This window comes from Enterobacter sp. LM3, from assembly GCF_046622475.1.
Classification (GTDB): Bacteria; Pseudomonadota; Gammaproteobacteria; order Enterobacterales; family Enterobacteriaceae; genus Enterobacter; species Enterobacter cloacae_P.
In genome coordinates this window covers 37764-81678 of record NZ_JBJURN010000006.1, presented here as the reverse complement: position 1 = coordinate 81678, position 43915 = coordinate 37764, and the positions used below count along the sequence as shown (strand labels likewise).

The 43915-nt window shown below is 53.1% G+C and carries 35 protein-coding genes and 1 other RNA gene; 7 read left to right on the top strand and 29 right to left on the bottom strand.

The genetic code is table 11. The annotated features are described in order from the left end of the window. Positions 1–35 precede the first annotated feature (35 nt). Positions 36–272: a murein lipoprotein Lpp gene (gene lpp, locus ACJ9N4_RS09260; RefSeq protein ID WP_001082307.1), complete on the top strand. Its 237-nt coding sequence runs from the start codon at positions 36–38 to the stop codon at positions 270–272. A 60-nt stretch (positions 273–332) separates the two neighbouring features. Here lpp and ACJ9N4_RS09255 read toward each other — a convergent pair whose 3' ends face one another. The 7 genes from ACJ9N4_RS09255 to sufA all read right to left on the bottom strand — a co-directional run bounded on the left by ACJ9N4_RS09255 (position 333) and on the right by sufA (position 6961). Beyond that, positions 333–1346: a L,D-transpeptidase family protein gene (locus ACJ9N4_RS09255; RefSeq protein ID WP_182271182.1), complete on the bottom strand. Its 1014-nt coding sequence runs from the start codon at positions 1344–1346 to the stop codon at positions 333–335. 97 nt (positions 1347–1443) lie between these two features. Continuing rightward, positions 1444–1860: a cysteine desulfuration protein SufE gene (gene sufE / locus ACJ9N4_RS09250; RefSeq protein WP_182271181.1), complete on the bottom strand. Its 417-nt coding sequence runs from the start codon at positions 1858–1860 to the stop codon at positions 1444–1446. A gap of 14 nt (positions 1861–1874) precedes the next feature. Further along, a complete protein-coding gene (sufS, locus tag ACJ9N4_RS09245; RefSeq protein WP_182271180.1) occupies positions 1875–3095 on the bottom strand; it encodes a cysteine desulfurase SufS in 1221 nt (406 codons plus the stop codon). Continuing rightward, complete coding sequence (gene sufD, locus ACJ9N4_RS09240; RefSeq protein WP_411500416.1) at positions 3092–4363, bottom strand: Fe-S cluster assembly protein SufD; 1272 nt, start codon at positions 4361–4363, stop codon at positions 3092–3094. The genes sufS and sufD overlap by 4 nt, the downstream gene beginning before the upstream one ends. Further along, positions 4338–5084 carry a Fe-S cluster assembly ATPase SufC gene (gene sufC, locus ACJ9N4_RS09235; protein ID WP_182271178.1) on the bottom strand — a complete coding sequence of 249 codons (747 nt, stop codon included), beginning with the start codon at positions 5082–5084 and terminating at the stop codon, positions 4338–4340. The genes sufD and sufC overlap by 26 nt, the downstream gene beginning before the upstream one ends. A gap of 9 nt (positions 5085–5093) precedes the next feature. Then, positions 5094–6584, bottom strand: coding sequence for a Fe-S cluster assembly protein SufB (gene sufB / locus ACJ9N4_RS09230; RefSeq protein WP_196391197.1), 1491 nt, complete (start codon positions 6582–6584; stop codon positions 5094–5096). An 8-nt stretch (positions 6585–6592) separates the two neighbouring features. After that, positions 6593–6961, bottom strand: coding sequence for a Fe-S cluster assembly scaffold SufA (gene sufA, locus ACJ9N4_RS09225; protein WP_182271176.1), 369 nt, complete (start codon positions 6959–6961; stop codon positions 6593–6595). A 447-nt stretch (positions 6962–7408) separates the two neighbouring features. Here sufA and fdhF point away from each other — a divergent pair, with 447 nt between their 5' ends. Then, positions 7409–9559, top strand: a complete 2151-nt coding sequence (gene fdhF, locus ACJ9N4_RS09220; RefSeq protein ID WP_182918558.1) for a formate dehydrogenase subunit alpha — start codon at positions 7409–7411, stop codon at positions 9557–9559. 44 nt (positions 9560–9603) lie between these two features. Here fdhF and fdnI read toward each other — a convergent pair whose 3' ends face one another. From fdnI to ACJ9N4_RS09190, 6 genes are all read right to left on the bottom strand, one after another. Then, positions 9604–10242: a formate dehydrogenase-N subunit gamma gene (gene fdnI, locus ACJ9N4_RS09215; protein WP_182271174.1), complete on the bottom strand. Its 639-nt coding sequence runs from the start codon at positions 10240–10242 to the stop codon at positions 9604–9606. After that, positions 10235–11122, bottom strand: a complete 888-nt coding sequence (fdxH, locus tag ACJ9N4_RS09210; RefSeq protein ID WP_411500415.1) for a formate dehydrogenase subunit beta — start codon at positions 11120–11122, stop codon at positions 10235–10237. The genes fdnI and fdxH overlap by 8 nt, the downstream gene beginning before the upstream one ends. A gap of 12 nt (positions 11123–11134) precedes the next feature. Then, the gene (gene fdnG / locus ACJ9N4_RS09205) at positions 11135–14185 is read right to left on the bottom strand and encodes a formate dehydrogenase-N subunit alpha (protein WP_411500414.1); all 3051 of its coding nucleotides are present in this window, start codon (positions 14183–14185) and stop codon (positions 11135–11137) included. A gap of 469 nt (positions 14186–14654) precedes the next feature. Continuing rightward, a complete protein-coding gene (locus tag ACJ9N4_RS09200; protein ID WP_131634415.1) occupies positions 14655–14849 on the bottom strand; it encodes a YdiH family protein in 195 nt (64 codons plus the stop codon). An 85-nt stretch (positions 14850–14934) separates the two neighbouring features. Then, entirely contained in the window at positions 14935–15345 is a 411-nt protein-coding gene (menI, locus tag ACJ9N4_RS09195) for a 1,4-dihydroxy-2-naphthoyl-CoA hydrolase (protein WP_182271171.1), read from the bottom strand. After that, positions 15342–18398, bottom strand: coding sequence for an FAD-binding and (Fe-S)-binding domain-containing protein (locus ACJ9N4_RS09190; protein WP_182918561.1), 3057 nt, complete (start codon positions 18396–18398; stop codon positions 15342–15344). The genes menI and ACJ9N4_RS09190 overlap by 4 nt, the downstream gene beginning before the upstream one ends. A gap of 322 nt (positions 18399–18720) precedes the next feature. On the opposite strand from ACJ9N4_RS09190, the gene ydiK reads away from it, so the two are divergent. After that, on the top strand, positions 18721–19836 hold the full coding sequence (gene ydiK / locus ACJ9N4_RS09185; RefSeq protein WP_411500413.1) for an AI-2E family transporter YdiK: 1116 nt from the start codon (positions 18721–18723) through the stop codon (positions 19834–19836). Positions 19837–20043: 207 nt separating this feature from the next. After that, an RNA gene (gene rprA / locus ACJ9N4_RS09180) (antisense sRNA RprA) lies at positions 20044–20151 on the top strand. A gap of 609 nt (positions 20152–20760) precedes the next feature. Here the strand turns inward: rprA and ppsA are convergent. Then, positions 20761–23139 carry a phosphoenolpyruvate synthase gene (gene ppsA, locus ACJ9N4_RS09175; protein ID WP_182271168.1) on the bottom strand — a complete coding sequence of 793 codons (2379 nt, stop codon included), beginning with the start codon at positions 23137–23139 and terminating at the stop codon, positions 20761–20763. 335 nt (positions 23140–23474) lie between these two features. Here ppsA and ppsR point away from each other — a divergent pair, with 335 nt between their 5' ends. Further along, entirely contained in the window at positions 23475–24308 is an 834-nt protein-coding gene (gene ppsR, locus ACJ9N4_RS09170) for a posphoenolpyruvate synthetase regulatory kinase/phosphorylase PpsR (RefSeq protein WP_182271167.1), read from the top strand. Positions 24309–24460: 152 nt separating this feature from the next. Next, positions 24461–25507, top strand: coding sequence for a 3-deoxy-7-phosphoheptulonate synthase AroH (aroH, locus tag ACJ9N4_RS09165; RefSeq protein ID WP_411500412.1), 1047 nt, complete (start codon positions 24461–24463; stop codon positions 25505–25507). An 87-nt stretch (positions 25508–25594) separates the two neighbouring features. On the opposite strand, the gene pta is transcribed toward aroH, so the two are convergent. The 7 genes from pta to ACJ9N4_RS09130 form a co-directional block, all read right to left on the bottom strand. After that, complete coding sequence (gene pta, locus ACJ9N4_RS09160) at positions 25595–27733, bottom strand: phosphate acetyltransferase (RefSeq protein WP_411500411.1); 2139 nt, start codon at positions 27731–27733, stop codon at positions 25595–25597. Positions 27734–27791: 58 nt separating this feature from the next. Beyond that, a complete protein-coding gene (gene fabV / locus ACJ9N4_RS09155; protein ID WP_182918565.1) occupies positions 27792–28991 on the bottom strand; it encodes an enoyl-ACP reductase FabV in 1200 nt (399 codons plus the stop codon). A gap of 10 nt (positions 28992–29001) precedes the next feature. After that, complete coding sequence (locus ACJ9N4_RS09150; protein WP_182918566.1) at positions 29002–29424, bottom strand: MaoC family dehydratase; 423 nt, start codon at positions 29422–29424, stop codon at positions 29002–29004. A gap of 61 nt (positions 29425–29485) precedes the next feature. Continuing rightward, the gene (locus ACJ9N4_RS09145) at positions 29486–31042 is read right to left on the bottom strand and encodes an acyl CoA:acetate/3-ketoacid CoA transferase (protein ID WP_182918567.1); all 1557 of its coding nucleotides are present in this window, start codon (positions 31040–31042) and stop codon (positions 29486–29488) included. A 13-nt stretch (positions 31043–31055) separates the two neighbouring features. Continuing rightward, a complete protein-coding gene (locus tag ACJ9N4_RS09140; protein WP_182918568.1) occupies positions 31056–32390 on the bottom strand; it encodes a GntP family permease in 1335 nt (444 codons plus the stop codon). 61 nt (positions 32391–32451) lie between these two features. Beyond that, positions 32452–33660, bottom strand: coding sequence for an acetyl-CoA C-acetyltransferase (locus ACJ9N4_RS09135; RefSeq protein ID WP_182920042.1), 1209 nt, complete (start codon positions 33658–33660; stop codon positions 32452–32454). Positions 33661–33670: 10 nt separating this feature from the next. Then, a complete protein-coding gene (locus tag ACJ9N4_RS09130; RefSeq protein WP_182918569.1) occupies positions 33671–34390 on the bottom strand; it encodes an SDR family oxidoreductase in 720 nt (239 codons plus the stop codon). Positions 34391–34871: 481 nt separating this feature from the next. Here ACJ9N4_RS09130 and ACJ9N4_RS09125 point away from each other — a divergent pair, with 481 nt between their 5' ends. Next, on the top strand, positions 34872–35789 hold the full coding sequence (locus tag ACJ9N4_RS09125) for a LysR family transcriptional regulator (RefSeq protein ID WP_182918570.1): 918 nt from the start codon (positions 34872–34874) through the stop codon (positions 35787–35789). Between the two features lie 55 nt (positions 35790–35844). Here the strand turns inward: ACJ9N4_RS09125 and selO are convergent, their stop codons facing one another. From selO to pheT, 8 genes are all read right to left on the bottom strand, one after another. Continuing rightward, complete coding sequence (selO, locus tag ACJ9N4_RS09120; protein ID WP_411500410.1) at positions 35845–37287, bottom strand: protein adenylyltransferase SelO; 1443 nt, start codon at positions 37285–37287, stop codon at positions 35845–35847. A gap of 61 nt (positions 37288–37348) precedes the next feature. Further along, entirely contained in the window at positions 37349–38062 is a 714-nt protein-coding gene (locus tag ACJ9N4_RS09115; RefSeq protein WP_182918572.1) for an EAL domain-containing protein, read from the bottom strand. Positions 38063–38355: 293 nt separating this feature from the next. Then, a complete protein-coding gene (locus tag ACJ9N4_RS09110) occupies positions 38356–38820 on the bottom strand; it encodes an NlpC/P60 family protein (RefSeq protein WP_182271164.1) in 465 nt (154 codons plus the stop codon). A gap of 74 nt (positions 38821–38894) precedes the next feature. Further along, complete coding sequence (gene btuD, locus ACJ9N4_RS09105) at positions 38895–39650, bottom strand: vitamin B12 ABC transporter ATP-binding protein BtuD (RefSeq protein WP_182918573.1); 756 nt, start codon at positions 39648–39650, stop codon at positions 38895–38897. Further along, a complete protein-coding gene (locus tag ACJ9N4_RS09100; protein WP_182918574.1) occupies positions 39650–40201 on the bottom strand; it encodes a glutathione peroxidase in 552 nt (183 codons plus the stop codon). The genes btuD and ACJ9N4_RS09100 overlap by 1 nt, the downstream gene beginning before the upstream one ends. 33 nt (positions 40202–40234) lie before the next feature. Beyond that, positions 40235–41215 (bottom strand): vitamin B12 ABC transporter permease BtuC, encoded by a 981-nt coding sequence (gene btuC, locus ACJ9N4_RS09095; RefSeq protein ID WP_182918575.1) that lies wholly within the window; start codon positions 41213–41215, stop codon positions 40235–40237. A gap of 103 nt (positions 41216–41318) precedes the next feature. Further along, complete coding sequence (ihfA, locus tag ACJ9N4_RS09090) at positions 41319–41618, bottom strand: integration host factor subunit alpha (protein ID WP_003857805.1); 300 nt, start codon at positions 41616–41618, stop codon at positions 41319–41321. Positions 41619–41622: 4 nt separating this feature from the next. Continuing rightward, the coding region (pheT, locus tag ACJ9N4_RS09085; protein ID WP_411500409.1) for a phenylalanine--tRNA ligase subunit beta at positions 41623–43915 on the bottom strand (2293 nt) is incomplete at its 5' end.

The following is a 43915-nucleotide window of genomic DNA, read 5'->3' as shown; positions in this document are numbered from 1 at the left end:
ACATGGAGATTAACTCAATCTAGAGGGTATTAATAATGAATCGTACTAAACTGGTACTGGGCGCGGTAATCCTGGGTTCTACTCTGCTGGCAGGTTGCTCCAGCAACGCTAAAATCGATCAGCTGTCTTCTGACGTTCAGACTCTGAACGCTAAAGTTGACCAGCTGAGCAACGACGTGAACGCAATGCGTTCCGACGTTCAGGCTGCTAAAGACGACGCAGCTCGCGCTAACCAGCGTCTGGACAACCAGGCTACTAAATACCGTAAGTAATAGTACCTGTTAATAAAATGGCGCACATTGTGCGCCATTTTTTTTGTCTGCGTCAAACCGCTACTGCGTGACCTTCTCTCCCCCGCCTTCGGCAACCGCAGCGGACACCCGGCTGTTCTGTACCGACAACACATTATTGCTGGCCGATGTGTCAGTCCCTGCCGACACGGCGACCGGGATCCCCGCCCGACGTGACAAGGCTTTATCAATAAGCGCTTTATCACTACCCGACTGAGAAACAAACGACGCGAAATCGGCGGAATGGGTGATTGGTGTGATCTGTGGGTTTTCCCCCTCAATCTGCGCCAGCGGACGGTGAACTTCAATATAGCGCTTACCATCCGGCTCGACGGAGAACTTCACCGGCTCATTGATAATCTGTACCCGGGTGCCGACGCGCGCCTGCCCGAACAATGCTTTGATATCCGGTGCGTTCATGCGCATGCAACCCGAACTGACCCGTAAACCCACGCTGTCCGGCGCACTGGTACCGTGGATAAGATATTCACCATGCCCCACACCTAAACGCAGCGCAAAACGTCCTAGCGGGTTATTTGGCCCTGCCGGTACAACTGGCGGCAATTTAATTCCCTGCTCCAGAGAGCGCGCTCTGATGCCTGGTGTTGGTGTCCAGGTTGGATTCGGGATTTTCTGGCTTACGTGGGTGATCGTCACCGGGGTTTCCAGCCCCTGCTTCCCTATACCGAGCGGAAAGACCTGAACAATCTTTTCCCCCGGTGGGAAGTAATAGAGCCGGAGCTCAGCCAGGTTCACGACAATACCCTCACGCGGCGTGTCCGGCAGCAGCATCTGGGATGGAATGATGATAGTGGTGCCCGGGGCAGGATCCACCGGCGCAATGGTATTATTTGTTTCCAGGATAAGTTGTGCTGCAGTATTAAACCGACGGGCAATAGTCTGCAGTTTATTGTCTCCTTCCTGAATCGTGTAGGTTTGGTTTTGCCCAATCAGGCGGCTGCCCGCTGGCGGCAATGGATAGTCCACCGCCCAGGCTGAATTAAGAGCACCGAGAGAACTGAGGAGTAATAGAGTTATTAGAGACGCGCGCTTCATGCTGAGATTCCTTATTCACTGGCAGAATGCCAGAAAGCTGAAAAACCAGCGAGGCGGGAGCCACCTCGCGAAACAGAATGAATGCTGTCCTGTAAGTCTAGCTAATGATTGCAGCTTTGGAGCGAATTGCGCGAATCATCGCTTCCAGCCCCTGGGAACGGGATGGGGTAAGGTGTTGCGTCAGCGCCATTTTTTCAAACCAGGGGCGGACATCAAACGCGACAATGTCCTGCGCCGACATCTGGTGATACAGAATGAACACGATGGCGATAAGCCCTTTCACAATCGCCGCGTCGCTGTCGCCCTGTAGCTCAATGACGCCATCGTTATTCGTCTGCATTATGATCCACACCTGGCTCTGGCAGCCCTGGATCATATTCTCCGGGTTATGTGCCTCTTCGCTGAGCGTCGGCAAACGCTGCCCCAGCTCAATAATATAGAGATACTTTTCTTCCCAGTTTGCGCAACGACTGAAGTTACGCAGCAATTTATCTTTATCCGGCAACGCTGCCATCTTGTGCCTCTCCGTTAGCCCAGCAACTGGTGAATGCGTTTTAGCCCCGCCACCAGCCTGTCGACCTCTTCCATTGTGTTATACATCACCAACGATGCACGGCACATCGCCGGAACCTGGTAAAACGCCATCAGCGGCATGGCGCAGTGATGTCCGGTACGTACCGCAACGCCGTAGTTATCGAGGAAGCTGCCCACATCAAAGGCATGGTGTTTCCCGAGATTAAACGCGATTACGCCCTGTCGGGTGGCCGGGCCATACAGGGTCAAATCTGGCACGCTGGCAAGCTCCTGCAGCGCGTAGTGCATCAGCAGCTGTTCATACTCCTGAATGGCGTCAAGGCCAACAGACGAGATATAAGCAATGGCCGCCCCCAGCCCGATAATACCGCCCGTGTTCGGCGTACCCGCCTCAAAACGCCACGGCGCACGTGCGTAAGTCGTCCCCTCCGACAGGCTGACGGTGGCAATCATTGAACCGCCTCCTTCCCACGGCGGCATAGCCTGCAGGATAGCGTCCTTAACATACAGCACGCCGATCCCCGTCGGCCCATAAAGCTTATGGCCGGAGAAGACGTAGAAATCGCAATCCAGCGCTTGCACGTCCACCGCGTGGTGCATCACCGCCTGTGCGCCATCAATCAGCACTTTCGCACCGGCCTGGTGGGCTTTTTCGATAATCTCTGCCACCGGGTTTTCAGTCCCCAGCACGTTTGAAACCTGGGTAACGGCCACCAGCCGGGTACGCACGTCGAGCAACACATCCAGCTGTTCCAGCTTTAACGTTCCGTCTTCGTTCAGTGGGATCACCCGCAGCTGTGCGCCAACACGCTCACACAGCATCTGCCAGGGAACGATATTGGCATGGTGCTCCATCTGGGTGATGATGATGTTATCGCCCGCGTGAACCTGTGCGTTGCCCCAGCTGTTGGCGACCAGGTTGATCCCTTCGGTTGTACCCCGCACAAACACCAGCTCTTCCGGCGAGCGGGCGTTGAGGAAGGCGGCAATTTGGGTACGCACGTTCTCCATACGCTGGGTCGCCTCTGCGCTCAGCGTATGAATACCGCGATGCACGGCGGCGTAGCCGTGGCGGTAGAACTCGGCCTCCGCATCCACCACCTGATTCGGTTTCTGCGCGCTGGCCGCACTGTCGAGATAGGCCAGCGGCAAACCGTTCACTTCACGGGTCAGCACCGGAAAATCTGCCCGTACTTTCTCTACGGGGAAACTCATACTTCGCCTCCAGGCAGACGCTGGCCAATACGCGTCAGCACCTGCTGTTTAAGTGCGCCATCGGAGAGCGCTTCCGTCAGTTCTGCGGCAAACGCATAGATGATCATCTTCTGCGCCGCCTGCTTGTCGATACCCCGGGAACGTAGATAGAACATCTGTTCGTCGTCAATCCGCCCAACCGTTGCGCCGTGGCTACACTTCACGTCGTCGGCATAGATCTCCAGCTGCGGTTTGGTATCCACTTCTGCCAGACGCCCCAACAGAAGATTGTTGTTGGTCATCTGCCCGTCAGTTTTGATGGCGTGCTGCGCCACGTTAATCAGGCCATTAAACACCGCGCGCCCTTTATCGCTGACGATGGTTTTATGCAGCTGACGGCTGTTGCAGTAGCCTTTGTTGTGCTCAAGCCAGGTACGCGTGTCACACACTTCCGATTTGACCGGCATTGCCAGGCTGTTGATACGCAGCGTCGTATTTTCACCGTTGAGCTGCGTGCTGGTGTTGTGGCGCAGCACGCCCCCTCCCAGCAGGAAACTGTGGCTGTATGCGGTGGCATCTGGCCCCAGCAACAGATCGTTATGGGCAAAGTGATGGCTTGCCGGGTTTTCAAACGCCAGCTTGATGTGGTGAAGATGCGCACTGGCGGCCACGTCCATCGTCAGCCTTGTACCGGTAAAATGACGAATAGCATTGAGGCTGGCGTAATGCTCAATCACCGTCGCCTCGGCTCCCTCCGCCAGCTCAAGATGGTGGCGATAGTGCGCGATGTTGATCTCCTCGCCGTCCAGCCCCTGAGTGATATGCATCAGCAACAGCGGTTTTTCCGGGCGCTGGTTACGCCTCACGCGGATATGCGTCACAGACTGCGCCAGGCTTTCGGTAAGGTGCAGGAAGACCTCCGGCTGCACCGGTGCAGACAGGTGCTGGCGTTCGTCATTCACGACGACGTCAAAACCGCTGTGTTGTGTCTCGTCGCTCAGTTCCGGGCGGAACACACCGTCGACAAAGACCAGACGTACCGCATCCACGCTCAGCGCCAGCGCATCACGCACGGAGGCACTGACATCCGCCAGACGCGTCACAAACTGAGCGTTCAGCAGGCCTTCAAGCGGCGTGTATTTCCAGTCTTCATGCTTACGCGTGGGCAGGCCCAGACGCAGCATCTGCTGCAGATGCTGTTGCGCCTGTTCGGATCGCGTTTCACCCTGCGCTTCAAACAAGCGGTGCCATTGCTGGAGTGCATTACTGCTGTTCGGTAAGCCAGCCATAGCCCTGCTCCTCCAGTTGTTTAACCAGCGTGAAATCGCCGGATTTCACAATACGCCCCTGGTAAAGCACATGAACGTAGTCTGGTTTGATGTAGTCAAGAATACGCTGGTAGTGGGTGACGATAATGAACGACCGTTTGCCGTCGCGCAGGGAGTTAACACCATCCGCAACTATTTTCAGGGCGTCGATATCCAGACCAGAGTCAGTCTCATCAAGAATGCACAGTTCCGGCTCCAGCACCGCCATTTGCAGAATATCGTTGCGCTTTTTCTCACCGCCGGAGAAACCGACGTTGACCGAGCGGGTCAGCAGATCTTCCGGCATTTTCAGCAGCTTGATCTTCTCTTCCATCAGATCCTGGAAGTCAAAGCGATCCAGCGCTTCCAGACCGCGATATTTGCGCACCGCATTCAGCGCCGTTTGCAGGAAGAACTGGTTACTGACGCCTGGAATTTCTACCGGATACTGGAAGGCCATAAAAATGCCCTCTCCCGCCCGGTCTTCCGGAGACATCTCCAGCAGATCTTTACCGTTAAACTCGACTGACCCGTTTGTCACTTCGTAATCTTCACGTCCTGCCAGCGTCGCCGAAAGCGTACTTTTCCCGGACCCATTTGGCCCCATAATGGCGTGAACTTCACCCGGCTTGACGTCAAAATTGAGGCCACGCAGGATCTCTTTATCTTCCACACTGACCTGTAACTCTTTAATACTTAACATGTGCTTTCCTTAACCGACGCTGTGTTCAAGACTAATGGCGAGGAGTTTCTGAGCTTCAACGGCAAATTCCAGCGGCAGTTCAGAGAACACATCCTTACAGAAGCCGTTCACAATCATAGAGATGGCATCTTCTTCGCTGATCCCGCGCTGCAGGCAGTAGAAGAGCTGGTCTTCTCCAATACGCGACGTCGTCGCTTCGTGTTCAAGCTGGGCACTGTTGTTACGGCACTCCACATACGGGAAGGTATGTGCGCCGCAGTCTGCGCCAATCAGCATGGAGTCACACTGGGTAAAGTTACGGGCATTGGTCGCCGTCGGCATGATTTTGACCAGCCCACGATAGCTGTTCTGGCTATGTCCGGCGGAAATGCCTTTTGAGATGATGGTCGACCGGGTGTTTTTACCGATGTGGATCATCTTGGTGCCGGTATCCGCCTGTTGATAGCCGCTGGTCAGCGCCACCGAGTAAAATTCACCGATGGAGTTATCCCCGCGCAGAATGCAGCTCGGGTATTTCCAGGTGATGGCAGAGCCGGTTTCCGACTGGGTCCAGGACATTTTGCTGTTTTCACCTTCACACAACGCTCGCTTGGTGACGAAGTTCAAAATGCCGCCCGTGTTGCCATCACCAGGGAACCAGTTTTGCACCGTGGAATATTTCACCTCGGCATCTTTATGAATGATGACTTCGACCACCGCCGCGTGAAGCTGGTAGCTGTCACGAACCGGGGCAGAACACCCTTCGATGTAGCTGACGTAGCTGCCTTCGTCCGCCACCAGGATGGTGCGTTCGAACTGACCGGTTTTTTCAGCATTAATGCGGAAATAGGTCGACAGCTCCATCGGGCAGCGCACGCCTTTTGGCACATAGATGAAGGTGCCATCAGAGGCCACCGCCGCGTTGAGTGCGGCAAAGAAATTATCGTTACCCGGCACGACGGTCCCGAGGTACTTTTTCACCAGATCAGGGTGATCGTGGATAGCTTCACCGAAGGAACAGAAAATGATGCCCTGTTCTGCCAGCTTCTCGCGATACGTGGTCGCCACCGACACGGAGTCAAAAATGGCATCCACCGCCACCTCTTTACCTTCACGAACCGGTACGCCGAGCTGATTAAACGCCTCTTCCACCTCTTTGCTCAGGAAGCTGTTTTCCGCCCCGGTTTGCTGTACCGCACCGGGCTGTGAGGCGCAGGTATCATCACAACTGCCGCAGGATGGCGCGGAGTAGTAGCTATAGTCCTGGTAATTCAGCTTGTCATAGTGCGCTTTCAGCCAGTGCGGCTCTTCCATCTCCAGCCAGGCACGGAAGGCATTCAGGCGGAATTCAAGCATCCACTCCGGCTCGTGGCGCTTGGCGGAAATCGCCCGCACGACATCTTCGTTAATGCCTTTCGCCAGTTCATCGGTCTGCAGCTGCGTGAAGAACCCCTCTTTGTAGTTAAGGTGTCCGCCGCTCCAGGTGTTCACATCATCAGTTGCTTCAGTATTACGAGACATAGCACCGCCTATACCCCAAAGCTTTCGCCGCAGCCGCATTCATTCTGGGCTTTCGGGTTATGAAATTTGAATAACTGGTTTAAGCCTTCGCGTACGTAATCCACTTCGGTGCCATCAATAAATGGCATCGCCTGGAGTGCGACGTACAATCTGGCTCCTTCGGTTTCAAAGACCAGATCGTCTTTCTCCGCCTGAGTGACGGTATCCAGCACATACCCAAAGCCCGCGCAGCCGGTTTGCTTAACACCTAAACGCAATCCCAGAATGTCTGGATTTTTCGCCACCAGCTCGTGGATATGCGCCGCAGCCGCTGGCGTTAGCGTTAAGCCGCGCCAGGCAAAGTCGGCAGGATTGAAGGTTTCTGAATGCAGTTCCATAGTTCCACCTCATCTGTTGAGCCACCAGGGCATAACATCATGTTAGTGATAACGATTATCACTTCAACCCCTTGCGAGCAGGGGCTTTCGGCTAAATCGCCCTTTCTGGCTGCTTTTATTAAGCATAGACCTTGTCAGGCGAAGCTGACGGGATGGATTTAATTGTTCAATGCATTGATAAATAATGCATTTATCAACAGAGATCGCCGAGGTCAGATGCAAATTAAAATATGCATCGGAAATGCCTATTTTTAAGATAGATTTTGAGACACCTGCGAACGTGTCATCGTCAATTCTGACGAGCAGTCTGACGACGACACCCTCCCGCCACAGATAACCCCTTATAAAACAAGAAAAGAAAATTTGGCACGTATCCTGCTTACTTGCGTTTACGGGACTGGGTTACCCAGTTAACTATCGCTTCATTTCTTAACAGGTCTGTTATTGATGAAAAAAATCGCAAGCGTCTGCCCCTATTGTGGTGCGGGCTGCAAATTAAATCTTGTCGTTGAAAATAACCGTATTCTCCGTGCCGAAGCAGCAGAGGGCGTGACAAACCAGGGAACCCTGTGTCTGAAAGGCTTTTACGGCTGGGATTTTCTCAACGATACCCGCCTGCTCACCCCCCGCCTGACGCAACCGATGATCCGCTACCACAAAGGCGAAGCATTCACACCCGTCACCTGGGAAGAGGCTATCCGCTATACCGCCCACAGGCTCAACGCCATCAAAACAGAGTTTGGCCCACGCTCAATTATGACCACCGGCTCCTCCAGAGGGACAGGTAATGAAACAAACTATGTGATGCAAAAATTTGCCCGCGCGGTGCTTAACACCAATAACGTGGATTGCTGCGCCCGCGTCTGCCACGGCCCTTCCGTTGCGGGTCTGCAGGAAACACTTGGTAATGGCGCGATGAGTAATTCAATAAACGATATTGAAAACTCAAAATGCCTGCTGGTATTTGGCTACAACTGCGCAGATTCTCACCCCATCGTCGCCCGGCGCGTGCTGAAAGCCCGTGAGAATGGCGCAAAAATCATTGTTTGCGATCCGCGACGTATTGAAACCGCCCGCATTGCCGATCAGCATCTGCAGCTGAAAAACGGCAGCAATATGGCGCTGGTCAATGCCTTTGGCTACGTGCTGCTGGAAGAAGAGTTGTACGACAAAAACTACGTCGCACGTTTCACTGAGGGGCTTGAGGCCTACCGGCAGACAATTAAAGATTATGCTCCCGAGAACGTCGAACACCTGACCGGTATTCCGGCCCGCGACATTCGCCAGGCGATGCGTACGTTCGCGGCGGCACCTTCCGCCACCGTTATGTGGGGCATGGGCGTTACGCAGTTTGGCCAGGCCGTGGATGTGGTAAAAGGCCTCTCCAGCCTGGCGCTGCTGACCGGTAACCTGGGACGTCCAGCGGTAGGCGTCGGGCCTGTGCGCGGGCAGAATAATGTACAGGGAGCGTGTGACATGGGCGTTTTGCCCAACATGTTCCCCGGCTATCAGGACGTGACCGACCCGGCGGTCAGGCAGAAATTTGCCGATGCCTGGGGAATAGACGTGAACAAGATGGACGATCGCGTCGGAACACGCATCACCGAAGTCCCGCACCTTGCGCTGGAAGGTAAGGTCAAAGCCTATTACATCATGGGGGAAGATCCGCTTCAGACCGAAGCCGATCTGGGCCTGGTACGCAGCGGTTTCGGGGCGCTCGATTTTGTGGTCGTACAGGACATCTTCATGACCAAGACCGCTGAAGTGGCGGACGTACTGCTTCCGGCGACCTCCTGGGGCGAACATGGCGGTGTCTTTACCTGTGCCGATCGCGGCTTCCAGCGTTTCGGGAAAGCGATTGAGGCCAGCGGTAACGTGAAGCGCGACTGGGAAATCATCAGCCTGCTGGCAACGGAGATGGGCTACCCGATGCATTACGAATCTAACCAGCAGATCTGGGATGAAATGCGCGAGCTGTGCCCGCTGTTCTACGGCGTGACGTATGAAAAAATGGGTGAGATGGGCCATGTTCAGTGGCCGTGTCCAACGCTCGACCATCCAGGTACCCCGTATTTATACAAAGACAATCAGTTCGACACGCCTTCCGGCAAAGGCCAGCTCTTTGCCGCCGCCTGGCGCGCTCCGGCTGAGACGCCGGATGAAGACTATCCGCTGGTGCTCTGCACGGTGCGCGAAGTTGGACACTACTCCTGCCGGTCAATGACCGGAAACTGTGCCGCGCTACAAAGCCTGGCCGACGAACCGGGCCGGGTACAGATGAACCCAGCCGATGCGAACAAACTGGGCATTGCTGACGGTCAGCTGGTGTGGGTGCGCTCACGTCGTGGCAAAGTCATCACGCGCGCCAGCATCAGTGAACGCATCAACGTCGGTGCGGTCTATATGACTTATCAATGGTGGATTGGTGCCTGTAACGAACTGACACAGGATAATCTCGACCCAATCTCCAAAACGCCGGAAACAAAATACTGTGCGGTTCAACTGGAGGCGATCGAAGACCAGCGCTGGGCGGAGGACTTTGCGGCCTCAGCGTATCAAACCATGAAGACGCGGTTGATCAGTGCGGTGAATATCTGATGGCACTGCCGGGTAAGGTATAACGCTTACCCGGCAACACTGCTCTACTCCAGCCCCTTCTCTTTTGCTTCCACCTCGCGATACCAGCGCGGATGGTGTTTCTTCGCCCAGCGACGGCTGACCTTACCTTCAATCATTCCCTTGATCGATCCTTTTACCCAAAACGCCATATACACATGAATAAGGATGGCGTGGATCAGAATGATGGCGGCGGTTGCGTGGATCAGTAAGCTCCAGCGCACCACCTTCACTGGGAAATGGTGGGCAAAATAAGGCCGCCAGATAATCACCCCGGTCGCCAGCAACACGAAGATCATACTCATGATGCTCCAGAACATCATTTTCTGCCCGGCATTGTACTTACCAACATCCGCCACCTTATGCTCATTGCCTTTCAGCACCTCAACAATCCCCTTCACCCAGGGAATATCCTGTTTATCCGGGATGTTGTGATGTACGAAACGCACAAACATAAACATCAGCGCAAAGAAGATCAGCACGCCAAAAAAAGGATGCAGAATACGCCCCATCTGCGGCGTGCCGAAGGTTTCGGTTAGCCATTGCAGCGTCGGGAAAAAGAGCGCAATACCGGAGAGGGCAACCAGAAAGAAGCAGATCACCACCGTCCAGTGGCAGGCACGGTCGATAAACGTCGTGCGCTGGATCATGATACGTTTACTCATGGTCGTTCTCCTCTTCGTCGTCATCCGTCTCCTTGTTTGGCCCCACACCGATGTAGTGATAAACCAGCCCGGCAAAAGTAGCGATAAAACCAGCGGCAGAAAGCGGTTTGAGTACTCCTTTCCACAGATTAACCGGCACATCAATTTTCGGTTCAACTGGCAGGTTGTGATACAGCTCAGGCTGGTCGGCGTGGTGCAGCACATACATCACGTGAGTCCCGCCCACACCCTGCGGGTTATAGACCCCCGCCTGACCATAACCGCGTTTTTTCAACTGCACCACGCGGGATTCGCCCAGCTCCAGCATCTCTTTTTTGGTACCGAAATGAATAGCCCCCGTCGGACAAGTTTTAACGCAGGCAGGCTCCTGCCCGACGCTGACCCGGTCGACACAAAGGGTGCATTTGTAGACGCGATTATCATCCGGATTAAGACGCGGAATATTGAATGGACAGCCCGCGATGCAGTAGCCGCAGCCAATACAGTGTTCCGACTGGAAATCGACAATCCCGTTGGCATACTGAATAATTGCCCCCGCAGACGGACAGGCTTTCAGACAACCCGGTTCGGCACAGTGCATACAGCCGTCCTTGCGGATCAACCACTCCAGTTTGTCGTTTTGCGTGGTTTCGCTAAAGCGCATTACCGTCCAGGATTTGGCGCTCAAATCCATCGGGTTATCATAGACCCCCTCGCAGTAACCCACCTCATCGCGGATATCGTTCCATTCCGAACAGGCCACCTGACACCCCTTACAACCAATGCAGATGGACACATCGATGAGCTTTGCCACTTCCGCTTTGAAATCGCGAACCCGCGGCGGAGGCGTCAGACCGCTGGTTGCCGAGCGTTTGATAATATCTTGTGATTGCATGGACATACGCAGGTTCCCTTACGCCTTCTCAATGTTGACTAAGAACGCCTTGTACTCTGGCGTTTGTGAGTTAGCGTCACCCACCGATGGCGTCAGCGTATTGGCAAGGAAGCCTTTGCGGGTTGCACCTTCAAAGCCCCAGTGACACGGAATACCAATGGTGTTGACCTTGCGGCCATCAATGGTCAAGGTCTGCAGGCGTTTGGTCACCACCGCTTTGGCTTTGATAAAACCACGTTTCGAGGTCACCTTCACCATATCTCCTGCCGTAATGCCTTTCTCATGTGCCAGACTCTCCCCGATCTCGATAAACTGATCCGGCTGGGCGATGGCGTTAAGTCGTGCATGCTTGGTCCAGTGGCGAAACAGCTCGGTAATCGAGTAGGTTGTCGCAACATAGGGAAACGCATCTGCTTTGCCCATATTGGCAATATCGTCTTTAAACACGCGGGCTACCGGGCTGGAGATAACATCCGGGTGCAACGGGTTTGTTCCAATCGGTGATTCAATCGGTTCGTAGTGTTCCGGGAACGGTCCATCGTTCATTTTGTCGATGGAGAAGAGCCGCGCTACGCCCTCCGGGTTCATGATAAATGGCCCGACATTGCTGCCCGGTGCAGAGGCGTTGTAATCCGCCACATCCATTCCGGACCACTTTTTGCCGTCCCAGTGCAATAAGGCACGCTCTGCATCCCACGGTTTTCCCTGAGGGTCGGCCGACGCGCGGTTATAGAGAATGCGACGGTTAGCTGGCCACGACCATGCCCAGCCCGGTGTGCAGCCCAGCCCGTACGGATCGCTGTTATCACGATTCGCCATCTGGTTACCCTGCTCCGTCCAACTACCGCAGTAAACCCAGCAGAAGCTGCTGGTTGAACCGTCATCACGCAGCTGGGCAAAGCTGCTGAGCTGCTGACCCTTCTTCGCGATTGGCTGACCTTCATCATCAAACAGATCCACCAGCGCGACACCGTTGGCCTCACGGGCAATCTCTTCAGGATGCGGATCGCGCGGATTCTTATACGCCCAGGACATACTCAGCACCGGTTCCGGGTTCGCCCCGCCTTCCTGCTGGTACAGTTCACGCAGACGCGTAAACAGGCGGCCCAGAATTTTGCCATCATGCATCGCTTCGCCTGGTGGCTCAGCTGCAGCCCAGTGCCACTGTAGCCAACGGCCTGAGTTGGCGATTGAGCCATCTTCCTCCGCGAAGCACGACGACGGCAGACGGAAAACTTCGGTCTGGATATCCGCGGGGTTGACGTCGTTCATCTCCCCGTGATGCTGCCAGAAGGTTGATGACTCGGTGACCAGCGGATCAATAATCACCATGTATTTCAGCTTTGCCAGCGCGCGGGAAGATTTGTTCTTATCCGGGAATGCCGCCAGCGGGTTAAAGCCCTGTACGATATAACCGTTGATTTTGCCTTCCAGCATCAGCTCTGCCTGGGTCATCACGTCGTAGAGACGATCCCACTTCGGCAGCCAGTCATAGCCCCAGTTATTTTCAGCCGTTGCGCGATCGCCCCAGAAGCTTTTCATCATGCTGACGAAGAACTTCGGCGTGTTTTGCCAGTAGTTCACTTCGTTAAGGCCTAACGATGGGGGCGTAATCTGGGAAATATAGGTCTGATAGTCCGGCTGTTTTTCCGACGGCAGCGGCATGTATCCCGGAAGGTTAGTTGAGAGCAAACCGAGATCGGTATAGCCCTGAATATTGGAGTGTCCACGCAAGGCATTCACGCCACCACCCGCCATACCAATATTGCCGAGCAACAGCTGTAACATGCCCGCCGCACGAATAATCTGCGCCCCGGCAGAGTGGTGCGTCCAGCCCAGTGCATAGAGGATGGTTGCAGTGCGATCCGGTACGCTGGTACTGGCGAGGATCTCACAGATGCGGGTGAAGTCAGCAACAGAAGTGCCGCACAGACGGTTGACCATTTCCGGCGTGTAGCGGTCAACGTGTGTTTTCAGCAAGTTCCAGACGCAACGGGGATCGCTGAGCGTTTCATCACGCCGGGCATTCCCCTGCGCGTCCAGCTGATAGAACCAGCTCGATTTATCATACTGGCGCTTGCTCGCGTCATATCCACTGAACAACCCGTCGTTAAAAGTATAATCCTCGCGGATCAGCAGGCTGGCATTCGTATAAGCGCGGACATAGTCGTGCTGAACGGTATCGTGCGCAATCAGATAGCGGATAACCCCCAGCAGAAAGGCGGTGTCTGAACCTGCACGGATTGGGGCGTAAAGGTCGGCGACAGCAGCACTGCGGTTGAAGCGCGGATCGACCACCACCACCGTGGCATCGTTTTTTGTTTGTGCTTCAACGACCCACTTAAAGCCTACCGGGTGCGCTTCAGCGGCGTTTCCGCCCATCACCAACACCACATTGGCGTTTTTGATATCCACCCAGTTGTTGGTCATCGCACCGCGACCAAAGGTTGGTGCCAGTGCCGCCACGGTTGGCCCATGACACAAACGCGCCTGACAGTCGATGGCGACCATCCCCAGTGCGCGGGTGAACTTACCGTCGAGGATCCCAGTTTCGTTACTCGCTGCCGATGAGCAAAGCATCCCGGTGGTGCTCCAGCGGTTGACCGTCAGCCCCTGGGCATTTTTCTCAATAAAATTCGCATCGCGATCCGTCTTCATCAGCCGGGCGATGCGCTCGATTGCATCATCCCAGGAGATACGCTGCCATTTATCCGAACCCGGCGCACGGTATTCAGGGTAAAGCAGACGGTTATCGCTATGAATATAGTCCAGTACCCCGGCCCCTTTTGGACACAACGAACCGCGGCTCACCGGATGATCAGGATCCCCTTCAACGTGATAAATACTTTCCCTGACGTTTTTGGCGGTATCGCCGAGGCTGTACATGATCATGCCGCAACCTACTGAACAATAGGTACAGTTATTACGCGTCTCTTTTGCTTTTAAAAGTTTGTATTGACGTGTTTCTGCCTGTGCAGAAAACGATGATAAAAATCCGAGTGATGCGACAGTTGTTCCTGCCATACCCCCCGCGCAGATCTTGAAGAACTGCCTCCGGCTAAGCTCCATTGTTCCTCCAGCTTAAACTTAAGACATGAAAAGGGACAGAGATTATAGGGGTATTGTGTCTGATAAACCATTATCCATTTGTGGTTATAAGACCCTGATAAATGAGAGGGCGCATTCCTGTCAAATTCGGGACATTCTAAGGATGCATGTTGATCATGCTGCTCTGTCTCTCATTTTCACGAAAAATTAAATTGTCTGCTTAGACAGCATCGATAAAGCCATTTACGACTTATACCAGTACTTAAATCGTAAATGCTTAAAGAGATATTTTTCTTAACAGGATACCTGGTATTATTTTTTTACTGGTTTCTGTTGAAGTTACTAAGAATAAAATATACGGACAGTTATTATGATGAATATCATAATAAAATTTATAACCAACAACTATTTAGAGAATACGTGGTGAATTGATTGCAATCCCAGTGATAGTGTACAAAAAAGGCCGCAAGCGCGGCCTTTTCTTCAGGTATTAATGGACGTGAACGCCCAACCGCCAGGCAAAGTAGATCTCTTCTTTGAGTTCATTTGAAGAGAGCGCCAGCAAATCAGCAAACTCCAGCTCAAGCTGCTTCAGCTTTTTCAGGTACTGCGCCGGAGACAGGTTGCTTTTATCGCGACGTATATATTCAATTGCCAGTTGTGTTGGGGTTATTTCAGTATCCATGATGTCCTCGCTTATGTACAAAACCTGACCAGTATATCACAGTCAACCGCCTGGTTTTTGACCAAATGCAAAACATCGGGCAACTTTACACAACCGCCGTCGTCAGGCGCGACGAACAGCACAGACGTTCCTGCTCATCGAGAATGTCTATCTGCCACACCTGATGACGTCTCCCGGCGTGGAGGGCGCGGCAGATCCCCCGCACTCGCCCACTGCGCACGGAACGAATATGGTTAGCATTAACTTCCAGTCCGACAACGTTTTGCTCGCCTTCGGTGCAGAGATACCCTGCCACCGACCCCAGCGTTTCGGCCAGCACGACGGACGCGCCACCGTGCAGTAAGCCAAACGGTTGATGGGTACGGCTATCGACCGGCATGGTGGCTTCCAGCTCATTCTCACCAATGCGGGTAAACTGGATATCCAGCAAACCCACCATATTACCTTCGCTCATGGCATTCAGTGCCTGTAGCGTCACAGCTCGTTTCCAGATCATCCGATAATCTCCAGTAAAGCCTGTAATGGATGGCGCACGCCGTTACCTTCGACGCGTTTTACCTGGCTGCGGCACGAGTAGCCCGTCGCCAGACAACGATTTCGCGGTAAGCGCTGCATCGCCTGATGCCACGACAACTCGTAGATCCCCAACGACGTTGCATGGTTTTTCACTTCATGCCCGTAAGTACCGGCCATACCGCAGCAGCCGACGCTGACGTTCTCCAGTTTCGCGCCAAAACGGGCGAAAATAGAGGCCCACTGGGCAGGAGCCCCTGGCAAAGCGGTCACTTCGGTACAGTGGCCAAAAAGATACCATGACTCACCGCGCACATCTGCCGTGGTCATCCCCTGCAGTGCGGCTGGTAGCCATTCGTGCACCAGCATGACGTGGAAATCGCCGCGTTTTTCGCCCAGCGTCTGTTTGTACTCATCCCGGTAGCACAGCACCAGCGCCGGATCGACACCGACCATTGGCATGCCCAGTTGCGCAACGCGATTTAAGAAATCTGCGGTTTTCCGGGCTGTTTTGGCAAAGCGGGTCAGGAAACCTTTAATGTGCTGCGCCTTGCCGTTTGGCGAGAACGGCAGCACCACTGGCTGATAATCCAGCTTTTCAGCCAGGCGTACAAAGTCAGCCACCACCTGAGCATCGTAGTAACTGGTAAACGGATCCTGCACCACCAGCACCACGCGGGCTTTCTGCTCCGGGCTTAACGCTTCAAGTTGCTCCAGCGTCATGTTCGCCGAGCGGTGTCCAACCAGCTGGCGTTGCAAGGATGGCGTCGACAACAGCGGCAGATCCACCATCCCGATATGTTTTTCGGAGAGCTTGCGCACCAGCGGCTGATTGATAAAGAAGTTAAAGGTCTTCGGCGCTCTCGCCATCAGCGGCGCGTAGCTTTCCACCGTTGCCACCAGGTGGTCACGCATCGGGCGCAGATAGCGCGTGTGGTAAAGCTGCAGGAAGCGGGAACGGAACTCCGGCACGTCGATTTTAATTGGGCACTGGGTCGAACACGCCTTACAGGCCAGGCAGCCGGACATTGCCTCTTTCACTTCATGCGAGAAGTCGTACTCGCCCTTGCTTGCATGCCAGCTGTTGCGGGTACGTTCGATAAGCGAACGCAGGCTGGCACCTTTCTCCGGCAGTTCCTGCTCCAGTTTCAGTGGATCCACCCCACGATCGGCCAACAAACGCAGCCATTCGCGCACCAGCGTTGCTCGCCCCTTTGGGGAGTGAATGCGGTTGCTGGTCATTTTCATCGACGGGCACATCGGGCTTTTCACGTCAAAGTTAAAGCACAGGCCGTTGCCATTACACTCCATTGCACCGCGCCAGGAGGTGCGTACCGCAACCGGAATTTGTCTGTCCCAGGTGCCGCGTTTGACGGAATCCACCCGTAACATCGGCGCGTCAACCCCCTCTGGCGGGCAAATTTTTCCCGGGTTGAGGCGGTTATCAGGGTCGAATACCGCTTTGACCTTGCGCAGCTCACCGTAGAGTTGTTCACCGAAGAAAGCCGGGCTGTACTCCGCACGGAACCCCTTACCGTGTTCACCCCACAGCAGACCGCCATATTTGGCGGTCAGGGCCACGACATCGTCGGAGATTGCTTTCATCAGCATCTCCTGCTGGGGGTCACACATGTCCAGTGCCGGACGCACATGCAGTACCCCGGCGTCGACGTGTCCGAACATGCCATAGCTCAGGCCGTGGCTGTCCAGCAGTGCGCGAAACTCAACGATATAATCCGCCAGATGCTCCGGTGGTACGCAGGTGTCTTCGGCAAAGGGAATGGGTTTGGCGGCACCTTTGGCGTTGCCAAGCAGCCCCACCGCTTTTTTACGCATCGCGTAGATACGTTCAATGCCGGAGAGATCGTTACAGAGCTGCCAGCCAATCACCCCGCCCTCGCCCCGGGCGATGAGCTCGTCCAGCCTCTGACAAAGCATCGTCACCTGACTTTCGATCAGTTCGGCATCATCACCCGCAAATTCAACAATATTCAGGCCGAGCATCTCTTTATCCGGCACATCGGTGATCAGCTCGCTCACGGAGTGCCAGACGATATCTTCCCGGGCCAGATTCAGCACTTTGGAGTCGACGGTTTCCACCGACAACGCCCGCGCCTCCACCATAAACGGCGCATTGCGCAGTGCGGAGTCGAAAGAGTTGTATTTGACGTTCACCAGGCGGCGCACCTTCGGCAAGCGGGTGATATCCAGACGCGCCTCGGTGATAAACGCCAGCGTCCCTTCGGAGCCGGTCAGCACGCGGGTCAAATCAAACTGGCTCAAATCATCATTAAAAACATGACGCAGGTCGTAACCTGTTAAGAAGCGGTTCAGTTTTGGGAATTTATCGAGGATCAGCTGGCGGTTATCGCGACAGCGTTCCAGTACGGTGCGATAAATTCGCCCGCTCGTGGTGTTCTCTTTGCCCAACGTTTCCGCCAGCTCAACCGGCATCGGCTGGGTATCAAGGATATCGCCCCCCATCAGTACCGCGCGAACGCCCATAACGTGATCGGAGGTTTTACCGTAGACCAGGGAACCCTGACCGGAAGCATCGGTGTTGATCATCCCGCCAATTGTGGCGCGGTTGCTTGTGGACAGCTCCGGGGCGAAAAAGTAGCCGTAGGGTTTCAGGTATTGGTTGAGCTGATCTTTAATGACCCCCGCTTCAACGCGCACCCACCCCTCTTCAGGGTTGATCTCAATGATGCGGTTCATATAACGGGACATATCGATGATGATGCCCTGGTTCAGTGCCTGGCCATTGGTGCCGGTACCGCCGCCGCGTGGGGTAAATATCAGAGACGTAAATCGTTCTTGCGCCGCCAGACGGGCTACCAGCGCGACATCAGCCGTTGAGCGTGGGAAAACGACGGCATCGGGAAGTAGCTGGTAGATACTGTTATCGGTCGCCATCGTCAGCCTGTCGGCATAATTGGTGGCGGTATCACCTGTAAAACCCTGTTGCTCCAGTGCCTGCAAAAAATTAAGCACCAGCTGAACGACGCCGGGTGCCTGGGAAATCTGTGGGATCATTACTGTCGACCCTAATTAGAGTTGTGGATCCCCTTCATACTTCAAGCAGCAGATGCGTTGGCTGCGTCTACTCACCCTGGCCACATAGTTATCCATGCGCCCAGGGATTCGTTCACTTGCCGCCTTCCTGCAGCCCGAATTATTCAGGAGATAATCGTTTGCGTTGTGTCCCAACTTTTTATCACATTTTTTTCTTATACGCTCAGCAGAATTACAGGCAAAATCCGCCTGTCAAAAATCGCTGAAATCACTAATGATTAGAGAGACGCGGTTTTACGTTTCCGCCGGCCTGTCTGGCGTTCATTTAAGGAAAGTTTCATTTATGGTCAATCTTCGTCAGCCCAGGGATGTTGCGCAAATTTTACTGTCGGTGCTGTTCTTAGCCATCATGATTATTGCGTGTCTGTGGATTGTTCAACCTTTCGTGCTCGGCTTTGCCTGGGCCGCGACCGTGGTCGTCGCGACCTGGCCTTTACTCTTGCGTTTGCAGAAACTGCTCTTTGGACGGCGTGGTCTGGCGGTGCTGGTCATGACCCTGCTGCTGTTCCTGCTGTTTATTATTCCGATTGCGCTGCTGGTGAATAGCCTTGTTGACTCCAGTGGCCCGGTTATTCGCGCCATCTCCAGCGGCGATCTGACGCTGCCGGATCTCACCTGGCTCAACAGTATTCCCGTCGTGGGCGCAAAACTCTACAGCGGCTGGCACAGCCTGCTGGAGATGGGCGGCAGTGCGCTGATGGCGAAAGTGCGACCGTATATTGGCACCACCACTACCTGGTTTGTTGGTCAGGCCGCGCATATCGGCCGGTTTATGATGCACTGTACCCTGATGCTGGTCTTCAGCGCCCTGCTGTACTGGCGTGGTGAACAAGTGGCTCTGGGGATCCGTCATTTTGCCACCCGACTGGCGGGTAAACGCGGCGATGCGGCCGTTCTGCTGGCCGCTCAGGCCGTCCGTGCCGTTGCGCTTGGCGTGGTGGTGACTGCGCTGGTGCAGGCCGTGCTGGGCGGTATCGGGCTTGCCATCTCAGGTGTGCCTTACGCAACCATCTTTACCGTCGTGATGCTGATGACCTGCCTTGCGCAACTGGGACCATTGCTGGTGCTGGTACCCTGCATTATCTGGCTCTACTGGACAGGTGATACCACCTGGGGCACCGTCCTGTTGGTCTGGAGCTGCGTGGTCGGGACGATGGATAACGTCATTCGCCCAATCCTCATCCGTATGGGAGCCGATCTGCCGCTGATCCTGATCCTGTCAGGCGTTATTGGTGGATTGATTGCATTTGGGATGATCGGTCTGTTTATTGGCCCGGTACTTCTGGCAGTGACATGGCGTCTCTTCTCCGCCTGGGTGCATGAAGTACCACCGCCGGGAACTGACCCGGACGTGATCCTGAGCGAACTGGAAGAGCTGGAAGACCAGAACAAACAGTAACGGTATGGCCGGGTAGCGCTACGTTTACCCGGCCTGAATTGCTCCCCGCAATACTTAACCATTGTTAAACTATTTATTCTCTGCGCACTGGTCTGACCCGCAAAACCAGCTGTAACTCTGTCATCTACTTCAAAAAATCTTTACGACTCTTTAACTATTGAGACGAATCTGATCGACGCAAAAAAACGCAATGCCTACTATTAGCTCACGGTTATAGATCAACACCTTGATTTATAAGCATGGAAATCCCCTGAGTGAAACAACGAATTGCTGTGTGTAGTCTTTGCCCATCTCCCACGATGGGCTTTTTTTTTGCTTATAAAAACAACAAACCCAATGGCGAGCGTATTTAATCGTCTGGTAGAGTCCATAGTTATATTCTGAATTTGCGATTTCATCTGGAGGCTCAGCCTTTACTTTCAGACTTATTGGATATAGTCGGGTAATAGCAGAGTATGCAAAGCAATATTTTTAGTTAAGGAAAACGCCATGAAATGTGAAAATATTTTTTCAACTCTGATATTAACCTCCTGCGGGATGATTAACAGGATGGCAGTTGAAAGTGAGATCGAAAAATCAAATCTGGAACGGGTTCGTGGGGACTATTGCGCATGAGCAATGCGCAGCGTTATTCAAATGCCTGTTCCAGAACCAAACCGGAAGTGCGGCAAGGCACACAACAAACCTGTGTCGACGTTCCCGTACTGGAACGCGACAAAAATAACCAGGTTGTAAAAACTGGCGCAACCGAATCTCGCTGCGCTAACGGAACTTACACCTATACTGTTGATACCACGGAAAGATTCGGGGGATGACAAGTTCTATGCCAAAGCGCGTTTCGCCAGAGATGTATCTGATGAATTAATCAACATTATTGTGCCTTAATCATATGGGCTTCCTGTTACCAGGAAGCCCATCATATTTTTACTTGTTCAGCTCAGCCAGGCTCAACCAGGTTTGCACCACGGTGTCCGGGTTCAGGGACAGACTATCAATCCCCTCTTCCATCAGCCAGGCGGCAAAGTCTTCATGGTCGGAAGGCCCCTGACCACAAATCCCGACATATTTGCCCTGTTTCTTCGCCGCACGGATGGACATCGACAGCAGCGCTTTGACCGCCTCGTTACGTTCATCGAACAGCTCAGAGACGACGCCAGAATCGCGATCCAGACCCAGCGTTAGCTGTGTCATATCGTTGGAGCCGATGGAGAAGCCGTCGAAGTGCTCCAGGAACTGCTCAGCCAGCAGGGCGTTGGACGGGATCTCACACATCATGATGATCTTCAACCCATTTTCGCCGCGCTTCAGACCCTGGCGCGCCAGTTCGTCAACCACGGCTTTCGCCTGATCCACGGTACGCACGAACGGGATCATAATCTCAACGTTGGTCAGCCCCATGTCGTTGCGCACGCGTTTCACCGCGTCGCACTCCAGCGCAAAACAGTCGCGGAAGCTGTCGGAGACATAACGTCCGGCACCGCGGAAGCCCAGCATCGGGTTCTCTTCTTCCGGCTCGTAGCGCTCACCGCCCACCAGGTTGGCATATTCGTTAGATTTAAAGTCCGACAGACGCACGATCACGCGTTTCGGATAGAACGCAGCACCCAGCGTCGCGATCCCTTCGGTCAGACGACCAACGTAGAACTCTTTCGGTGAGTCGTAGCCTTTCATCATCTCGCGGATTTCGCTTTGCAGCTTCGCATCCTGGTCGTCAAACTCCAGCAGTGCGCGCGGGTGTACCCCGATCATACGGTTGATGATAAATTCCAGACGCGCCAGCCCTACGCCTTCGTTCGGCAAGCAGGCGAAGTCAAACGCTCTGTCCGGGTTACCGACGTTCATCATGATCTTCAGCGGCAGATCCGGCATGGTATCCACGCTGGAGCTTTTCACGCTGAAGTCCAGGATATCGGCATAGACGTAGCCGGTATCACCTTCGGCACAGGAGACGGTCACTTTCTCGTCGTCCTTCATGCGTTCGGTTGCATCACCACAGCCAACAACGGCCGGAATACCTAATTCACGGGCGATGATTGCGGCGTGGCAGGTACGGCCGCCACGGTTAGTGACGATTGCCGCAGCTTTCTTCATGATCGGTTCCCAGTCCGGGTCGGTCATGTCGGTTACCAGCACGTCGCCCGGCTGAATGCGGTTCATCTCGCTGATGTCGTGGATCACTTTGACCGGGCCCGCACCGATGCGGTGACCGATAGCACGGCCTTCAGCCACAATTCTGCCCTGCGCGTGCAGCGTATAACGCTCCATCACCTGACCGCGCGAGCGGACGGTTTCCGGGCGTGCCTGCACGATAAACAGTTTGCCGGTGTTACCGTCTTTCGCCCATTCGATATCCATCGGACGGCCGTAATGTTTTTCGATCTGTACCGCCTGTTTCGCCAGCTCCTGCACTTCGGCATCGGTCAACGAGAAGCGGTCACACTGCTCCTGCGGCACATCTTCAATTTTAACCTGCTTGCCATGCTCCTGCGTCGGGGCATAGATCATGCGGATTTTTTTCGAACCCATCGTACGGCGAACCACCGCCGGACGGTTTGCCGCAAGCGTCGGTTTGTGAACATAGAATTCGTCAGGGTTAACCGCCCCTTGCACAACCATCTCACCCAGACCCCACGCGGAAGTGATAAATACCACCTGGTCGAAACCGGATTCGGTATCAATGGAGAACATCACGCCGGAAGACCCTACGTCGGAACGCACCATGCGCTGCACACCTGCGGACAACGCGACACCGCGGTGGTCGTAGCCCTGATGCACACGATAGGAGATAGCGCGGTCATTAAACAGGGAGGCAAACACATGCTTCACCGCTACCAGTACGGCATCATAACCCTGAACGTTCAGGAAGGTTTCCTGCTGTCCGGCGAACGAAGCATCCGGCATGTCTTCTGCGGTGGCAGAAGAACGTACGGCAAACGACGCCTGCGCATCATCAGCGGAGAGCTGGTTGTACGCATCGTGAATGGCTTTTTCCAGTTCCGGCTGGAAAGGTGTGTCGATAATCCACTGGCGGATTTGCGCCCCGGCTTTCGCAAGCTCGGTGACGTCATCAATATCCGTTTTATCCAGCAGGTTGTAAATGCGCTGGTTTACGCCACTCTGGTCTAAAAACAGGTTAAACGCATCGGCAGTTGTGGCAAACCCGTTCGGTACGGAGACACCCATACCCGACAGATTTGTAATCATTTCACCCAGGGAGGCATTTTTGCCCCCAACTCTGTCTACATCATTCATGCCGAGTTGGTTATACCAAAGCACCAGCGGTGACGAGCCATTGTTGGACATCGAAACAATCCTTTTGTGATATTTGATCGGAGTAAGAAACACCTGACTACGTATTTATACTGGCATATTTATTCCCGCTAAAAAAACGGTGAATCGTGTAAGCAATTTAAATTTTCAACTTTTCGGACACTTTCCCACCTGTCACTAACCCGATGATTCCTATATATTCGGGAAAAAACCATAGAAATAAAGCTACTACTGGAAAAATGAAATCCACTTTTCAGGAAAATTAAAAACACCATTTCATTTATAATTAGGATAAGTTCTTTGCTGTGTATTTTACTTTTTTAATTTATGCTTTCAGACAATTACGTACGCTATTCAGGGTGAATAAAATGGATAATGCTGTCGATCGCCATGTTTTTTATATTTCCGATGGTACGGCGATCACCGCCGAGGTGCTGGGGCACGCGGTGATGTCGCAATTCCCCGTTACGATTAACAGCATCACGCTGCCGTTTGTGGAAAATGAGAGCCGCGCCAGGGCGGTGAAAGACCAGATTGACGCTATTTATCAGCAAACCGGTATCCGACCACTGGTTTTCTATTCCATCGTTATTCCAGAAATTCGCACCATTATTCTGCAAAGTGAAGGCTTCTGTCAGGACATTGTGCAGGCTCTGGTCGCCCCGTTGCAGAACGAAATGAAGCTCGACCCGACCCCCATCGCTCACCGTACTCACGGGCTGAACCCCGGTAACCTGACCAAGTACGATGCGCGCATCGCCGCCATTGATTACACGCTGGCGCACGACGATGGTATCTCTCTGCGTAATCTGGATCAGGCTCAGGTGATCCTGCTGGGTGTGTCACGCTGCGGAAAAACGCCGACCAGCCTCTACCTGGCCATGCAGTTTGGTATTCGCGCGGCAAACTACCCCTTTATTGCCGATGACATGGATAACCTGATCCTGCCTGCCGCGCTTAAGCCGTTGCAGCACAAGCTGTTTGGCCTGACCATCAACCCTGAACGCCTGGCGGCTATTCGGGAAGAGCGGCGCGAAAACAGCCGTTACGCCTCATTGCGCCAGTGTCGAATGGAAGTCTCTGAGGTTGAAGCGCTGTACCGGAAAAACCAGATCCCCTGGCTCAACAGCACCAACTACTCGGTAGAAGAAATTGCGACCAAAATGCTCGACATCATGGGGCTGAATCGCCGGATGTACTAACAAGCTAGTACATCAATACAAATTCAGGTATCATGGTGCTCACTATCGGGGCGGAACCGCCCCGAACTTGAAATCAGCAGGGATTGGTTTAAGGTGATGCCCATCACTTCCCGGTAGTCTGCCGATGAAGCAAAAAATTTCTGAGATATCCCATGAATAAAACTGACGAACTCCGCACTGCGCGCATTGATAGCCTGGTGACACCGTCTGAACTGGCACAGCGGCACCCCCTTTCCGCAGGTGTTGCGGAACATGTAACGGCATCCCGCCGACGCATTGAAAAAATCCTCAATGGTGAAGACAAACGTCTTCTGGTGGTTATTGGGCCTTGCTCCATCCATGACCTGGATGCCGCAATGGATTATGCAAAACGCCTTCAGGGTCTGCGTGATAAACACCAGCAGCGTCTGGAGATTGTGATGCGCACCTACTTTGAAAAGCCGCGTACCGTCGTGGGCTGGAAAGGGTTAATCTCCGATCCTGATCTCAATGGCAGCTATCGCGTCAATCACGGCCTTGAGCTGGCGCGTAAGTTGCTGTTGCAGGTGAATGAGCTGGGTGTACCGACTGCGACCGAATTCCTCGATATGGTGACCGGGCAATTTATCGCCGACCTGATAAGCTGGGGTGCCATTGGCGCTCGCACCACGGAAAGCCAAATCCACCGTGAGATGGCTTCAGCCCTCTCCTGTCCGGTTGGCTTTAAAAATGGTACCGATGGCAACACCCGCATTGCCGTCGATGCGATCCGTGCTTCACGTGCCAGCCATATGTTCCTCTCCCCGGATAAAAACGGCCAGATGACCATTTACCAGACCAGCGGCAACCCGTACGGGCATATCATTATGCGTGGCGGTAAAAAACCGAACTATCACGCACAGGATATCGCCGCAGCCTGCGAAACGCTGGCCGAATTTGACCTGCCGGAACACCTGGTTGTGGATTTCAGCCACGGTAACTGCCAGAAACAGCATCGCCGCCAGCTGGATGTTTGCGATGAGGTCTGCCAGCAGATCCGCAGCGGCTCCAGCGCCATTGCCGGTATTATGGCCGAAAGCTTCATCAAGGAAGGTACGCAGAAAATTGTTGCCGGGCAGCCGATGGTGTACGGTCAGTCTATTACCGACCCATGCCTGAGCTGGGAAGATACCGAACTGCTGCTGGAGAAACTGGCTTTGGCGGTTGATAGCCGCTTCTGAACAATGGCCCGTTATTGCCTGGTGGCGCTAGCGTTTACCGGGCCAGCGGGTCTGTAGGCCGGATGCGAAGTGCCATCCGGCAATACATTACTGTTGCAGTGAAGACTGGATCGCGGTCAGCGCGATGGTGTAGACGATATCGTCAACCAGCGCGCCACGGGACAGGTCGTTCACCGGTTTGCGCATACCCTGCAGCATTGGCCCGATGGAGATCAGGTCTGCTGAACGCTGTACCGCTTTATAGGTGGTGTTACCGGAGTTCAGATCCGGGAAGATGAACACGGTAGCGCGACCCGCCACCGGTGAGTTCGGCGCTTTGGATTTCGCCACGTCAGCCATAACGGCGGCGTCGTACTGCAGCGGGCCGTCGATCATCAGGTCAGGACGTTTTTCCTGCGCCAGACGGGTCGCTTCGCGCACTTTCTCGACGTCGCTACCTGCACCAGAGGTACCGGTGGAGTAGGAGAGCATCGCCACGCGTGGTTCGATACCGAAGGCAATCGCGGAGTCTGCAGACTGGATAGCGATTTCCGCCAGCTGTTCTGCCGTTGGATCCGGGTTGATCGCGCAGTCGCCGTAAACGTAAACCTGTTCAGGCAGCAGCATGAAGAACACGGAAGAGACCAGCGAGCTGCCCGGTGCCGTTTTGATCAGCTGCAGCGGCGGACGGATGGTGTTCGCGGTGGTGTGAACAGCACCAGAAACCAGACCGTCAACTTCGTCCTGCTCCAGCATCAGCGTACCCAGCACCACGTTGTCTTCCAGCTGTTCGCGCGCAACGGCTTCGGTCATGCCCTTGCTCTTACGCAGCTCAACCAGACGGGCAACGTAGCTTTCGCGAACCACTTCCGGGTCAACGATTTCGATACCCGCACCCAGCTCAACGCCCTGAGAGGCCGCCACGCGGGTGATCTCATCCGGGTTACCCAGCAGCACACAGGTCGCGATACCGCGCTCTGCACAGATGGCTGCTGCTTTAACAGTACGTGGTTCGTCGCCTTCTGGCAGAACAACACGTTTGCCCGCTTTACGCGCCAGCTCGGTCAGTTGGTAACGGAAGGCCGGTGGAGACAGACGACGGCTGCGCTCGGAGGTTGCAGTCAGGGATTCGATCCAGTCAGCGTTGATGTAGCCCGCAACGTATTCCTGTACTTTCTCGATACGCTCGTGGTCATCAACCGGCACTTCCAGGTTGAAGCTCTGCAGGCTCAGGGAGGTCTGCCAGGTGTTGGTGTTCACCATAAAGACCGGCAGGCCAGTGGCAAATGCGCGCTCGCACAGCTTGCTGACGCGTGGGTCCATATCGTAAGCACCGGTCAGCAGAATGGCACCGATTTCCACGCCGTTCATTGCCGCCAGGCAGGCTGCAACCAGCACGTCAGGGCGGTCAGCGGAAGTCACCAGCAGGGAGCCTGCGCGGAAGTGTTCCAGCATGTGCGCAACGCTGTGGGCACAGAATGAAACCGCGCGAATGCGGCGCTGCCAGATGTCTCCTTCATTCAGTATCTGCGCATTCAGATGGCGGGCCATATCAATTGCCCGTACGGCAATTAATTCCGCACTCCAGGGGACAGCAGCCAGTACCGGAACAGGACTGTTCGAACAGAGTCTGACCGTAAAGTTATGCCACGCCAGCGGGCGTGAAAGCCCGTCTTGTGGCGCAGACATTTCACTCTGGATCGCTTCGCGCCCTTCCTGCGGAGCATTAATCTTGTTGACGATCACACCAGAGAGCATCTTTTTTGCGCTACCTAACCCGCTGCGCGCCAGTTCCATACGTTCATGCAGCTGTGCAGGCGTTTGTCGCCCGTGGGACATCACCAGCACAATTTCAGCATTCAGCGTCTTCGCAATCTCGACGTTCAGCGATTGCGCAAACTGATGCTGGCGTGTCGGGATAAGTCCTTCCACCAGCACCACTTCCGCATGCTCGCTGGCGGCATGATAACGGGCAACAATGGTTTCCATCAGCACGTCTTTCTGATTGCAGGAAAGCCAGGCTTCTGCATCGCTCATTGTCAGCGGTGCACCCGCATGCAAGCCCGTCCTTGCACGGATGATCGCAGTGGTGCGATCGGGCACGGCATTCTCATCCCGGGGCTGAGCGATGGGTTTATATACGCTCAGCCGGACGCCTTTACGCTCCATAGCGCGGATCACCCCAAGACTGACGCTGGTCAGGCCGATACCGGGTTCCGCAGGAATTAACATGATGGTACGTGACACGGAGTCTCCTCATCAGACATGAAAAAGCCTGTCACCACCGGCAACAGGCTTTTGACGTTTACGGTTTCATCGCCATCAGGTCAGACAACGCAATATGTTTCTGGTAATCAACATTATCGAAACCAAAACCGTTGAGCTGCAGGAACTCTTTTTTGTACCCTGCGTAATCGCCAACCTGCGTGAAATTGTCGTCGTTAAGCGTGCTCATTAACTCGCTCACCGCATGCTGCACGTCCGGACGTAACTCCCGGTCATCAACACGAATAAGCCGGGAAGAATCAACCGATACCTGTCCCCCGGCGTAGAGTTTATCGGTGAACAGACGCTGCATTTGCTCAATACAGGTTTCATGCAATCCCATCTGTTTCATCACCTGATACAGGCACAGCACATACGGGGAAAATGCGGGGATAAAGACGCTGGCTTTGGTGACCAGCGCTTTACAGACCGACACCCAGGCCCCGCCATTATCAGCAGACAGTTGCGCATTCAGGCGCTCCGCCGTCTGAGACAGATGCTTCTTCGCCAGCCCTAAGGTTCCGTCATGGTAGATGGGGTATGTCATTTCAGGGCCAATATAGGAAAAGGCTACCGTTTTCGCCCCTTTCGCCAGCGCGTTATGGTGCTGCAGCCAGTGGATCCACTCCTCCCAGTCTTCACCACCCATCACCTTTTCCGTCGCCAGGATCTCGGCGTCATTCGCCACATCCAGTACGGTGGTATCCAGACAATCCTTTTCCAGATTAACGGTCTTACCGCTGAAAGGTTTTCCCACCGTTTTCAGACAGGAGCGCCACATTTCACCGGTTTTAGGATCGGGGCGCATACCGGTTGCTAGGCTGTAGACAACCAGGTCAATTTGGCCACCGAAATCACGATTGATAAGCTCAATAACCTGTTCTTTTACTTCGGCAGAAAAGGCATCACCCACGATATTATGGGCAATGCGCCCTTCTGCTTCGGCCTGCTGGCGGAAATAAACGTTGTTATACCAGCCTGCCGTACCCACACCCTTTTCGCCCGGCCCACGTTCAAATGATACGCCAATGGTATCCGCCTTCGCGCCACCAAATGTCAGCGCGACTCTGGCAGCCAGGCCAAAACCGGAAGATGCCCCAAGAATTAACACCCGTTTAGGGCCATGCTGAATTTGCTTGTGATGCTGGCTGTAATGAATCTGATTTTTCACCGCCTGCTTGCAGCCCTCAGGGTGGGCCGTTCTGGCCACTACGCCATTAATAACAGGTTCAATAATCATCTTTATATCCTTATGCTCTTTTTTTCGGAGCCATCACCACGGCAATGCCTTCAATAACAATTTCGTTATTCTGGTTGGTGGTGGTGGTGGCTAATTTGGCAATATTTTTCTCGGTATTCAGCTCGATCACTTCGCAGGTGGCTTTAACGGTATCACCAATATAAACCGGGCGGCGGAATTTATTATCCTGCCCAAGATAAATGGTTCCCTCGCCGGGTAATTGCATCCCCAGTACGGCAGAGGTCAACCCGGACACCAGCACGCCATGCGCGACGCGCTTGCCAAAGATGCTCTCTTTTGCCACCACGTCATTGATATGTACCGGATTGATATCGCCGGAAATACCTGAAAACAGCAGCACATCACTTTCAGTGATCGTTTTTTCAAAACTGGCTTTTTGGCCAATAAACATATCTTTGATTGTATAAGACACGGTCATACCCTCGATAGATAATCGCAATATTAAAAAAGAATCGGAGAAATCAGTTGAACGATTATTTCAAACTTAGCTGCATTGGCTGTTCACTGAAGATACGCGCATCCATCGTTTTTAATGATGGGCTGATCTTCGGCATAAATTCCATTTTATTAAGAATATCTCGATGCAAATCAATACCAGGTGCTATCTCTACCAGCTCAATCGTACCGGCGGTTAATTTAAATACTGCCCGTTCGGTAATGTAATATACCGTCTTATTATTCTTACGGGCCGTATCGGAAGAGAATGTGATTTGTTGCACCTGCTTAATGAACTTCAGTATATGGCCATCGCGGCGGATATTGAGTTGACCGTCTTCAACGACAATATCGCTTTCACCAGCGGTAAACGAGCCGCAGAAGAAGACCTGTTTTGCGTTCTGGGTGATGTTAATAAACCCACCGCAGCCCGCAATTTTCACACCAAATTTTGAGACATTAAGATCGCCTTTTGCATCCGTCTCCGCCAGCCCCAGAAAAGCCTGATCCAGACCACCACCATCATAGAAATCAAACATTTGATCCTGAGTAATGATGGCCTCAGGGAATGCTGATGCCCCAAAAGAGAGCCCACCGGCCGGGGAACCCCCGATTGCGCCCGGCTCCACGGTGGCAATCAGTTCCTGCGTCACGTGTTCTTCATCCGTGATTTGCGCAATCACTTCCGGAGCACCAATGCCGTAGTTAACAATCGCATTCTTTTTCAGCTCCATTGCCGCACGCCGCGCGATGATTTTCTTGACGTCCAGCGGACGAGGCTTACGTTGATCTCCGGTGCGAGCACCGCGACCAACATAATTTTCGTTCATCGCCTCGGCAAAGGTCTGCATGTGTAATTCACCTTCAGCCACCACAATAGCATCAACGAAAATCCCCGGGATCTTCACCTGCTGCGGATCCAGCGAACCATCCGGAACAATGCGCTTCACCTGGACAATCACCTTTCCCCCCTGGTTATGCACCAGTTGAGCCGCCGCCAGGTTTTCCAGAATCAGGCATTCGTCTTCCATCGTAATATTGCCCCGGGTATCTGCTGTCGTCCCCCGCAGAATAGCGATATTGGCGTCGATTTTTTTATAGAAGAGGTTTTCAACGCCATTCACTTCGGTATACGTCACAATATCTTGCGTTGTTTTGGCATTGATTTTTCCCCCTTCAACGCGGGGATCGACAAATGTGCCTAACCCCACGTGCGTGAAGGTGCCCATTTTGCCTGCCGCGCTGTCACGGAACAGGTGACAAATAACGCCCTGTGGTAAGTTATAACCCGTTATTTTCCCTTCATTCGCGAGCTTTTGCAGACGTGGGATAAGACCCCAGTGTCCACCAATGGCGCGGCTCACAAGCCCTTCATGCGCCAGGCGATTATTGGCCTTCTCTTTTGCATCGCCCTGCCCGGCCGCAAAAATAAGCCCCAGATGGCGAGGGTGCCCCGTCGCCAGGAATTTGTCTTCAATTGCTTTTTCAATAGACTCCGGTACGACAGCACCAATAAAACCACCCAAAATGACGTTATCGCCGTCCTGAATTAAATCAGCTGCCTGCTGTGCCGTAATTTGTTTGACAGATTGCATGATAATAACCTTTTTAAATTAAAAAGAATGTGGCGTAAGCGATCATGGCGACCACTGCGAATACAGGGAAAATACAGGTAACGATAAACAGCTCTTTATAGCTTTGTTTATGTGTTAAGCCGCAGACGCCCAGCAATGTAATAATGAAGCCAGAATGAGGTAGCGTATCGAAGGTCGAGGCACTGAAAACAATCACCCGGTGCATCAACCCGGCAGGAATATTATGTTCGACCGATAACGCCATCAGTTCTTTACCGAATGCCAGCATCGCCAGCCCAACGCCACCGGACGTAGAGCCCACAATCCCGGCCAGCACTGCCGTTCCAACAGAAGCCGCAATCATTGCTGACCCTGGGATAGCAAACACCGCGGCCTTGATCACCGCAAAAACCGGCAACATTTTCACCACACCGCCATAGCCCACCTGGGTTGCAGTGTTAAAGATGGGAGTCAGCGAGTCGTTCGCCCCCTGCGCCAGTGTTCGGGTTGTGTTTCCAATCTCTTTACGATAGAGCACCAGCGTAACGACAATGGCAATACACAGCGAAACTGTAATAGCCCAAATCCCCTGAATACCGCCAACGCTGGCGTAATGCTGAATGACATGGTCAAGTTCGAAATATTGTGTGAGCAAAATATTACCGAAAATAACGATTGCAATCGGTGTCATGGCAACCAGGATATTTCCCTGCGCAATAGTTTTCTCACCCTCCAGCCCTTCTCCGTAACCTTCACCCTGGCTTTTAGCCTGCCTAACCAGACGGGTCATATACCACACGCCAATAATTAACCAGACAAGCGTCCCGATGACGCCGATATCCATACCGGAATAGATGGTCGTTTTAAAAATCGGAATGGGAATAGTGTTAATAAACTGCGCCGAACCTGGCGCAACATAAGCCGGTAAACATCCCGCACAAATTGCGCTGGGTAGCAAACGACGAGGGTAATCGCTGTTGATAAATATAGTTCTGGCGATAGGTAAAACGGCAAAGACCACAACAAAAACGGACACACCGCCGTAGGTAAGTAAAAATGATGCGAGAATAACTGCGAGGATCGCCTTTTGCGGCCCCATCGCCTGGGAAATAAACTGCGCAATCGTTAATGCTGCACCACTGGCGTTCATTAACGTACCAAATATCGCGCCTACGAGAAATATGGGGAAATAGGCAGCAACAAATCCCACCACCGACTGCATAAACGGGCCTGTCCAGGAGTAGAGCACGGGTATTTCTGACCCCAGGAGTACCGCAAGCATGGCCATTAATGGTGAGACAATTAATACGGGTACGCCACGATAGATAAGATAAATAAGTAAAACCAAAGAGAGGATTAATCCAGTCATAATGTCCTCTGAGAATAAGAGTGCTGTTCGCATTGACGATACAATGCGAACAAAGGTTATTTTATTGTGCGCGTTTGATAATGATTGCAGTCCCCATACCGCCACCAATGCAGAGTGACGCCAGGCCTGTTTTTTTATTCTGCTTAATCATTTCATAGAGCAGTGAAACAATAATGCGTCCACCGGATGCACCTAATGGATGTCCCAGCGCAATGGCTCCGCCGTTCACGTTAGTCCGCCCTTCAAACCACGCGGCGTCGACGCCATGTTCAGCACACAATCCACGCATCACGCCAATGGCCTGCGCGGCAAAGGCTTCGTTGAGTTCCAGCAGTTCAATATCGCGAAGGGTCAATTTGCCACGCGTGAGCGCATCCGCAATGGCCGGCACCGGCCCCAGCCCCATCACGGCGGCATCAACACCGCCCTGTCCACAGGCGATAATTTCAGCCAGCGGCTCCAGATGCCACTTGTCTACCGCCTCCTGAGACGCCAGGATCAGCGCGACAGCGCCGTCGTTAATACCGGAGGCATTACCCGCGGTCACGGTGCCTTGTTTGTCAAATGCCGGTTTTAATTTGGCAAGCTGTTCCAGAGAAGCGTCTTTACGCGGGTATTCATCACGCGCAAACTGCGTTTCGCCTTTTCTGCTGGTGACAGTCACGCCAGCAATTTCATCGTCGAAACGACCTTGCTCCACTGCCTGCACCGCACGTTGTTGGCTTTTCAGTGCGAAAATGTCCTGCTCTTCCCGGCTGATGGAATATTTCTGCGCAATATTTTCTGCCGTCACCCCCATGTGATAGCGGTTAAATACATCCGTTAGCCCATCGGCTATCAGCGAATCGGTCATCTGTTGGTTGCCCATCTTCAGACCAAAACGGGCACGGCTATCGACCAGATACGGTGCCTGGGACATGTTTTCCATACCCGCAGCAACAACCAAATCCATCTCACCACTTTTGATTTTTAGCGTGCCATCAATGACGGTTTTCATGCCGCTGCCACAGATCATATTCAGCGTCAGTGCCGGAACCTGAAAAGGGATCCCCGCTTTTACCGCTGCCTGCCGCCCCGGCCCCATTCCCTGTCCTGCAGCCAGAACGTTGCCGACGATAACCTCATCAATATTTTCAGGATTGATTTTACTCTGGGCGATAGCGGCTGAAATGGCGGTAGCAGCCAGATCACTGGCGGGAACGCTCATCAGACTCCCACCGAACGCCCCCAGCGCAGTACGTTTCGCACCAACGATATAGACTTTTTTCATCATCGGCTCCTCAGATAACCAGCCCGCCATCGATCTTCAGCGTCTGACCGGTAATAAAGCTCGATTTTTCGCTGGCGAGGAACAGGACACCGTTGGCAATGTCTTCCGCAGTTGCCATGCGGCCCAAAGGGGTTTTGGCAATCATGTGGTCAATCACTTTTTCCGGCAGATCTTTGGTCATTGGAGTCACCACAAAACCCGGTGCGACGCAGTTGGCGCGTACTTTTGCCCCTTTACGGGCAAACTCTTTAGCCCAGCCTTTCGTCATTGCAATAACGCCGCCTTTCGTCGCCGCATAATTACTCTGGCCGATATTACCGTCGGTTCCTACAACGGAAGACATGGTGATAATGGAACCGGTATTGTTTTCCATCATGATGGGGGCCACCGCCTGAGTCATATTGAAAACACCCTTCAGGTTAATATCAATAACCAGATCCCAGTCCTGTTCCGTCATCTTATTAATAAGATTATCACGGGTGACACCCGCATTATTCACCAGGATATCAATATGACCATCCTGCTGCTGGATTTTATTTACCACTTCCTGAATGGCCTTCCGGTCGCAGACATTAAGCGTAACAGGAATAACATTTTTAAGTACTTCGCTATCACCATGCTGAATATCACAAGCATAAATCTTAGCTGCACCAGCCTGCGAGAAGAGCTCTACGATTTTTCGGCCAATACCTTGCGCCGCACCAGTAACAATACAAATTTTATTATGCATGTTGTTCTCCATAGAAAATTATCCCGTATGTTTACGAGAATTACCTGAGGTAACCTTCGTATTCAGTAATAACAACTATGGTGTCACTAAACAATCTGAAGAGGATTATCAACAAGGTGCAATAAAAACTGATTAACATTTTTCACACAAGACCAACAATGCAAAACAAACCCTTTATTTTCAATGAAATAACACTTTTGAAATTACCCTGACACAGGGTTGAATAGCGATCAAACTCACATACCGAACAAAAAAAATCGCCCGTTAATTAAAAAAAAATAAAAACTGTTTTGCAAAAAACGATGGTCTATTTTAACCCGATCAATTTTTCAGATAATAACTTCCAGGACGCAACTCAAACATTGACTTCGTTCTTCCCCCCGCCCTATAATCTGATAAAACAAAGCAGTAATTATAACATTCGAAATCACCTTTATTCCTTTAAGAAACAAACCATCTTGTTCAATCTCTGGGGGAGTGAATGCTGGATAAAACTGTTTTCTTTATGCATGTCGTACGCTGCGGTTCGATATCTGAAGCAGCAAAAGAATTTCACATTACGGCAGCAACAGGGAGTCGCTGGTTGAAGGAGTTAGAGGAAAAACTAAACGTTCCTTTACTTATTTCCACCACACGCAAAAGCCAACCGACAGAAGCCGGCATGCTGTTATATGAACGTTTTTATGCTGCTTATTTAGGTATTCAGGATATTTATAAAGAGGTCGAAACCTCCAACAACACCGATCGGGGCGTGATCTCAATAGCCTCAACTCCGCTATTCTCACGAAATTTTCTTTCCAAAATAATCGGTGAATATCTCTTTATTTGCCCGGAAGTGAGTTTTCGTATCGAAGAAACAGCCTATGTTGATGAAAAAAATAGCGATATTGATTTTTATATTCGCGCCGGTGCTACCTATCGCGGCCATATGGAGCCAGACAGCCAGTTAATCAAGAAAGCCCTCTTTAACTATCCTCTGGTTGTATGTTGTTCACCCAGCTATATCGATTCATACGGTGAACCGCAGTCGCCCGAAGAGCTTAAGTTCCATAACTGTATTTATACTTCAACGCTGGTAGGGGGGAACCGATGGCAGTTTGACGTGGACGGGGATGTTACGACCATAGAGATAGCCAAAACAGTAGAGATTGAGAATAGCGAGTTTCTCAAGGACGTTGCCCTGGCCGGGGGAGGCATTGCTTATCTTCCGCTCCCACTGGTCAAGAAAGAGCTGGAAAAGGGTGAACTGGTTTCTATTCTGGATAACTATATTAAGAGTAAATTTGAGATAAGTCTTTGGTTTCGTTCGCTAAAGGTCATGCCATCGCGATGCCTTAAATTTAAAGATTTTCTGGTGAAGAGGACTCTGGAAATCAAAGATCTGATCCACTACTCCTGAGCCATCTGCGTCAGGCCCGGCAATACGTCTCGCCGGGCTTGCGTCTTCAGACAGATTAACTCGAACAGCTCACTTCCAGCCGTTTGCCCCACTCCGGCGGGCGGTTCGCATAGTCGTCGCACCTGTCGGCAAATGGCGTACGCAATGCAATATGCAGACGGTGCAGCTCTTCAACATCCCCCTGCTCTGCCTGGGCGATCGCGCGCTGTGCCAGCCAGTTGCGCAACACTATCGCAGGGTTTGACGCCTTCATACTGGCCTGCCGGGTGGCGTCATCAACCTGCTCCTGCTGCAAGCGGGCGCGGTAAGTGGCGAACCAGTCATCAAATGCCTGCCTGTCGATAAACTCATCGCGCAGCTGTGACGCAGTGCTGTGCTGTTCCGTTTCGCTCAGCATGCGGAAAGTACGGGTGTAATCGCTACCCTCGCGGGCCATGAGAGCGAACAACGCATTCAGAATGTCGTTATCCCCCTTCTCTTGCGTCATTAACCCCAGTTTGCTCCGCATCAGTTGGCCATATTCACGCAGCAATATCTCCTGATAGCTGTCGAGTGCATCATTCAGGCCGTCAACGTCGATAAATGGCGACAGGCTTTGCGCAAGGCGCTGGAGGTTCCATAACCCCACGGCAGGCTGGTTGTCAAAACTGTAGCGCCCCTGATAGTCCGAGTGGTTGCAGATATAACCCGGCTGATAGTCATCCAGGAAACCAAACGGACCATAATCGAAGGTCAGCCCCAGAATAGACATGTTATCGGTGTTCATCACGCCGTGCGCAAACCCCACGGTTTGCCAGCGGGCGATCATCGAAGCGGTACGCGCGACAACATCGCGGAACCAGAGCACATATTTATCGGCCTCATCCTGCAGATGTGACCAGTGGCGACGAATAGCATAGTCAGCAAGCTGGCGAACCTTTTCCGGCTCCCGACGATAGTAAAAGTGTTCAAAATGCCCAAAACGCAGGTGGCTTTGCGCAATGCGCATCAGCATTGCGCCTTTTTCCATCGTTTCCCGGGCAACCGGAGTGTCGCTGGTGACAATCGACAACGCACGCGTGGTGGGGATACCCAGCGCATGCATTGCTTCCGACGCCAGGCATTCGCGGATGGTTGAACGCAGTACCGCACGGCCATCACCCATGCGCGAATAAGGTGTCAGGCCTGCGCCTTTCAGATGCCAGTCAACTGTGTCCCCGTTGGGAAGTTGCTGTTCGCCAAGCAGGATACCCCTGCCATCACCCAGTTGCCCCGCCCAGACGCCAAACTGGTGTCCGCTGTAGACCTGAGCAAGTGGCTGCATGCCTGGCAGTAGCGTTTCGCCACCCCAGACGCCTGCACCCTCTGAAGGCTGGAACATACCGGGCGGGATAGCCAGCTCACCTGCCAGCCGGTCGTTGTGCCAGATAAGGCGGGTATTTTGTAATTGTGTTGGTTTGAGTGCGGTATAAAAGCCGGGCAACTCATCATGCCAGTGCGCAGTAAAAGACAGGGTCATAGGTCCTCCTGCTTTTAGTGTAGAGGGTTTACCTGGACTTAAACACGGGCGAAAGCAAGGGTTATCGCTGAACCAGCGTGGTGACCTGCTCCGCAGAGACCGCTGGCCAGAGTGTTCCCTGCATCGCGCCAACGTTAAAGGATAAGATTCGTTGCAATAAGTTGTGATCGTCAACCCCGGACACGATCACCGACTGGCAATGAGGCGTTATTTGCCAGAGGATTGCGCGCATAAAAGGCTCAAAAGAGAGTTCGGGCGCACGCTGCTGGATAAAGCCCTTGTCCAGAATAACCCTCTTAAACAAACCGTCATACACCGCTTTGAGAGAGGCTGCACCTGCACCAAAATTGGCCAGAACCAGTGGAAACCGGATCGCCATTCTCGCCAGAACCAGATCGTCCTTGCCGTTATTTAAGCCTGGATAGTTCTCATTAACCGTAAACTCCAGAAACGGATAACGTTCGAGTAATGAAACGGTATTCTCACTAGTTAATAAAAATTCAACAATAGCAGGTGTAATATTGATCCATGCAATTAACTGGTGCTGAATAAAAAACAGTTTGCAGGTATCAAGCAATTGCAGCTTTTCGTGAAACAGCGAGAGCTCTTCTGCAGGGGTCAGACGTGCGATAACCAGTTCAGTCGGGATACGTACATTTGTACCGACGCCAGTAAAGTTAACCATAATCTCTAAACCTTTCAGCTCACCTGCGCTATTACGGGCAGGCTGGAGCAAAAGTTCAGATTGGTAATCATTATCTAGCGTGATAATCATTGCACTCGCCCCGCACTAAAGATGAGAGAGGACATCCTGGAGCAATTGCCGACACAATTCCACTGTCTTGATTTTAATAAGATTAATTTCATTAGTTCCGTATTATTTTTCAGATTTATCCCTGAATCTAAAATAATCTTATCCTGGTTGCTGAATAATAGCCAGTTTTAGATAAAACAGACACATATGGACATAACTAATTCGTCGTAAATTTAACTTTAATCATCTTATTCCAAAAAATCGGCATAGTATATTCGCTCCCATGCCGCCATAAGTGATTTGCGTGCTTTGCACTAAATACGCCGTGCTTGCCAGAAGTTTTTACGCCAGTAGACATTATCGAGCGAAGAACGCATCACTCCACGGCTGGTCGAGGCGTGAATAAACTGGTTATCCGTATCATAAATGCCGACATGAAGGCCGCTTTCACCCGATCCGGTTTTGAAAAAGACCAGATCACCGGGCAACAAATCATCTTTATCGATTTCCGTACCAATTTCAGCCTGCTTACGTGTTTCGCGCGGAAGCTGTAAGTCAAACTTATCGCGGAATGTCATCAGGACAAAACCGGAACAATCCACACCACCACGGCTCATGCCGCCGTAGCGATAAGGCGTGCCGCGCCAGTTGCTCAGCTGATCGTTCAGGCTGGCAATGACTGTAATTGAATCAGAAAGCCGCGGGTTAGGCGGCGGCGCACGATGGCTACTGCATCCCGCAAGAAATAACGCTGCCACCAGGAGAAACCAGAATCGCATTTTCAGACGAATCCTCTGCTTTTTTTGTTCTTTTCGTAATTTAGCGTGCAATTGTGCTAACAGGCAAGAAACGCTTACTCCTGCGCGGTAGAAATCAGCATCTTATGTCCTTCTATATCCAGCCTGCGGAACGCCATGTTGTAAGCTCGAGCCAGATTAGGCGGCGTCAGGACGGTGTCACGCGTGCCGCTGGCGATCATTTTCCCCCGGGCCAGGAGCCATACTCTGTGCGCATGACGCAGCGTATGGTTCAGGTCATGGCTACTCATCACGACCGCAATACCCTGACGGCTCAGCGCGCTTAGAAGGGTATCCAGTGCAGCCTGCTGAGCAACATCCAGACCGCTCATCGGTTCATCCAGAAGGAGCAAACGCCCGTGAGGATTTTCTGCGGGATGGATCTGGAGAATGACAGCCGCCAGACGCACGCGCTGCCATTCTCCACCGGAAAGCTGGCTGGCGTGCCGGGACAGTTTATCTTCTAACCCTAACGCCGCAGCCACTTCCGTGAGCAACGCCGTGTGCTGTTTATCGTGCAGATGCAGCATCAGGTAGTGCCAGACAGGCATCGCAAACGGCGGAACCTGCTGCTGCACCAGGTAGCTACGCCGGTGCGCCAGTGATACCGGTGACCAGTCGGCCAGGGAGTGTTCCAGTAAAGAGATCTCCCCCGGCCCGCTGGTCAGCCCCGCCATACGCGCCAGCAAGGTGCTCTTCCCCGCGCCATTCGGCCCAACAAGATGCAGGATTTCTCCTGCATTGATTGTCGCCGTTACCGGCTCCAGACGCTCCTTCTCGGCAACGTCCGTAAGCTGCATCAACAACGTCATTATTTCGCCAGTGCCCGCTTGATAGACTCAGTGAGCGTCGGGTCTTCAGGTGTCATATCCGGAGAAAAACGCTGAATAACCTGACCGTCCCGACCAATCAGGAATTTTTCGAAATTCCACAGGATATCGTCCGGATAAAGCGGAGCACGCCCTTTGCTCGCCATACGCTCGTAGAAACCGCTCCCTTCTGGCGCAACGGCTGTCGGCGCGGCGGCAACCAGCTTCGCATAGAGTGGGTGGCGGTCTTCACCATTCACATCAATTTTACTGAACAGCGGGAATGTCACGCCGTAGGTGGTGCTGCAAAACGTTTTGATCTCTTCTTCGCTGCCCGGCTCCTGGCCCAGGAACTGGTTGCACGGGAAGCCCAGCACGGTAAAACCGTCTTTCTCCCAAACTTTCTGGATGTTCTCAAGTTGTTCATACTGCGGAGTCAGACCACATTTAGACGCCACATTCACCAGCAGCAAAACCTTGCCCTTATACCCTTCCAGCGTGGTCTTCTCGCCGTCAATGGTGGTCACTTCGGTATTCAGAATATCGTACTGCATAGCATCCCCTCAGGTTGTCTTACGTGTAGTGATTTAACGTCCGGCTTTTAATAGTAGCCAGATAAATACCGGCGCGCCCAGCGTGGCTGTCACTACACCGATGGGCAGCTCAGCGGCTGTCAGCGCGAGTCGGGCGATGATATCCGCAATCAACAGCGTTGCCGCCCCGGCAACGGCCGAGGCAGGAAGTAAGGTTCGATGGTCGGTGATACCACACAGACGCAGCATGTGCGGAATCACCAGCCCGATAAAGCCAATCGCTCCTGCCAGCGCCACGCTAACGCCTGCCATCCAGCCAATGGCAATCACCAGCACATTACGCCAGAGTGCAATTGGCATGCCGAGCTGACGAGCCGACGTTTCGCCCAGCGCAAGAATATTCAGCGGATGCGCCTGGAAACCCGCCCACAGAATGACCGGGATCAGTAGCATCATTAGCCAGCCTTGTCGCCAGTCGACGCCACCAAAACCGCCCATCATCCAGTACATCAACTGACGCAAATCGAACGAGGTAGAAAAATAGACCGCCCAGGTCATCAACGCACTGCAGATGATCCCCAGCGCCACCCCGGCAAGCAGCAACCGGCTGGTCGATAAATGCCGTCTGGCAAAGCGCAGCAAAATGATGGTTATCAGCAACGCGCCGAGAATGGCACTCAGACTGATTGCCCAGGCTGACAGTTCGCCGCTCCCCAGCATAACGGCCGCAATCAGCCCGACCCCCGCGCCATTCGAGACGCCAAGCAGCCCAGGTTCCGCAAGAGGGTTTTCAAAAAGCGCCTGCATAATTGTACCGCACAGCGCCAGCGAGGCTCCCACCAGGATCACCGCCAGCGTACGCGGCAGGCGAATTTGCCAGACGAAAAGCTGCCCGTCAGGGCCAAACCAGCTTTCCGGCCCCAGCCATCTGTCGCCTGCGCATAAGCTGACACCAGCGGCGGCAATGAGCAGCAGCACGAGGACAAGCAGGCGGCGTCGGTCGGAGCAGTGCTGGCGATGGGCAAAATCAAACATGGATGCAGTTATATAAAGATGAGATGGTATTGATTTTACGGCGGGTTTGCCAAAGAGCGCAAAGAAAAAAGGCCGCGATAGCGGCCTTTTTAGTTAGTTCATATTACTCTGCTTTGGGCGTTGCGTTTTCGACACGGCTTTTTAACTTCTGACCGGGTCTGAAGGTCACCACGCGGCGGGCTGTAATGGGAATATCTTCCCCCGTCTTCGGGTTGCGACCCGGACGTTGGTTTTTGTCTCGCAAATCAAAATTGCCAAAACCGGAGAGTTTTACCTGCTCACCGTTTTCCAGAGCACGACGGATCTCTTCGAAAAACAGCTCTACCAGCTCTTTGGCATCCCGTTTGCTAAGCCCAAGCTTATCAAACAGATATTCTGACATTTCAGCTTTTGTAAGCGCCATAGGTTCAATCCCTCAATGATGCCTGGAATCGCTCTTTTAATGCCTCTACACATTTGGCGACGGTAGCGGCAATCTCCTCTTCTTCGAGTGTACGGCTGGTATCCTGAAGGATCAGGCTGATAGCGAGGCTCTTGAAACCTTCCGCTACGCCCTTGCCGCGGTACACGTCAAATAAGTTTACGCCAACTACCTGATTTACGCCAACTTTCTTACATTCGGCCAAAATATCTGCTGCTGGCACGTTTTCAGCGACCACAACCGCGATATCACGGCGGTTCGCCGGGAAGCGAGAGACGTCCTGCGCCTGAGGAATGACGCGGTCTGCAACCGGGTTCCACTCCAGCTCGAACACGATGGTACGACCATTCAGATCCAATTTACGTTCCAGCTCAGGGTGAACAACACCAATAAAACCAACACGTTTGCCGTCTAAATAAATGGCCGCACTCTGGCCCGGATGCAGGGCCGGGATGGCTTCTGCACGAAATTCAATTTCAGATAATTTACCGGTCAGATCGAGAATAGCTTCCAGATCGCCCTTCATATCGTAGAAATCAACCGTGCCTTTTGCCAGATCCCAGTGCTCTTCATAGCGGTTACCGCTGATCGCACCAGCCAGCATGAGATCCTGACGGATGCCTAAATTTGCCTGATTATCTGGTACAAAGCGTAATCCACTTTCGAAAATTCGCACGCGGTTTTGCTGGCGATTCTGGTTATACACGATAGTACCCAGCAGACCCGTCCACAGAGACAGACGCATCGCGGACATTTCGCTGGAGATTGGGCTTGGCAGGATCAGGGCTTCCTGACCCGGATGGATCAACTGCTGCAGCTTAGGATCAACGAAGCTGTAGGTGATCACTTCCTGGTAGCCTTTGTCGTTCAGCATGGTTTTCACACGCTTCAGGGACAGGTCAGCTTCGCGGTGGGAACCCATGACCAGACCCGCCTGAACAGGTTCGTCAGGAATGTTGTTGTAGCCGTATACGCGAGCCACTTCCTCTACCAGGTCCTCTTCGATTTCCATGTCGAAACGCCAGGATGGCGCAACGGCTTTCCACTCGTCCTGACCTTCCGTCACTTCACAGCCCAGACGACGCAGAATGTCGCTCACCTGCGCATCGGCAACGTGATGGCCAATCAGACGATCCAGCTTGCTGCGACGCAGCGTAATGGTTGCACGCTTCGGCAGTGCCTCTTCGTGAGTCACGTCGATAACCGGGCCGGCTTCACCACCGCAGATGTCGATCAGCAGGCGGGTTGCACGTTCCATCGCTTTGTACTGCAGAGCCGGGTCAACGCCACGCTCATAACGGTGAGAAGCGTCGGTATGCAGGCCATGACGGCGTGCACGGCCGGTGATGGAAAGCGGGCTGAAGAACGCACATTCCAGCAGGACGTTTTGCGTTTCATCGTTCACGCCAGAATGGTCGCCACCGAAGATACCGCCCATCGCCAGCGCTTTGCCGTGATCGGCAATCACCAGCGTATCTGCGTTCAGTTTCGCTTCGCTGCCGTCCAGCAGAACCAGGGTTTCACCCTCTTTTGCCATACGTACAACGATACCGCCTTCGATACGGTCTTTATCGAACGCGTGCATTGGCTGACCCAGTTCCAGCAGAACGTAGTTAGTCACGTCAACCACAGCATCGATAGAACGGATACCGCAGCGGCGCAGCTTCTCTTTCATCCACAGTGGCGTTGGGGCTTTAACGTTGATGCCTTTCACCACACGACCGAGGTAGCGTGGGCAAGCGTCAGCCGCTTCAACCTGGATTGGCAGCGTGTCGCTGATGGTGGCTGCAACCGGTACAATTTCAGGTGCGTTCAGTTCAGCCTGGTTCAGCACGGCCACATCACGCGCCACACCGATAATGCCTAAGCAGTCCGCACGGTTTGGCGTTACGCTGATTTCGATGGTGTTGTCATCGAGTTTCAGATATTCGCGGATATCGGTACCAACAGCAGCATCCAGAGGCAGCTCAATGATGCCATTGTGATCGTCGGAAATACCCAGCTCAGAGAACGAGCACAGCATGCCTTCAGACGGCTCACCGCGCAGTTTCGCAGCTTTAATTTTGAAATCACCCGGCAGTACTGCACCCACAGTTGCCACGGCCACTTTCAGGCCCTGACGGCAGTTTGGCGCACCACAGACGATATCCAGCAGGCGGTCACCGCCTACATTCACTTTTGTTACGCGCAGTTTGTCCGCGTTAGGGTGCTGTCCGCACTCCACCACTTCACCCACGACGACACCGTTAAACGCACCCGCAACAGGCTCAACGCCGTCC

Bases quoted from the DNA above. Each gene is read 5' to 3' on its own strand.
- ACJ9N4_RS09255 (WP_182271182.1), bottom strand. From the start codon at position 1,346: ATGAAGCGCGCGTCTCTAATAACTCTATTACTCCTCAGTTCTCTCGGT.
- selO (WP_411500410.1), bottom strand. From the start codon at position 37,287: ATGACCCTGTCTTTTACTGCGCACTGGCATGATGAGTTGCCCGGCTTT.
- ppsR (WP_182271167.1), top strand. From the start codon at position 23,475: ATGGATAATGCTGTCGATCGCCATGTTTTTTATATTTCCGATGGTACG.
- fdxH (WP_411500415.1), bottom strand. From the start codon at position 11,122: ATGTCCATGCAATCACAAGATATTATCAAACGCTCGGCAACCAGCGGT.
- ACJ9N4_RS09115 (WP_182918572.1), bottom strand. From the start codon at position 38,062: ATGATTATCACGCTAGATAATGATTACCAATCTGAACTTTTGCTCCAG.
- sufS (WP_182271180.1), bottom strand. From the start codon at position 3,095: ATGAGTTTCCCCGTAGAGAAAGTACGGGCAGATTTTCCGGTGCTGACC.
- fabV (WP_182918565.1), bottom strand. From the start codon at position 28,991: ATGATTATTGAACCTGTTATTAATGGCGTAGTGGCCAGAACGGCCCAC.
- fdhF (WP_182918558.1), top strand. From the start codon at position 7,409: ATGAAAAAAATCGCAAGCGTCTGCCCCTATTGTGGTGCGGGCTGCAAA.
- ACJ9N4_RS09125 (WP_182918570.1), top strand. From the start codon at position 34,872: ATGCTGGATAAAACTGTTTTCTTTATGCATGTCGTACGCTGCGGTTCG.
- fdnG (WP_411500414.1), bottom strand. From the start codon at position 14,185: ATGGAGCTTAGCCGGAGGCAGTTCTTCAAGATCTGCGCGGGGGGTATG.
- sufC (WP_182271178.1), bottom strand. From the start codon at position 5,084: ATGTTAAGTATTAAAGAGTTACAGGTCAGTGTGGAAGATAAAGAGATC.
- sufE (WP_182271181.1), bottom strand. From the start codon at position 1,860: ATGGCAGCGTTGCCGGATAAAGATAAATTGCTGCGTAACTTCAGTCGT.
- ACJ9N4_RS09100 (WP_182918574.1), bottom strand. From the start codon at position 40,201: ATGCAGTACGATATTCTGAATACCGAAGTGACCACCATTGACGGCGAG.
- ydiK (WP_411500413.1), top strand. From the start codon at position 18,721: ATGGTCAATCTTCGTCAGCCCAGGGATGTTGCGCAAATTTTACTGTCG.
- ACJ9N4_RS09145 (WP_182918567.1), bottom strand. From the start codon at position 31,042: ATGCAATCTGTCAAACAAATTACGGCACAGCAGGCAGCTGATTTAATT.
- ACJ9N4_RS09140 (WP_182918568.1), bottom strand. From the start codon at position 32,390: ATGACTGGATTAATCCTCTCTTTGGTTTTACTTATTTATCTTATCTAT.
- ACJ9N4_RS09130 (WP_182918569.1), bottom strand. From the start codon at position 34,390: ATGCATAATAAAATTTGTATTGTTACTGGTGCGGCGCAAGGTATTGGC.
- aroH (WP_411500412.1), top strand. From the start codon at position 24,461: ATGAATAAAACTGACGAACTCCGCACTGCGCGCATTGATAGCCTGGTG.
- fdnI (WP_182271174.1), bottom strand. From the start codon at position 10,242: ATGAGTAAACGTATCATGATCCAGCGCACGACGTTTATCGACCGTGCC.
- lpp (WP_001082307.1), top strand. From the start codon at position 36: ATGAATCGTACTAAACTGGTACTGGGCGCGGTAATCCTGGGTTCTACT.
- btuC (WP_182918575.1), bottom strand. From the start codon at position 41,215: ATGTTTGATTTTGCCCATCGCCAGCACTGCTCCGACCGACGCCGCCTG.
- sufD (WP_411500416.1), bottom strand. From the start codon at position 4,363: ATGGCTGGCTTACCGAACAGCAGTAATGCACTCCAGCAATGGCACCGC.
- ihfA (WP_003857805.1), bottom strand. From the start codon at position 41,618: ATGGCGCTTACAAAAGCTGAAATGTCAGAATATCTGTTTGATAAGCTT.
- ACJ9N4_RS09190 (WP_182918561.1), bottom strand. From the start codon at position 18,398: ATGATCCCACAGATTTCCCAGGCACCCGGCGTCGTTCAGCTGGTGCTT.
- ACJ9N4_RS09135 (WP_182920042.1), bottom strand. From the start codon at position 33,660: ATGAAAAAAGTCTATATCGTTGGTGCGAAACGTACTGCGCTGGGGGCG.
- menI (WP_182271171.1), bottom strand. From the start codon at position 15,345: ATGATCTGGAAACGAGCTGTGACGCTACAGGCACTGAATGCCATGAGC.
- ACJ9N4_RS09200 (WP_131634415.1), bottom strand. From the start codon at position 14,849: ATGGATACTGAAATAACCCCAACACAACTGGCAATTGAATATATACGT.
- ppsA (WP_182271168.1), bottom strand. From the start codon at position 23,139: ATGTCCAACAATGGCTCGTCACCGCTGGTGCTTTGGTATAACCAACTC.
- btuD (WP_182918573.1), bottom strand. From the start codon at position 39,650: ATGACGTTGTTGATGCAGCTTACGGACGTTGCCGAGAAGGAGCGTCTG.
- sufB (WP_196391197.1), bottom strand. From the start codon at position 6,584: ATGTCTCGTAATACTGAAGCAACTGATGATGTGAACACCTGGAGCGGC.
- sufA (WP_182271176.1), bottom strand. From the start codon at position 6,961: ATGGAACTGCATTCAGAAACCTTCAATCCTGCCGACTTTGCCTGGCGC.
- ACJ9N4_RS09110 (WP_182271164.1), bottom strand. From the start codon at position 38,820: ATGCGATTCTGGTTTCTCCTGGTGGCAGCGTTATTTCTTGCGGGATGC.